This is a genomic window from Burkholderia sp. 9120 (genome assembly GCF_000745015.1).
Lineage (GTDB): Bacteria > Pseudomonadota > Gammaproteobacteria > Burkholderiales > Burkholderiaceae > Paraburkholderia.
The window spans coordinates 2066556-2124226 of record NZ_JQNA01000002.1; the positions used below are offsets into that span (position 1 = coordinate 2066556).

Annotated in this window: 47 protein-coding genes (2 of these 47 cut by a window edge); 14 read left to right on the plus strand and 33 right to left on the minus strand. The window is 63.6% G+C overall.

Features of this window, described 5'->3' with window-relative positions:
• The 4 genes in view from glyS to FA94_RS17380 are tightly spaced (at most 44 nt apart) and all read left to right on the plus strand, a layout consistent with a single transcriptional unit that may run on beyond the window.
• On the plus strand, positions 1 to 1540 hold the 3' portion of the coding sequence (gene glyS, locus FA94_RS17365; protein ID WP_035553390.1) for a glycine--tRNA ligase subunit beta. It extends 569 nt beyond the left edge of the window; 1540 of the gene's 2109 nt are visible here — the last part of the coding sequence; its start codon lies off the left edge, out of view; its stop codon occupies positions 1538 to 1540.
• Between the two features lie 10 nt (positions 1541 to 1550).
• Complete coding sequence (gmhB, locus tag FA94_RS17370) at positions 1551 to 2105, plus strand: D-glycero-beta-D-manno-heptose 1,7-bisphosphate 7-phosphatase (RefSeq protein WP_035553391.1); 555 nt, start codon at positions 1551 to 1553, stop codon at positions 2103 to 2105.
• A 40-nt stretch (positions 2106 to 2145) separates the two neighbouring features.
• Complete coding sequence (locus FA94_RS17375; RefSeq protein ID WP_035553394.1) at positions 2146 to 2904, plus strand: lysophospholipid acyltransferase family protein; 759 nt, start codon at positions 2146 to 2148, stop codon at positions 2902 to 2904.
• 44 nt (positions 2905 to 2948) lie between these two features.
• Positions 2949 to 3851, plus strand: a complete 903-nt coding sequence (locus FA94_RS17380) for a M48 family metallopeptidase (protein WP_035553396.1) — start codon at positions 2949 to 2951, stop codon at positions 3849 to 3851.
• 96 nt (positions 3852 to 3947) lie between these two features.
• Here the strand turns inward: FA94_RS17380 and FA94_RS17385 are convergent, their stop codons facing one another.
• Together FA94_RS17385 and gloA are read right to left on the minus strand one after the other, a co-directional pair.
• A complete protein-coding gene (locus FA94_RS17385) occupies positions 3948 to 4346 on the minus strand; it encodes a hypothetical protein (protein ID WP_035553398.1) in 399 nt (132 codons plus the stop codon).
• Positions 4347 to 4372: 26 nt separating this feature from the next.
• Positions 4373 to 4759 carry a lactoylglutathione lyase gene (gloA, locus tag FA94_RS17390; protein WP_035553401.1) on the minus strand — a complete coding sequence of 129 codons (387 nt, stop codon included), beginning with the start codon at positions 4757 to 4759 and terminating at the stop codon, positions 4373 to 4375.
• 257 nt (positions 4760 to 5016) lie between these two features.
• Here gloA and FA94_RS37345 point away from each other — a divergent pair, with 257 nt between their 5' ends.
• Positions 5017 to 8001, plus strand: coding sequence for an autotransporter family protein (locus tag FA94_RS37345; protein ID WP_051980634.1), 2985 nt, complete (start codon positions 5017 to 5019; stop codon positions 7999 to 8001).
• Between the two features lie 45 nt (positions 8002 to 8046).
• Here the strand turns inward: FA94_RS37345 and FA94_RS17400 are convergent, their stop codons facing one another.
• Complete coding sequence (locus FA94_RS17400; RefSeq protein ID WP_035553403.1) at positions 8047 to 9168, minus strand: porin; 1122 nt, start codon at positions 9166 to 9168, stop codon at positions 8047 to 8049.
• Positions 9169 to 9614: 446 nt separating this feature from the next.
• Here FA94_RS17400 and FA94_RS17405 point away from each other — a divergent pair, with 446 nt between their 5' ends.
• Positions 9615 to 10547, plus strand: coding sequence for a DMT family transporter (locus tag FA94_RS17405; protein ID WP_035553405.1), 933 nt, complete (start codon positions 9615 to 9617; stop codon positions 10545 to 10547).
• A 37-nt stretch (positions 10548 to 10584) separates the two neighbouring features.
• Here FA94_RS17405 and rsmA read toward each other — a convergent pair whose 3' ends face one another.
• From rsmA to FA94_RS17425, 4 genes are all read right to left on the minus strand, one after another.
• Positions 10585 to 11454 (minus strand): 16S rRNA (adenine(1518)-N(6)/adenine(1519)-N(6))-dimethyltransferase RsmA, encoded by an 870-nt coding sequence (rsmA, locus tag FA94_RS17410; RefSeq protein WP_035553407.1) that lies wholly within the window; start codon positions 11452 to 11454, stop codon positions 10585 to 10587.
• Positions 11455 to 11586: 132 nt separating this feature from the next.
• Positions 11587 to 12597, minus strand: coding sequence for a 4-hydroxythreonine-4-phosphate dehydrogenase PdxA (gene pdxA, locus FA94_RS17415; RefSeq protein WP_035553409.1), 1011 nt, complete (start codon positions 12595 to 12597; stop codon positions 11587 to 11589).
• 5 nt (positions 12598 to 12602) lie between these two features.
• Positions 12603 to 13967, minus strand: coding sequence for a peptidylprolyl isomerase (locus FA94_RS17420; RefSeq protein ID WP_408305671.1), 1365 nt, complete (start codon positions 13965 to 13967; stop codon positions 12603 to 12605).
• A 73-nt stretch (positions 13968 to 14040) separates the two neighbouring features.
• Complete coding sequence (locus tag FA94_RS17425) at positions 14041 to 16407, minus strand: LPS-assembly protein LptD (RefSeq protein WP_035553414.1); 2367 nt, start codon at positions 16405 to 16407, stop codon at positions 14041 to 14043.
• 220 nt (positions 16408 to 16627) lie between these two features.
• Between FA94_RS17425 and FA94_RS17430 the strand changes: the two genes are divergently transcribed.
• On the plus strand, positions 16628 to 17740 hold the full coding sequence (locus tag FA94_RS17430) for an aminoglycoside phosphotransferase family protein (RefSeq protein WP_035553417.1): 1113 nt from the start codon (positions 16628 to 16630) through the stop codon (positions 17738 to 17740).
• Positions 17741 to 17743: 3 nt separating this feature from the next.
• A complete protein-coding gene (murU, locus tag FA94_RS17435; protein WP_035553420.1) occupies positions 17744 to 18472 on the plus strand; it encodes an N-acetylmuramate alpha-1-phosphate uridylyltransferase MurU in 729 nt (242 codons plus the stop codon).
• A 17-nt stretch (positions 18473 to 18489) separates the two neighbouring features.
• On the opposite strand, the gene FA94_RS17440 is transcribed toward murU, so the two are convergent.
• The gene (locus FA94_RS17440) at positions 18490 to 20373 is read right to left on the minus strand and encodes an ABCB family ABC transporter ATP-binding protein/permease (protein ID WP_035562421.1); all 1884 of its coding nucleotides are present in this window, start codon (positions 20371 to 20373) and stop codon (positions 18490 to 18492) included.
• A gap of 306 nt (positions 20374 to 20679) precedes the next feature.
• Between FA94_RS17440 and FA94_RS17445 the strand changes: the two genes are divergently transcribed.
• Positions 20680 to 21075 carry an acyl-CoA thioesterase gene (locus FA94_RS17445; protein WP_035553423.1) on the plus strand — a complete coding sequence of 132 codons (396 nt, stop codon included), beginning with the start codon at positions 20680 to 20682 and terminating at the stop codon, positions 21073 to 21075.
• Positions 21076 to 21201: 126 nt separating this feature from the next.
• Here the strand turns inward: FA94_RS17445 and FA94_RS17450 are convergent, their stop codons facing one another.
• Positions 21202 to 21534 carry a DUF4148 domain-containing protein gene (locus FA94_RS17450; RefSeq protein ID WP_035553425.1) on the minus strand — a complete coding sequence of 111 codons (333 nt, stop codon included), beginning with the start codon at positions 21532 to 21534 and terminating at the stop codon, positions 21202 to 21204.
• Positions 21535 to 21749: 215 nt separating this feature from the next.
• Positions 21750 to 22661 carry a LysR substrate-binding domain-containing protein gene (locus FA94_RS17455; RefSeq protein ID WP_035553428.1) on the minus strand — a complete coding sequence of 304 codons (912 nt, stop codon included), beginning with the start codon at positions 22659 to 22661 and terminating at the stop codon, positions 21750 to 21752.
• 159 nt (positions 22662 to 22820) lie between these two features.
• On the opposite strand from FA94_RS17455, the gene FA94_RS17460 reads away from it, so the two are divergent.
• Positions 22821 to 23435: a glutathione S-transferase gene (locus tag FA94_RS17460; RefSeq protein ID WP_035553430.1), complete on the plus strand. Its 615-nt coding sequence runs from the start codon at positions 22821 to 22823 to the stop codon at positions 23433 to 23435.
• A 44-nt stretch (positions 23436 to 23479) separates the two neighbouring features.
• On the opposite strand, the gene FA94_RS17465 is transcribed toward FA94_RS17460, so the two are convergent.
• A complete protein-coding gene (locus FA94_RS17465) occupies positions 23480 to 24769 on the minus strand; it encodes an MFS transporter (protein ID WP_063771787.1) in 1290 nt (429 codons plus the stop codon).
• Complete coding sequence (locus FA94_RS17470; protein ID WP_051980635.1) at positions 24766 to 25977, minus strand: serine hydrolase domain-containing protein; 1212 nt, start codon at positions 25975 to 25977, stop codon at positions 24766 to 24768. Before FA94_RS17470 ends, FA94_RS17465 begins: the two co-directional genes overlap by 4 nt.
• Positions 25978 to 26087: 110 nt before the next feature.
• Between FA94_RS17470 and FA94_RS17475 the strand changes: the two genes are divergently transcribed.
• Positions 26088 to 27014: a LysR family transcriptional regulator gene (locus tag FA94_RS17475; protein ID WP_035562433.1), complete on the plus strand. Its 927-nt coding sequence runs from the start codon at positions 26088 to 26090 to the stop codon at positions 27012 to 27014.
• Between the two features lie 12 nt (positions 27015 to 27026).
• Here FA94_RS17475 and FA94_RS17480 read toward each other — a convergent pair whose 3' ends face one another.
• A complete protein-coding gene (locus tag FA94_RS17480; protein WP_035553433.1) occupies positions 27027 to 30137 on the minus strand; it encodes a sensor domain-containing protein in 3111 nt (1036 codons plus the stop codon).
• A 268-nt stretch (positions 30138 to 30405) separates the two neighbouring features.
• Complete coding sequence (locus FA94_RS17485; RefSeq protein ID WP_035553436.1) at positions 30406 to 30882, minus strand: nitrate reductase associated protein; 477 nt, start codon at positions 30880 to 30882, stop codon at positions 30406 to 30408.
• 117 nt (positions 30883 to 30999) lie between these two features.
• Between FA94_RS17485 and fdhD the strand changes: the two genes are divergently transcribed.
• Positions 31000 to 31839 (plus strand): formate dehydrogenase accessory sulfurtransferase FdhD, encoded by an 840-nt coding sequence (gene fdhD, locus FA94_RS17490; RefSeq protein WP_035562436.1) that lies wholly within the window; start codon positions 31000 to 31002, stop codon positions 31837 to 31839.
• Between the two features lie 136 nt (positions 31840 to 31975).
• Positions 31976 to 32263 (plus strand): hypothetical protein, encoded by a 288-nt coding sequence (locus tag FA94_RS17495; protein WP_035553439.1) that lies wholly within the window; start codon positions 31976 to 31978, stop codon positions 32261 to 32263.
• 275 nt (positions 32264 to 32538) lie between these two features.
• Here FA94_RS17495 and FA94_RS17500 read toward each other — a convergent pair whose 3' ends face one another.
• The 19 genes from FA94_RS17500 to FA94_RS17590 form a co-directional block, all read right to left on the minus strand.
• Positions 32539 to 33309, minus strand: coding sequence for an enoyl-CoA hydratase (locus tag FA94_RS17500; protein ID WP_035553441.1), 771 nt, complete (start codon positions 33307 to 33309; stop codon positions 32539 to 32541).
• 136 nt (positions 33310 to 33445) lie between these two features.
• Positions 33446 to 34645 (minus strand): acetyl-CoA C-acyltransferase, encoded by a 1200-nt coding sequence (locus FA94_RS17505; protein WP_035553443.1) that lies wholly within the window; start codon positions 34643 to 34645, stop codon positions 33446 to 33448.
• Between the two features lie 69 nt (positions 34646 to 34714).
• On the minus strand, positions 34715 to 37150 hold the full coding sequence (locus FA94_RS17510; RefSeq protein WP_035553445.1) for a 3-hydroxyacyl-CoA dehydrogenase/enoyl-CoA hydratase family protein: 2436 nt from the start codon (positions 37148 to 37150) through the stop codon (positions 34715 to 34717).
• Positions 37151 to 37268: 118 nt separating this feature from the next.
• Positions 37269 to 39056 (minus strand): acyl-CoA dehydrogenase C-terminal domain-containing protein, encoded by a 1788-nt coding sequence (locus FA94_RS17515; protein WP_035553446.1) that lies wholly within the window; start codon positions 39054 to 39056, stop codon positions 37269 to 37271.
• Positions 39057 to 39152: 96 nt separating this feature from the next.
• Positions 39153 to 39752, minus strand: coding sequence for a TetR/AcrR family transcriptional regulator (locus FA94_RS17520; RefSeq protein ID WP_035553448.1), 600 nt, complete (start codon positions 39750 to 39752; stop codon positions 39153 to 39155).
• Positions 39753 to 40027: 275 nt separating this feature from the next.
• Positions 40028 to 41572, minus strand: a complete 1545-nt coding sequence (locus tag FA94_RS17525) for a tetratricopeptide repeat protein (protein ID WP_231584982.1) — start codon at positions 41570 to 41572, stop codon at positions 40028 to 40030.
• 315 nt (positions 41573 to 41887) lie between these two features.
• Positions 41888 to 43147 carry a cardiolipin synthase ClsB gene (gene clsB, locus FA94_RS17530; protein WP_035553450.1) on the minus strand — a complete coding sequence of 420 codons (1260 nt, stop codon included), beginning with the start codon at positions 43145 to 43147 and terminating at the stop codon, positions 41888 to 41890.
• Positions 43144 to 43656, minus strand: a complete 513-nt coding sequence (nudB, locus tag FA94_RS17535; protein WP_035553451.1) for a dihydroneopterin triphosphate diphosphatase — start codon at positions 43654 to 43656, stop codon at positions 43144 to 43146. The genes clsB and nudB overlap by 4 nt, the downstream gene beginning before the upstream one ends.
• 212 nt (positions 43657 to 43868) lie before the next feature.
• A complete protein-coding gene (gene aspS, locus FA94_RS17540) occupies positions 43869 to 45668 on the minus strand; it encodes an aspartate--tRNA ligase (RefSeq protein WP_035553452.1) in 1800 nt (599 codons plus the stop codon).
• Positions 45669 to 45730: 62 nt separating this feature from the next.
• On the minus strand, positions 45731 to 46384 hold the full coding sequence (locus FA94_RS17545; protein WP_035553453.1) for a DUF502 domain-containing protein: 654 nt from the start codon (positions 46382 to 46384) through the stop codon (positions 45731 to 45733).
• Positions 46385 to 46458: 74 nt separating this feature from the next.
• Entirely contained in the window at positions 46459 to 46863 is a 405-nt protein-coding gene (locus FA94_RS17550) for an FmdB family zinc ribbon protein (protein WP_035553456.1), read from the minus strand.
• A 181-nt stretch (positions 46864 to 47044) separates the two neighbouring features.
• On the minus strand, positions 47045 to 47668 hold the full coding sequence (locus tag FA94_RS17555) for a methyltransferase domain-containing protein (RefSeq protein ID WP_035553457.1): 624 nt from the start codon (positions 47666 to 47668) through the stop codon (positions 47045 to 47047).
• A gap of 26 nt (positions 47669 to 47694) precedes the next feature.
• Complete coding sequence (ubiB, locus tag FA94_RS17560; protein WP_035553459.1) at positions 47695 to 49272, minus strand: ubiquinone biosynthesis regulatory protein kinase UbiB; 1578 nt, start codon at positions 49270 to 49272, stop codon at positions 47695 to 47697.
• A 15-nt stretch (positions 49273 to 49287) separates the two neighbouring features.
• Positions 49288 to 49932 carry a ubiquinone biosynthesis accessory factor UbiJ gene (locus tag FA94_RS17565; protein WP_035553461.1) on the minus strand — a complete coding sequence of 215 codons (645 nt, stop codon included), beginning with the start codon at positions 49930 to 49932 and terminating at the stop codon, positions 49288 to 49290.
• A gap of 153 nt (positions 49933 to 50085) precedes the next feature.
• Positions 50086 to 51081: a Tim44 domain-containing protein gene (locus tag FA94_RS17570; protein WP_035553463.1), complete on the minus strand. Its 996-nt coding sequence runs from the start codon at positions 51079 to 51081 to the stop codon at positions 50086 to 50088.
• 38 nt (positions 51082 to 51119) lie between these two features.
• A complete protein-coding gene (ubiE, locus tag FA94_RS17575; RefSeq protein ID WP_035553465.1) occupies positions 51120 to 51851 on the minus strand; it encodes a bifunctional demethylmenaquinone methyltransferase/2-methoxy-6-polyprenyl-1,4-benzoquinol methylase UbiE in 732 nt (243 codons plus the stop codon).
• 67 nt (positions 51852 to 51918) lie between these two features.
• Positions 51919 to 52332, minus strand: a complete 414-nt coding sequence (locus tag FA94_RS17580) for a gamma-butyrobetaine hydroxylase family protein (RefSeq protein ID WP_035553466.1) — start codon at positions 52330 to 52332, stop codon at positions 51919 to 51921.
• An 88-nt stretch (positions 52333 to 52420) separates the two neighbouring features.
• On the minus strand, positions 52421 to 52849 hold the full coding sequence (locus FA94_RS17585) for an HIT family protein (RefSeq protein WP_035553468.1): 429 nt from the start codon (positions 52847 to 52849) through the stop codon (positions 52421 to 52423).
• Between the two features lie 34 nt (positions 52850 to 52883).
• Positions 52884 to 56978, minus strand: a complete 4095-nt coding sequence (locus FA94_RS17590; RefSeq protein WP_035553470.1) for a DUF3683 domain-containing protein — start codon at positions 56976 to 56978, stop codon at positions 52884 to 52886.
• Positions 56979 to 57374: 396 nt separating this feature from the next.
• Between FA94_RS17590 and ilvA the strand changes: the two genes are divergently transcribed.
• Positions 57375 to 57671, plus strand: the 5' portion of a protein-coding gene (gene ilvA / locus FA94_RS17595) for a threonine ammonia-lyase, biosynthetic (RefSeq protein WP_081935985.1). The gene runs 1335 nt beyond the window's last position; only the first 297 of its 1632 coding nucleotides appear in the window; the start codon lies at positions 57375 to 57377; the stop codon falls past the right edge of the window.

Below are 57671 nucleotides of genomic sequence, written 5' to 3' on the forward strand. Positions count from 1 at the left end.
GCTCGGCATCGACGCCGACGACACCACGCTCGGCCATCGCTTTCTGTCCGAAGGTTTCGTACAGATCCAGCACGCCGATTCGTACGCTGACACGCTGTTGCACAAAGCCCATGTGGTCGCGAACTTCGCCGACCGCAAGGCGACCATCCGCACGCATCTGCTCGCGCAAGCCGACGGCGACCAGGTGGTGATGCCGGATTCGCTGCTGGACGAAGTGACCTCGCTGGTCGAATGGCCAGTGGTGTACGCCTGCAAGTTCGAGGACGAATTCCTGCAAGTGCCGCAGGAATGCCTGATCCTCACCATGCAGACCAACCAGAAATATTTCGCGCTGACCGATGCGAACGGCAAGCTGCGTTCGCGCTTCCTGATCGTGTCGAACATCGAAACGGCTACGCCGGGCGATATCATCGAAGGCAACGAGCGCGTAGTGCGTCCGCGTCTGGCCGACGCGAAGTTCTTCTTCGAGCAGGACAAGAAGAAACCGCTCGCGGATCGCGTGCCGCTGCTCGCGAACGTCGTGTATCACAACAAGCTGGGCTCGGCGCTGCAACGCGTCGAACGTGTGGAAGGTCTGGCCGGTGCGATTGCCGCGCTGACCGGCGCCGACATCGCGCTCGCACAGCGTGCCGCGCGTCTGGCCAAGGCTGACCTGATCACCGACATGGTCGGCGAATTCCCCGAGCTGCAAGGCACGATGGGCACGTACTACGCGCGTCACGACGGCGAGCCGGAAGAAGTCGCGCTCGCATGCTCGGAACACTATCAGCCGCGTTTCTCCGGCGACGCGTTGCCCGCCACCGCGACCGGCACCGTCGTCGCGCTGGCCGACAAGCTCGAAACGCTGGTCGGCATCTGGGGTATCGGCCTGCAACCCACCGGCGAGAAAGACCCGTTCGCGCTGCGCCGTCACGCGCTCGGCGTGCTGCGCATTCTGGTCGAGAAGCAACTGCCGGTCGACTTCGTCGAATTGCTACGCGCCGCTTATGCGCAATTCGCCGCGGTGCCGAACGTCGCCGATTCGACGCAAGCCATTTACGAGTTCAGCATGGACCGCCTGCGCGGTCTGCTGCGTGAACGCGGCTACGCGCCGGGCGAAATCGACGCGGTGCTGGCGCTGAATCCCACGCGCCTCGACGACATCGTCGCGCGTCTGGACGCGGTGCGCGAGTTCGCGTTGCTGCCGGAAGCGGCTTCGCTCGCGGCGGCTAACAAGCGTATTTCGAACATCCTGAAGAAGTCGGATGGCGTGGCCACTACCGGCGGCGTGCAGGTCACACTGCTCGTCGAGGCGGCGGAAAAGGCCCTGCATGCGCAGCTCGAGCAGGTCGCGCCGCGCGTGCAATCGCAACTCGCCGCACGCGACTACACGGGCGCGCTGACCGCGCTTGCCGCGTTGCGCGAACCGGTGGACACGTTCTTCAACGACGTGATGGTCAACGCCGAAGATCCGGCGTTGCGCGCCAACCGTCTGGCCTTGCTCGGCGCACTGCATCAGCAGATGAATTGCGTCGCCGACATTTCCCGACTCGCTGCCTGAGCCCCGCGCCATGCCGACCAAAAAAGTGGTGATCCTGGACCGCGACGGCGTAATCAACGTCGACTCCGACGCGTTCATCAAGTCGCCGGACGAATGGGTGCCGCTGCCCGGTTCGCTCGAAGCGATCGCGCGGCTGAACCAGGCCGGTTATCGCGTGGCGATCGCCACCAACCAGTCAGGCATTGGCCGCGGTCTGTTCGATATGAACGCGCTCAACGCGATGCATCTCAAGATGCATCGCCTGGCGGCGGCGGTCGGCGGGCGCATCGACGCGGTGTTCTTCTGCCCGCACACGGCGGAAGATCATTGCGAGTGCCGCAAGCCGAAGCCCGGCATGCTGAAGATGATCGCCGAGCGCTTCGAGGTCGATCCGCCGCACACGCCCGTGGTGGGCGATGCGATGCGCGATCTGCAAGCGGGCGCGGCGCTCGGTCATCCAACCCATCTGGTGCTGACCGGCAAGGGCCGCAAAACGCTCGCAGCCGGCGGCCTGCCCGAAGGCACGCGCGTGCATGACGACCTGCGCGCCTTCGCACTCGACTTCCTCGCCGACGCTCAAGAGTGACGCGCGCCATGCGCGTTTCCAACCCTCACCGACCACGCCGATGCGCTTCATTCGTTCTCTGCTGCTGCTGATCTACCTCGTTCTGTACACGGTGCCGTACGCGTGCGCGTGCTTCATCGCGTTTCCGTTCATGCGCGCCGACAAGCGCTACTGGATGGCCGCGGGCTGGTGCAAGTCGACCCTGCACGTGGCGCGCTGGCTCAACGGCATTCGCTACAACATAGAAGGCTTCGAGAACCTGCCCAACGGTCCCGCCGTGCTGTTGTCCAAGCATCAATCGGCGTGGGAAACGGTGGCGTTTCCGGCGCTGATGCCGCGGCCGCTGTGCTACGTGTTCAAGCGCGAACTGCTGTACGTGCCGTTCTTCGGCTGGGCGCTCGGTTTGCTGAAGATGGTTCATATCGATCGCAAGGAAGGCAAGTACGCGTTCGAGTCCGTCATCAAGCAAGGCAAGGCACGCATGGCCGAAGGCGCGTGGGTCATCATGTTTCCGGAAGGCACACGCACGCGCAGCGGCACGCAAGGCAAATACAAAACCGGTGGCGCGCGCTTCGCGGTCGCGACCGGCGCACCGGTCGTACCGATCGCGCATAACGCCGGACGACTGTGGCCGCGCAACTCGTTTCTTAAATATGCGGGTATAGTCACAGTGTCGATCGGCAAGCCGATCGACACGACGGGGCTCACGCCCGAAGAAGTGAACGCGCGCGTCGAACAGTGGATCGAAACTGAAATGCGTCGCATCGATCCTACCGCGTACAGCGCGACGGAAAGCCGTTCCGCCGCCGCACCAATCTGACGCGCCCACGCCCTCGAAGGCGTATTAGCGCGAAGCCGAAACCGATGCAGAAGTCTCCTACGTCGCAGCCCGCTGCGGCGCTCGATAACCGGCAACTCGATCTCCCGCTCTTCGCCGAGCCGGGGTCGACGTCGTCGTCCCCTTCACCTTCCGCGCCTTCTTCCGGTTCTGCCGGGAGTGCGTCGGGCACGCCGCAATCCGCTGGACTGCTCGCGCCAGATGGCAGCAAATTGCGCAGCCTCGTCGTCGGTTCACGCACGCTGCATTACGCGCTCAAGCGTTCGGCGCGCCGCTCGATCGGCTTTGCGATCGACAGCACGGGTCTGACGATCACCGCACCGCGTTGGGTCACGCTCGCCGATATCGAAACCGCGATCACCGAAAAGCAGCGCTGGATTTTCGCGAAGCTGATCGAATGGCAAACGCGTGTCGAACAGCGTGCGTTGCCGAAGGTCGATTGGAAAGACGGAGCCGAAGTGCCGTATCTCGGCCGGCCGGTGCGCGTGATACTCGGCTCGCCGCAAGGCACGCTTCAGTTCAGCGCGAGCGATTCGGCGTTGCAAGTGCCGCTGCCGTTGCAGGCCGATCCGCAACAGATCAAGGACCGCGTGCAAGGCTGGCTGCAAGGCGAAGCGAAGCGTCTGTTCGGTGAGCGTCTCGCGATTTATTCGGAGAAGCTGGGCGTCAGCTATCGCACGTATGCGCTGTCTTCAGCGGCGACGCGCTGGGGCAGTTGTTCGAGCGACGGCAAGATTCGCCTGAACTGGCGGCTGATTCACTTTCCGCTGTCCATCATCGACTATGTCGTCGCGCACGAGCTCGCGCATTTGCGTGAGATGAATCACAGCCCGCGCTTCTGGCAAACGGTGGAATCGATTTTTCCGGAATTCCGCGAGGCACGGCAGACGCTGAAGTCGCATCCGCCGGAATTGTTGCCTACGTTGTAGCGAGACTTTTTTAGACGGCTTGCGAGCTTGAGACGAAAACGGCGCTTCATCATGAAGCGCCGTTTTTTCTTTTGAGCCGCCAGGACGAACGCTGGCTCACTCCGTGCAGAAGGTTTCCTGCAGATGACGCCACATCACCTTGCCATGCGCGTCGAGTTCCATCACCGCCGTGGAGCGCCGCACGTTCGCGTTGCCCGCACCGTCGCGCTGATACTCGCGGTATTTCACCACCGCGCCCGACGCATAGTCGGCGACGATCTCCATGTCGCGGATCGTGATTTGCGAGCCCGGACGCGCGCCGCGCAGCTTCGCGAATACTTCTTGCGTGCCGGCGTAATCGAGCGCATTGCCGGACGTCATGACCAGCGTGAATTGCGGCGTGAAGCGCGCCATGATTCGCTGCAGCGCGCCTTCGTCCGCCGAGCCGTCGAACAGCGCCGCGATTTCGACGTGGATCTCGTCGAGTTCTTTGAAGTAGGGATTGCTGTTATTCATTATGGAATCTCGCCCTGCCGTCGACGTTATTTCTTCTTCTGAATGAACTCGATCTTGTAGCCGTCCGGATCCGTAACGAACGCTATCACCGTGGTGCCGTGTTTCATCGGGCCGGCTTCGCGCACGACCGTGCCGCCTTGCGCCTTGATTTTGTCGCACGCGGCGTAGGCGTCATCGACTTCGACGGCGAGGTGCCCGAAGCCGCTGCCGAGGTCGTACGACGGCGTGTCCCAGTTGTGCGTGAGTTCGAGGACCGTGCCGTCGCGTTCGTCCGTGTAGCCGACGAACGCCAGCGTGAATTTGCCGTCCGGATAATCGTCGCGGCGCAGCAGTTTCATGCCGAGCATCTCGGTGTAGAAGGCGATCGAACGATCCAGGTCGCCGACCCGAAGCATGGTGTGAAGCAGGCGCATGGTGCACTCCCTGTTGGGTGATAAAACGAGACCGTCAATGTACCCGGAATCACGCTGCGCTGCAGCGCGCGGATCAGGCGCGGCGGGCTCATTGGCATACTCACTGGCGTGCTCAATGAGGTCCTCGCGCAGGTTGACTATTTTCATCTGACAATCCATTCTTCCTGAACCGTCCGGACGCAAAAATCGAGGGGACGGCTCAGGAACGGGCGGACCAGCAGGAAAGAATCAGGCCTGTTCGACAGGAGGATCGTCCTATGTGTCGTCCGGGCTACCGGCTCGCGCCGGCTCGTCTGCTCGAAGCGCTGTCGTCCACCATCGGGCTCGCCATTCTGCTGCCTTGCGACCCCGCGTTCGCGGCTTGCGACAACGTCAATCCGGTCGGCGGACAAACCGTCACCTGCACCGGCAGCATGCCGAATCCGTCCACTACGAGTGTCACTGCCGCAGCGGGCAGCACCAACGTCACGGTCAACGTGCAGACCGGCGCGGAACTCGATATCAATGGCAACAATGTCATTCTCGTGCGCGACGGCAGCACCGTGACCAATCTCGGCACGTTGAACGGCAGCGGCGATACCTTTGATGCAATGTCCGCGCATGGCGCGAGCGGCGGCTCAGGTCAGAACGTGCTGGTCAACCGCGGCAGCATCACGACGAGCGGCGTCGAGTCGGAGGGCATGTACAACGACGCCGCCGCGGTCACGATGTTGAACGACACCACCGGCGTGATCCGCACGAGCGGCGATGAATCGGCAGCGATGCACGATTTCCAGAGTCCCGGCGGCGGCACCTTGACCAACAACGGCACGCTCGCTACCACCGGCGCCAGTTCACCCGGCATGGCCGCGTTGACGAACAACGACACGCTCGTCAATAACGGCACGATCACGACCACCGGCGCGGGATCGTATGGCATACGGACGAACGGCAATGCGGTCGGCGGTCCCGGCAACAACGTGATCGTCAACCACGGCACGATCGACGTTTCCGGCGCGGACGCCCATGGCATCGTGTCGTCGGATACGGCGCCGGGCGTCGTCACGAATACCGGCTCAATCACCGCACAGGGCGTGGGGGGCGCCGGCGCGATCTTCTCCGGCAACGTCACGCTGAACAACGCGGCCGGCGCGAGCATCGTCAGCCAGCAAGCCAACGCGATCGTCGCCAATGGCGGCGGCACGTTCAACAACGCCGGCACGATCTCCGGCGCGATCAACGCGATCGCTTTCGCGAATGCCGGTGCGACGATCAACAACAGCGGTTCGATCGTCGCGGCGACGAGTCAGGCGATCAGTTCCATCGGCACGTTCAATATCGTCATCAACAACACCGGCACCATCGCGGGCGGCAACGGCCGCGCGATCTGGACCGACAGCGGCAACGACACGTTCAACTGGAGCGGCGGCACCGTCACGGGCTTCGTGCGCTTCAGCGCAGGCGACGACACCGCCACGCTCACCAACCTCACTGACGCGAATCTGAGCGGCGTGCCGAGCTTCGACGGCGGCCCCGGCAACGATCTGCTGACGTTCGATCGCACGTCCGCGAGCGGCGTGAGCCGCTTTATCGATTGGGAAACCGTCAATGTGATCAACGGCAGCCAGTTGACGCTGGACAGTCAGGGACTCACGCTCGGCGATAGCGGCACGCTGACCGGCACGCTCAACGTCGACGCGACCAGCACCTTGTTCGCGGGCGGGCTGGCGAGCGCGGTGACGATTGCGCCGGCGGTCGCCGGACAACTCGTCACGGTGACCAATGCGGGCACGTTCGATCTGACCAACGGCGGCGCGAATACGCAGGCCGTGCTGGTGATCGATGGCAACTACACCGGGCTCAATGGACGGCTGCTGCTGCAAAGCGTGCTCGGCGGCGACGGTTCACCGAGCGGCAAGCTGGTGATCGCGCAGGGGGTGGGGTCGGGGAGTACGACGCTGGGCGTGACTAACGTGGGCGGCAACGGCGGCGCCACGCTCACTGATGGGATTCTCGTGGTGCAGGCCACCAATGGGGCGACGACGACCGCTAGCGCGTTCACGTTGCCGCGACCGTTGATGGCCGGCGCTTATACGTACTACCTGTTCAAAGGCGGAGTGAGTGCGGGGACAGGGGATAACTGGTATTTGCGTTCGAGTCTGGCGGCGGCGCCGACGCCAACTCCAACTCCAACACCAACACCAACTCCAACACCCACGCCCACGCCCGAGTCCGCCGCCGGCCCAATCGCAGCGCCTGGCACACCAGCCCTACCGACCCCACCGCCCGCAGGCGCCGCCCCCACACCGCTCTATCGAATGGAAGTCCCCGTCTACGCAGCAGTCCCCGTGCTCACGCGCGAACTCGGCATCGCGCAGATCGGCACCTTCCACGACCGCCAGGGCGAACAGTCAATGCTCGACGAAAGCGGCCCGCTGCCCGCCGCATGGGCACGCGTCTGGGGCGAGCACACATCGCAAACCAGCAGCGGCGGCGCAAGCCCGGATTTCAGCGGCACCATCAGCGGCGTGCAAGTTGGCCACGATCTCTACGCCGATCGCAGCGCGAGCGGTCATCGCAACCACTACGGTTTTTTCCTGGGCTTCGCTCGTGCGCAAGGCGATGTGAACGGCTTCGCGCTCGGCTTTCCCGATCTGTCGGCCGGGCATCTGGCGATCAACGCGTACAGCGTCGGCGCGTACTGGACGCACATCGGTCCGGGCGGCTGGTACACCGATGCAGTCGCCATGGGCAGCGCGCTGACGCTCGATCCGATGTCGAATCAGGGCCTCGGCGCGAGCACGCATGGTCACGCGATCACGACGTCGCTCGAAGCCGGTCTGCCGATTCCGTTGCGTGCGAATCTGAGCCTCGAACCGCAGATGCAATTGATCTGGCAGCATGCATCGATCGACGATCTCAACGACGGCGTTTCGAGCGTCTCGTTTCACTCGGCCAATGGCTTCGTGGGACGACTCGGCTTGCGTCTGCAAGGCGCGTTCGAAGGCGCTGGCGTGCAATGGCAACCGTATTTGCGGGCGAATTTGTGGCGCTATTTCAATGGCACCGACAGCGTGACTTACGCGGGCAGCACGGTGATTCCGTCGAATGTCGCGGCGACGGCGGCTCAATTCGGCATGGGGGTCGTCGCGCATCTGAGCGCGCGCGGCAGCGTGTTCGCGGCCGCGAGTTACACGACGAATGTGAATGGCGAGCACCGCAGCAGCGTCGAGGGCAATCTTGGGGTGCGCTGGAGTTGGTGACTCCGGGCGGCCCGTTCCGAATCAGCGCAATCCGAACCGCCCATTTCAAAACTGATGCCGGATCCCCGCCATCAACCCGATCTGCGTGCCCTTCTGCGCGAGCCCGATACTGTTCACCCCTTGCAGTTGCGCGCCGATCAGATCGCCGCGATAGACCGCGTAATCGCCTTCCAGATAGACGTCCGTACGCTTCGACAGGTTGTAGTCCGCGACCAGTTGATATTGCCAGGCCGATCCGTCCTGCGCATGCGTCTTGCCGTCCTGCAGCGTGCGCCAGACGTTGGCGGCGAAGTGCCACACGTTGCCGACCTGCTGCGTGATGCCGCCCATAATCATGCGACGCCGCGAAAAGTCCGTGTATTTGAGCGCCGTCAGTTCGGGCGCGGTGAACGGCCCGTTGGCGAAATTGGAAAACCCCGCATCGTTCTGATTGACGATATAGCCCGCCGAAAAGCGCGTCAGATTCCACGTGTACGAACCGCCGAAGGTCCAATCTTTCGCGGCCGCGCCGTTGACCGAATCCTTCGACTCTTCGTACGCCGCGCCGACGCTGAACGGACCGCCTGCCGGCCCATACGCGGCGGCCGCGCCGATCTGACTGCCGTTCGAATTGCCCGCGTTACCGCCGAATGCGTAGCCTGCCGCGAACGTGAAACCGTTGTATCTCGCCTGATACTGCACCTGATTGCTGGTCCAGATGCCGCCGGTCATCGTCACTTCGGGCTGGAAGCTGAAATCGTAGGGGATCCAGGAATTGCTGCCGTAACCGCCGACGGTAATCCCCTCGATCATCACGTTGTATTGCCGCCCGATGATCACCTGCCCGTACGACGCCGAGCGCACGCCGATCTGCGCTTCGTTGAAAAACGGCAAGGTGGGATCGCTTTGACCGGTGTTGATATAGATGCGGTTTTCGAGCTTGAAAAACGTCGACCAGCCGCCGCCGAGATCTTCAACGCCCTTCAAACCCCAGCGACTCTGCGTCATGCCGCCGTTGCCCAATCCGAGCGATGAATCGCCGGCCGTGTTCGCATGCGTCAGATAGCGCACGCTTTCGTCGACCACGCCGTACAGCGTCACGCTAGATTGCGCCTGCGCGATCTGACAGCCGAATGACGCGATGGCCGCGGGCACCAGGGCTGCCGTCCACCTGCTTACGTTTTTCATACCGTCTCCTCGTACAGATTCCGCTTTGCGCGGATGAGACTCTTCTGCTTTGGCCGGCGCGAATCGACTGGTGCGCGACGGGTGCGCGGCGATTCAGTCGATGCGGCCCGTACGAAAATCCTGACGAAACGCTTGTGGTCGAACCTTAGCGCGAAACGGCAACGGCAAGAAATTAGTCTGACGTGAGCGCGGCGGAGTGTTGTTAAGACAGCAAAATGCTTGCGGGATGTAAGAAGCACGCGTAGGCGGTGGGGTCATGGGCAGGCGGAAGCAGTGGGTTTGCTATCGTATGATCTGAATTCAGCCCGGCTTCGCGCTGAATTCGCCGCCAGGCGCTCGCGACTTATCCGTTCGGCTAGCCATTCGGCCGACTATCGCGATGCCCGCCGAGATCCGATACTGACCGGCCTTCTCCCCGTCTTGTCCTCACCAGTCCGAAATCGCCCATGAGCACTACCGCCTTGCCCGCGCGCCGCGCCCCCGACAGCTTCGCGATCCTGCTCATGATCGGCTTGTGCGCGATCTGGGGACTCCAGCAGGTTGCCATTAAAAGCACGAATTCAGCGGTGCCGCCGGTCTTCCAGGCGGGTTTGCGTTCGCTGGTCGCGTCTTTGCTGGTGTGGGGCTGGGCGCGCTCGCGCGGCACGCCGCTGTTTCGCGACGACGGCACGCTGAGCGCGGGCCTGCTCGCCGGCGTGCTGTTCGCCGCCGAATTCGTGTGTATTTTTCTGGGTCTGACGCTGACCAGCGCGTCGCGCATGGCGGTGTTTCTGTACACCGCGCCGTGCTTCACCGCGCTCGGCCTGCACTGGTTCGTGGAAGGCGAGCGGATGCGGCGGATTCAGTGGTTCGGTATTTTCGTGGCGTTCGCCGGCATGGCGCTGGCGTTCGCGGACGGCTTCCTGCACAGCCACGCCGCACAAGCCTCAACGCTGAAGGGTATGGCCGGCGACGCGCTCGGCGTGCTGGCCGGTGTTGCCTGGGCCGCGACCACGGTGGTGGTGCGCGCCACGCGTCTCGCTCAATCGAGCGCCAGCAAGACGCTGTTCTATCAATTGGCGGTGTCTGCGGTGGTGTTGCTCGCGCTGGCGGTCGGGCTCGGGGAGGCGCACGTCGAAACCGTCACGCCGCTCGCGCTGATGAGCCTCGCCTATCAGGCCGTGATCGTCGCGTTCGTCAGCTATCTGGTGTGGTTCTGGCTGTTGACGCGCTATATCGCGTCGCGCCTGTCGGTGTTTTCGTTTCTCACGCCGCTGTTCGGCGTGAGCTTCGGCGTGCTGCTGCTCGGTGAGTCGTTCAGCCTGCGCTTCCTGATGGCCGCGGCGCTGGTGCTGGTGGGTATCGCGCTGGTCAATGCGCCAGCGCGACGGGTGACGTAACGAGGTAGACCTGAGCTCGCTAGCGTGCCGCGACGGTTCAGGAGGCATCGCCGTCGCTCGCCGCTGCACGCTGCGACGGCCTGGCCGCCGCGACGATCTGCGCCACGCGCACGTATTCGGCAACCGACACGTCTTCGGCGCGACGTTGCAGGTCGAAGCCGAGCGCCTCGAAGTCCACTGAATCGCGAAACGCGGCCAGCGTATTGCGCAACATCTTGCGGCGCTGCGAGAACGCCGCCGTCACCACTTCGCCGAGCACGCGCTGGTCGACCGGCGTCAGCTCCTTCTGCTCGTACGGAATCATCCGCACGATCGCCGAATCCACCTTGGGTGGCGGATTGAACGACTCGGGCGGCACGTCGAGCTGCTTGTCGATCACGTAGCGATACTGCAGCATCACCGAGAGACGGCTGAATGCTTTCGTGCCCGGCTCGGCCACCATCCGCTCGACCACCTCGTTCTGCAGCATGAAGTGCTGATCGATCACGCAAGGCGCGAACGAGGTCAGATGAAACAGTAGCGGGCTCGAAATGTTGTACGGCAGATTGCCGACAATCCGCAGCGACGCTTTTTCACCCGGCGCGGCCAGCGAACCGAAGTCGAACGCGAGCGCGTCGCCCGCGTGCAGTTCGAGCAGATCGCCGAATTTCGTCTTCAGACGGCCGATCAGATCGCGGTCCAGTTCAACGGCGTGCAACGGCGCTTCCGGCGTGGCCAGACGCTCGATCAGCGGCTCGGTGAGCGCGCCGAGGCCCGGCCCGATTTCGACCATGCGCTCGCCGCGTCGCGGCTGGATGACGTCGACGATCGAATCGATCACGCCCATGTCGACCAGAAAGTTCTGACCGAAACGCTTGCGCGCGATATGACCTTGGTGCCGGCCCTGTTGCTGTCTGCTGGTGGACATCGAAGAAACGCTAAAGAAAGAGAACTGCTTGAAGAAAAGGAACTGGCGCGAATCGCGCCAGCCTCAGGCAACACCGCAGGCGCGCGGCGAGTCGTGCAACCATTGCGCGGCCAGCCGCGCAATGACGCCGAATCAGCCCGCGCGGCGGTGCTGCGCCATCGACACCGCCGTGTCGATCGCGGCGATCAGGCTGCCCGCGTCGGCGCGGCCGGTGCCGGCCAGATCGAGCGCGGTGCCGTGATCGACCGAGGTGCGGATAATCGGCAAGCCGAGCGTGATATTGATGCCTTCGCCGAATGTAGCGTATTTCAGCACCGGCAGGCCCTGATCGTGGAACATGGCCAGCACGCAGTCGGCCTGCTCCAGATAACGCGGCTGAAACAGCGTGTCGGCCGGATACGGACCGGGCGCGTCGATGCCCTGCTCGTTCGCGAGTTTCAGCGCCGGCGTGATGACCTCGATTTCCTCGCGACCCAGGTAGCCGTTTTCGCCCGCATGCGGGTTCAGCCCCGTCACGAGAATACGCGGCGCCGGCAAGCCGAAGTGATGCCGCAGATCGTGATCGATAATGCGCAGCGTCTCGACAATACCGTCGACGGACAAGGCTGCGGACACGTCCTTGAGCGGCAGATGCGTGGTCGCGAGCGCGACGCGCAGCGGACGCTTGCCGGAGCCGGCCAGCATCATCACCACGCGCGGCGTGTGAGTGCGCTCGGCCAGATATTCGGTGTGGCCGGTGAACGGCACACCGGCGTCGTTGATGGTGCTTTTTTGCAGCGGCGCCGTGACGATCGCGTCGAAGGCGCCGGCTACCGCGCCGTCGATCGCGCTGTCGAGCAGGTCGAGCACGTAGCGGCCGTTGGCCGCGTCCAGCTTGCCTGCCTGCACCGGCACGCCGAGCGGCTGGTGCTGCATACGCACGCGTTTGCCGTCAGCCAGCAACGCGTTCCAGTCGACGCCCACGGCGTGCGCGCGTTCGGCGAGCAACGCCGCGTCGCCCAGCACGGTGAACTGTGCGCCGGGCCAGTGGGTCGCCGCGCCGGCGAGAGCCTGCGCGGTCAGTTCAGGGCCGACGCCGGCCGGTTCGCCGGTCGTGATCGCGATCTGCAACGGCAAGCCGGCGGACTGGGCGGCGTTTGTCATGACGATTACTGCACGCTCGCCAGCGTGGGCTTCACTTCCACATACGCGGTGTCGCGCAGTTCACGCAGCCAGTCGGCGTAAGCCTGTTCGGCCTTGCGCTGACCGATGGCCTGGCGCGCCAGATCCATCTGCTGCGCGACCGAGCCTTCGGCGTCGCGGCGGCCCAGCACCTGGATCAGGTGATAGCCGTACTCGCTGCGCACCGGGTCGCTGATCTGACCGTCCTGCAGGTTGTTCATTGCGCGCTCGAATTCCGGCACCGTCTCGCCCGGGCTGATCCAGCCGAGGTCGCCGCCTTGCGACGACGAACCGTCTTGCGAGTAGGTGTGCGCGAACTTCGCGAAGTCGCCGCCCGCGGCGATCTGGTTCTTGATTTCGAGCAGCTTCTGGCGCGCTTGCGGCTCCGACATACCGTCGCCGACGCGCAGCAGAATGTGGCGCACATGCGTCTGCACCAGCTTCGGCGCATCCGAGCTCGAGCCCTGACCGGCGCGGCGATCGACCAGGCGCACGACTTCGAAACCGTCGCTGGTGCGGATCACGTCCGGATTGATTTCGCCCGGGCGCAGCGTGGAAGCGGCCTTCGCGAACTCAGGCGGCAGCTTCGAAGGCTGCTGGTAACCGGTATCGCCGCCTTTGGACGCGTCCGGCGCTTGCGAATTGGCCTTCGCGAGCTTTTCGAAGTTCGCGCCGCCCTTGGCTTCGGCGAGCAACGCCTGGGCCTTTTTCTGCGCCGCTTCGATGTCGGTTTCCGACGCGTTCAGCGGCGCCTTCAGGAAAATGTGCTGCATATGCAGATCGCTCTGCAGGCCGGCGTTCGGGCCACGCTGACTGGCGATGTAGTTCGCGACTTCCGCGTCCGACACCACGACCTTGCTGTCCACTTCTTTCTCGCGCAGACGCGAGAGCGTCAGTTCGGTGCGCGCGTCGTTCGTGAACGTGGTCCAAGGCACGCCTTGCGCCTCGATCCGCGCGCGGTACATCTCGAGCGACATGTTGTTCGATTGCGCGAGGCGTTCGAGCGTTTTCTGCACGGCGGCGTCGTCGATGTTGATGCCGTCTTCTTTCGCCTTCTGCAACTGGATGCGTTCCAGCACCATCTGGTTGAGCACCTGCTGGCGCAACTGGTCCAGCGGCGGGACCGGCGCGTTCTGCTGGTTCAGCCGACGCGTGATCAGGCCCATGCGGTCGTCCAGCTCGCGCCGCGTGATGACACCGTTGTTGACCACTGCGGCAATGGTATCGACCGTCTGGCCGCTACCGCTGCTGGCCAGCGCCTGCGCCTGAACCGGCGCAACCGACAGGAAAGACGCCGCGGCGGCGAGACCGGCCGCAAGCGTTGCCAAGCGAAGCTTTTTCATGATTGCCACAGATACTCCAATGATGTCGGGCGCGCCTGGCCCGTCTTTTCGCATTCTATAAAACGATCGCGACCGAACCGCGTCATTCGTAATTGGTGAAACGCGCTTCCGGCGGCGGCGGCGGCGGCAACGGCGTATAGCCCTGCACGCCGTTGCGGAACGCGGCCATCAACCCATTGTCGACGCTCGACAAGCCCTTGAACGTCAACTGCGCGAGGAACCGCGTGCTCGTCTGATTCTGATTCGAGGTGTTCACACCGTTCGCGTAGCGCTGGATCCCGGCGCCGAGCGTCCAGCAGTCGGCATCGTATTGCAGGCCTACCAGACCGTCGACGATCCGTTTTCCGCCCAGGTCGTAGTTGAACCTCGCCACCCCGTACACGTGGTGCGTGAGCGGCCATTGCCCCGAAACCAGCACCTGATTGATCGGCGTGTTATCCAACGTGGTGTTCGCGCGGGTATAACGGTACGCGACGTTGATCACCTTGCCGCTGGCCGGGCTGAACCCGAAGCCAACACTCGTCTTCACCAGCTGGTTGTTGTCGGCATTATATTGGAACGCCGTTTCCGAAGCGAAACCGGCGCCGAGCTTGAGCGACGCACCCACGATCAGGTCCGAATGGGTGGCCTGCGTGCTGGTCTGGGTCGGCAACAGCGTGACGCGCTGGTCCTGGAAGTAATACTGCTGCGCGATCACGAAACGCGCGCGTTCGTCGCCCGTGGCCGGGTTGATGAAGCGCGTGGTGATGGCCGCGGTCAGACGGTTCGCGTCGGCGATCCGGTCGTTACCGACGAAGGTGTTCGGCGAGAAAATTTCCGCCAGCCCGAAATCGGATTCGGCGGTATCGAACAGCGGCGCGAACGCCTGGTTGCGATACGGCGTGTACACGTAGTACAGCCGCGGCTCCAGCGTCTGGATGTAATCCTCACCGAAGATCCGCACCGAGCGGTCGAAAATCAGGCCCGTGTCGAACGTGAAGGTCGGGATCGATTCGGTGAAATTCTTCGGCGTGCCGGCCGGCGTGGTGCTGCTGATGTTGTTCAGGTCGTACGACGCGAGGTGCAACTGCACCTTCGGCGTGACGAAGTACCCCGGCCCGACCACCGAATACGACAGGTACGGGTTGAACATCACCCGCTGACCCTGCGTCGTGTCCGCAGTGGTGATGCGGAAATTCGAGTAATCGGCTTCCGCGCCGTAATCGAACCCGCCGATGTTGTACTTCGCGTACTTCACGTTCAACTGCGGCTCGCGGCCATACGGCGCAATCGACGGCGTCAGCGTCTGCCAGTGCTGCTCGCGCGCGAGCACCGACCACGGACCGTTGTTGTACGTCAACCCGGCTTCCTGTTGATACAGGAGCTGGGTGCCGTTCATGAACTGACTGACCGACGACGACAGGTCTTCCGGATACGTGTTGTCCGAAACCTTGTTGTAGTAGATGTAGCCGCCGAACCCGTTGCCGAAGTTCTGGTTGTGCTGGATGTACAGCGCGTAGCGGTTGGTCTTGGTCAGCCGGTCGTCCGGCAGGAACTCGCCGGTGATCGAACCGGAATACGTGGGCGACAGATAGCGGAACGACGACTGCAACTGCACGCCGCGCTTGGAGATCAGACGCGGTGTAATGGTCAGATCGCGGTTCGGTGCGATGTTGAAGTAATACGGCACCGACAGTTCGAAGCCGTTCGACGAACTCAGCGAGAACGTGGGCGGCAGAACCCCGCTGCGCCGCTCGCCCGAGAGCGGGAACGACAGCCACGGCGACGCGAACACCGGCACGCCCTGGAAGAACAGCACGCCGTCATGCGCGACGCCTTCGTCCGCGCCGGTGTCGAAATCGAACTCGCTGCCTTTGATGTACCAGGCCGGATCGTCCGCGCACTGGCAGGCGGTATAGGTGCCCTTCGTGAAGACCGAGCGCTCATTGTCGAGCAGATCGACACGCTGCGCGCTGCCCGAGCCGCCGGTCACATTGAAGTGGTACTTCGGCGCGGTCATGAAACCTTCGCTCGAATCCAGCCGCATGTGCGCTTCAGGCCCGACGAAGGTGTTGCCGTTGTTGTTGACATGGACCTGGCCGTACGCGTCGGCCATGTCCGTGTCCTGATCGTAATGCAGGGCGTCGGCCTTGATCACCATCGTGTTGTGGCGTATCTCGGCCGCGCCCTTGGCCGCCATGTCCTGGTCGGTGGTGCCGGTGGTCGTGTCACCGAGCACGAAGGTGGCCGACTTCTGCCCCTGTAGCAGCGGATGTTCTTCCAGTTGCGGGGCGAGCTGCATGCCCCAGGGCGCGTCGATCGGTTGCGGCTGCGCGGCTTCCCCCACCAGCTGGGCGTGCGCAAGCGCGGGCATCAGGCCCGGAACGGCGATCAACGCCGCGACGAGCCGCCTTTTGCGCGGCACTACGGCACAAGAGGGAGTCGTTTGGGAAAGCTGTCTAGGCGGCATGTATCGTTTGGCGAATCGGCCCATCCGCCAGCTTTTACAGTCACGATCCACCGCCTGCACACCCCGACCGTGACAGTGGGCTGCACATCAATTAACAATCTTTCGAACGGTGAGGCGGGCGGTGAAGCGGAACGCGCGAAAGCTGGCGTGAGTCGCGTCAAAAAAGTCGTGGGGTATTATATGGCAAGACGTTGCCCCTCAGAATTTGCCGCCGGTTTTCATGACGCTACCCTCCTCCCAAGATACCCAAGATCCCCGTCTCGACCTGCTCAAAGCCTGGCTGAACCGCCACGCAGCGGGCTATTCGCTCGAGCTCGATACCCTCGCACCGGCTTCGTCCGACGCCAGTTTTCGGCGCTATTTCCGGCTCGCCGGTAAGGCGGCGGAAGATGAAAGCACCGGCACGCTGATCGCCGTCGACGCGCCGCCCCCCGAAAAGTGCCGCGAATTTGTGCAGGTCGCCCAGTTGCTCGAGGCCGCCAACGTCAACGTACCGCGCGTGCTCGAGGTCGACTTCGACGCCGGCTTCATGCTCGTGACCGATCTGGGCACCGATTCGTACCTCGGCGCGCTGACCGACGCGCAGCAGGCGGACGACGCGCGCCGTCCGCGCACGCTGATGCGCGACGCGCTCGACGCCTTGATCCGCTGGCAACTGACCTCGCGCGAAGACGTGCTGCCGCCGTTCGACGAAGCGTTCCTGCGCCGCGAGATGGAATTGATGCCGGAGTGGTTCATCGGCCGGCATCTGGGTCGCGAGGTCGACGAAAAGACGCGCGGTCTGCTCGACCGCACCTTCGCGCTGCTGATCGCGAGCGCCCGTGCGCAGCCGCAGGTGTTCATGCTGCGCGATTTCATGCCGCGCAATCTGATGGTCGCCACGGCCGCCGCAGTCACGACTGGGTCGAACGGCGCTGCAAACCGCACGGCAAACCCCGGCGTACTCGACTTCCAGGACGCCGTGTACGGTCCGATCACGTACGACGTCGCGTCGTTGCTGCGCGACGCGTTCCTCGGCTGGGACGAAGAGTTCGAACTGGATTGCTTCGTGTACTACTGGGAGCGGGCAAAAAAAGCCGGCCTGCCGGTCGATCCCGACTTCGGTGAGTTTTACCGCCAGCTCGAATGGATGGGCCTGCAACGCCACATCAAGGTGCTCGGGCTGTTCTGCCGGATCAACTACCGCGACAACAAAGCGCATTACATGAAAGATCTGCCGCGTTTCATCGGCTATGCGCGCAAGGTGGCGGAACGTTATGCGCCGCTGCGTCCGTTCGCGAAGCTGCTCGACGAGCTCGAAGGCCGCGCGGATGACGTCGGCTACACCTTCTGAGCGATGACGACATCCGTGAAGAAAGCGATGATTTTCGCCGCGGGCCGCGGCGAGCGCATGCGTCCGCTGACCGACACCTGTCCGAAACCGTTGCTCGAAGTGGGCGGCAAACCGCTGATCGTGTGGCAGATCGAGCGGCTCGCGCAGGCCGGCTTTCGCACCATCGTGATCAACCACGCGTGGCTCGGCGAGCAGTTCGAGACCGTGTTGGGCAATGGCTCGCGCTGGCAGGTCGAATTGCGCTACTCGGCCGAGCATGAAGCGCTCGAAACGGCCGGCGCGATCGCGCAGGCGCTGCCGTTACTGGAAGACGGCGACAAAGACGGTGACCGCGGCGAGGTGTTCGTCGGCGTCGCCGGCGACGTGTACGCCGATTTCGACTACGCCGCGCTGAATGCCCAGGCCGACAGGCTCAGCACGTTGCCCGAGCCGGGCATGCATCTGGTGATGGTGCCGAATCCGGTCTTTCATCCGGACGGTGATTTCGGTCTGGTCGACGGAGTGGTGTCGCTCGACGCGCAGCCGCGCCTGACGTTCGGCAGCATCGCCCTCTACGACACGCGGATGTTCCGCGATCTGCCGCGCGGCACGCGGCGCGCGCTGTCGCCGTACTACCGCGACACGATCTCGCGCGGGCTTGCGAGCGGCGAGTTGTATGAAGGTTTGTGGGAGAACGTCGGCACGGCGGCTCAACTTGGCGCGCTGGACCTGCGGTTGAAAAGCGAGCGCTAGGCTCGCCTCCGCGCCGCTCAGCTCTCGCCCGCCCCCACCGCGTCGACCGCTTCCGGCGCGTGCGCCACGCGCTGCTGCTGCAACGCCCACATCTGCGCGAACAACCCGTTCGCGCGCAGTAATTCCGCGTGCGTGCCGCGCTCTACGATTTGTCCTTTGTCCATCACGATGATCTGCTGCGCGTGCACCACCGTCGACAGCCGATGCGCGATGATCAGCGTCGTGCGCTCGCGGGCAATCTGATCGAGCTCGTGCTGAATCGCGCGTTCGGAGCGCGAATCGAGCGCGGAGGTCGCTTCGTCGAACAGCAGGATCGGCGGATTCTTCAGAATGGTCCGCGCAATCGCCACGCGCTGCTTTTCGCCACCCGAGAGCTTCAGGCCACGCTCGCCGACCGGCGTTTCATAGCCCTTCGGCAGTCCTTCGATGAAGTCGTGAATATGCGCCGCGCGCGCCGCCGCGATCACTTCTTCGCGCGTAGCAGAAGGCCGACCATACGCGATGTTGTAGTAGATCGAATCGTTGAACAGCACCGTATCCTGCGGCACGATCCCGATCGACGCCCGCAGTGAATCCTGCGTGACATCGCGAATATCCTGACCGTCGATAGTGATCGCGCCGCCCGCCGCGCGGTCCAGATCGTAGAAGCGGAACATCAGCCGCGCGAGCGTCGATTTACCCGAGCCGCTATGCCCCACCACCGCGGTCGTGGTGCCCGCCGGAATCGTGAAACTCACGTCGTGCAGAATCTGCCGCGCCGGTTCATACGCAAAGTTCACGCGCTCGAAGCGCACCTGCGCGCCGCTCACCTGCAGCGCGGGCGCGCCTTCAACATCGGGCACTTCCTGCGCAGCGCCGAGCAGCGTGAACATGCGGTCCATGTCGGTAAGGCTCTGCTTCAATTCCCGATACACCACGCCGAGAAAATTCAGCGGAATATAAAGCTGCAACATGAACGTGTTGATCAGTACCAGATCGCCGAGCGTGAGCTTTCCCGCCATCACGCCCTGAGTCGCACGCCACAGAATGAACACGAGCCCCGTGCCGATGATCGCCTGCTGGCCGAAATTCAGGGCCGACAGCGAGCGCTGCGATTTGATCGCGGCCGTGCGATAGCGCTTGAGATTTTCGTCGTAACGGCTCGCTTCCCACTCTTCGTTGCCGAAGTACTTCACGGTCTCGTAGTTGAGCAGCGAATCGATCGCGCGCGAGTTCGCCTTCGAATCGAGGTCGTTCATCGTGCGGCGAAAATGCGTGCGCCACTCGGTGACCTTCACCGTGAAAACGATGTACGTGGCCAGCGCGATAAACGTGACCACCGCGTAATACCACTCGTATTTGACGACGAAAAAGCCGAGCACGAGGCCAACCTCGACGAGCGTCGGCAGAATGCTGTACAGCGAATACGAGATCAGTTGCGTGATGCCGCGCGTGCCGCGTTCGATATCGCGCGACATGCCGCCGGTCTGCCGGTCGAGATGGAAGCGCAGCGACAGCGCGTGCAGATGGCGGAACACTTTCAACGCCAGTTGCCGCACCGCGCTCTCGGTCACCTTCGCGAACAGAATCTCGCGCAGCTCGGTAAATAGCGACGTGGACAGCCGCACCACCGCATACGCGACCACCAGCAAACCAACGCCGCCCAGCAGCACGATAGCCGGTGAATCATGCGCGCGGCCGAGCGCGGTGAGATGCTGCACCGACGCGAGGCTGTCGACGATCCGCTTCATCACGATCGGCACGCCGAGGTTGGCGACTTTCGCGCCGATCAGGCAGCTCAGCGCGAAAGCGACACGCCATTTGTAGGTGGCGAGATAAGGCAGCAGCGACAGAATGGTCTGCCAGTCGTTGCGCGGCAGGGTGGAGATCGGCGAGGGTTCGGACGAGGGCGTGCGGCGCATGGAGGTCGGCTTGGGGAGAGGATGGAACGGCCGGAGTTCGCAGCGGCGCGCCGACCGCAGCAGGCCGATCGATCGGCACACTGCTTTTTGTCGCGCGACCCGGCTGGGCGCTTTCCCGTACAATTCCTGATCTTTATATTGTCGCAGAAGCCGGCTGGCGCCGCTTTCCATGGGCAGTCCGGCCGCCGGTCATCCGTTGGCCACGCAGTTGGGCCGTGCTTCCGCGAGGCGCCGGCAAGATTGCCCCTGAACACCGTCGCCGCCGGTCCACTCGACCTGGCCCATCCGTTTCTCAAGAGTGTCCCAATGACCGATCTCCTTCAACTCCCGCAAAAGTCCTGCGCGCTGCGCGTCGTGCCGCAACCGTCGGACGCGAACGTTCACGGCGACGTGTTCGGCGGCTGGATCATGGCGCAAGTGGACATTGCCGGCTCGATTCCGGCGAGCCGCCGCGCCAACGGCAGAGTGGCGACCATCGCGGTCAATTCGTTCGTGTTCAAGCAGCCGGTCTTCGTCGGCGATCTGTTGAGCTTTTACGCGGATATCGTCAAGACGGGCAACACGTCGGTGACGGTGTCGGTCGAGGTTTACGCGCAGCGCATGAGCTTGACCGAAGAAGTCGTGAAGGTGACCGAGGCGCTCCTGACCTACGTCGCGACTGACAGCGACCGCCGTCCGCGCGCGTTGCCGGTGAGGGAATAAACACGCGCTGCTGCGCGCGCTGCTAAACAGCGGACCTGAACGAAAACGAGGCGCCTGGGCGCCTCGTTTGCATTCCGCTTTACCGCGTTACTGCTTTACTGAAAAACCACCGCGCCCCGAGGCCGCTTACTGGCTCGCCGCCGCTGCGGCAGCCGCCTTCTTCTGCGCGTTCTGAAGGTCGGTCGGATAGTTCGGATCGTTGCGCGACGGGTTATAGCCGTTGGCTTCCAGATTCTTCAACTCGGCGTTTTTCTTGGCACGCGCCTGCTTGCGCGCGGCCTTGCGCTGGGCCTTCGTGGTGGTCGCTTTCGACGCGGCCACGGGCTTGGCCGCATCCGAATCGTCGCCCGCCGCGCCACCGCTGCCGCCACTTTGCGCGAACGCCGGTGCGGCGCACGCCACACTCAGTACCACCGATGCCAGCAACACACTCAGTTTCTTTGCAGGTGAAGACGTCATTGTTCTCTCTCCAGTCGAATTGGCAATCTGTACGACGGCGCAACGCCCATGACTTTGTACGAGCAGCGACAACGAGTGGGCGCAACGCCACGTGAATCGATGCTTCGCGGTTCCCAACGCAGCTTAAGTTGGGAACTCCGAATATAGCCGACTGAAACCCGTCCGCAAAACGGTTTCCACGCAACAGCACGGGGCTGACGCACGCGAATCGACGTTCAGGCGGAACCGTTGCCGCGCAGATAAACGTCGACCTGTCCTTCGATCCATTGCGCGAAATGGGCCTGCCGGGCATTGAGCATTTCGCGTTGCTGCCACACGAGCCAGTAGGGATAACGATAGGGCACGCGGATGCCGGTGATCTGCACGAGCTCGCCGCGTGCCAGCGCATGGCCGACCAGGCTGCGCCGTTCGAGCGCGATGCCCTGCCCCATCAGCACGGCGCCGATCACGATGTTCGAATCGTTCGCCGACAACACCACCGCTTCGTCCGCGGGCTCCGCGACCTGGGCCGCGCGGCACCAGTCGGTCCAAGGCGTGTCGGGGCTGGAGATCAGCGGACAGGCCATCACGTCTTCGGCCGTGACCGGAAAGCGCCCGTTCGGCGCGAGCGCGAAATGCGGCGCCGCGACCGCGACGATCTCGTCGTCGAACAGCTTCTGCTGCGCGACGTCGGGCCAATGCCCCTGGCCCATTCGAATGCCGACATCGCACGCGCCCTGGCGCAAATCCTCGACTTGCAGACTCGTCAGCAAACGAACCCGATAGTACGGATGCGCCGCGCGGAAACTCGCGAGACGCGGCACGAGCCAATGCTGCGCGAACGACGGCAAGGTCGCGATCACCAGTTCGCTTTCCTGCGGACGCGCCTGCGCGCGACGCGTGGCGTGCGTGATGTCGCGCAGCGCGGTGCGGATTTCGAGCGCGTAGAGACGCCCCACTTCGGTCAGCCGCAGCCCGCGCGCCTCGCGAATAAACAACGCGAGGCCCATGCTGTCCTCGAGCACCTTGATCTGCTGGCTCACCGCCGAGTGCGTGACATGCAATTCGCGCGCGGCCTGGGTGACGCCGCCCAAACGGGCGACCGCTTCGAAGCAGCGCAGCGCGGTTAAGGGCGGGATTGGTTTCATGTAAGAAATTCTGACGTAAACCGTCGATTAATGTCGCTTTTTTTGGCGAGCGGAGATGCTTAATCTATCGACTGGATGCGCCTTGATCTGCGCGGGCATTGAAACTAGCCCAGCGCGGCCGCCTCGGACGCCCATGAAAGAACTTCTAACGGGAATGAGATGAAACTGATCGGTATGCTCGACTCGCCTTACGTGCGCCGGGTCGCCATCTGCCTCAAATTGCTGAAGATCGAGTTCGAACACGAATCGATTTCGGTGTTCAGCACCTACGACCAGTTCGCGAAGATCAACCCGGTCGTCAAAGCGCCGACGCTGATCGCCGATAACGGCCAGGTGGTGATGGACTCGACGGCGATTCTTCAGTACGCGGCGACGCTCGCCGGAGCGGAACAGCGGTTGTTCCCGTCGCGGCCGGACGACGCGTTGCGCGCCGCCCACCTCACCGGCCTTGCGCTGGCCGCCAGCGAAAAGACCGTGCAGATCGTCTACGAGCGCAATCTGCGGCCAGTGGAGAAACAGCACGAGCCGTGGATCGAGCGCGTGCGCTCGCAGTTGCTCGCTGCTTACGCCGCGCTCGAAAAGGATCTCGCCACCACGCCGCCGCCCACCGAAACCGATCGCTTCGACGCGGCGGATATCACCGTGGCGGTTGCGTGGCGCTTCACGCAGATGATGCTGCCGGAGATCGTCAGCGAAGATGCGTATCCGCATCTAAAAGCGTTTTCCGCGTTGGCGGAGGTCTCGCCGGTGTTCGTGAGCACGCCGCCGGTGTAAGACTCAACTCACGCCCAGCTCACCGTGACGGTCGACGCACGCCTTCACGGTTCACTGCACGCGCCGAGACACGAAGCCGTTGCTGTGCCACCCGTTGTGCCACCCGCTGCGCCACCTGTTGTGCCGCCCGCTGGTACGCGACGCCTGCGCCGAGCCGCGACACCGATCCATAACAACGTCCCGATCAGCAACGCGGCGGCGACCCATGGCAGCGCGATCGGGCCGTAGCGATCGATCGCCATGCCGCCCAACGCGCCGCCGCCGGCGATCGCCAGATTCCAGACGGTGACGATCATCGATTGCGCGACGTCGGCGCCGTTGCCCGCGGCCCGCGCGGAGGCGGTTTGAAATAGCGTCGCGGCGCCGCCGAACGCTAATCCCCAGACGGCCACCCCGGTATAAACCGCGCTCCGCGTCTCACTCGCGACGCCCAGCAGCACGACGGCGGCCGCGAACAGCACGACGCTGATCAGGGTGAGCCGCCGCAGATGCGCGTCCACCAGCACGCCGACTATCGCGATGCTCGCCAACGCGGCCGCGCCGAACACGAACAGCACGACGTCTACACGCTGCTGCAAGCCGGCGAAGGCAAGGAACGGCGAAATGTACGTATAGAGCAGGTTGTGCGCGAGCACATAAGCGAACATCACGGCGAGCACCGACTTCAGCCCCGGCGAGGCCAGCACGCCACGCAACGTCGTGCGGCGCGCCGCCGGCTGACCGGCGAAATCAGGCACTTGCCAGCGCACCCAGACGAGCAGGCCGAGCGTCGCCACCGTCATCGCGCCGAACGTATAACGCCAGCCGATCGAGGCGCCCAGCAGCGTACCGAGCGGGATACCGAGCGACAACGCGAGCGGCGCGCCAGTCATCGCCAGCGCGATCGCCCGACCTTGCAGATGCGCCGGCGCCATACGCGCCGCATGCCCCGCCAGCAGCGCCCACACGAGCCCCGCCGACACGCCGGCAAAGAAGCGCGCAATCAGCGTGAGCGTGTAGTGCGTCGAGAGCGTCGTCACCGTGTTGACCACGATGAATCCCGCAATGGCCGTCAGCAGCAACGGACGACGACGCCAGCCCCGCGTTGCGATGGCGAGCGGAATCGCCGACAGCAGCGAGCCGGCCGCGTACACGGTGACCAACTGGCCGATCAGCGCGGCCGATACCCCGAGATCCGCGCTCATTTCACGTAACAGGCCGGCGGGTAACGCCTCGGTCAGGATGGTGATGAAGCCGGCGGTGGCGAGCGCGAGCAAACCGGAAAGCGGCAAACGCCCGGCCGCTCGGGCTGGCCGCGGTGCGCCACCGGACCGCGTCGAGTCGAATTCGCTCATGGCCGGCTCGCCGTCTGAAGAGGCGCCGCACCGACGCCGTAGACCGCGTCGCGCAACGCGCTGACGAATGCACCCGACATCCCTTCGTACAACGTGTTGGTGAGCGCGACGACACTCAACCCACGCGCCCGGTCGACGAACCAGGAATGGCCGTACGCGCCGCCCCAACGCCAGGTACCGGGCGACTCCGGCGAATTCGCGGCGAGCGGATCGCGTAGTACTGAAAAGCCGAGACCGAAGCCATACCCCGGCGCATCGGGTGGTCCCATCGACCCGGTCTGATTACGGCCCATCTCGTCGACGAGCGCGCGCGGCAACAAAGGCGCTCCGCCACCGCGCAATGTGTCGAGCAGGCGCAGCACGTCGTCCGCGCAGCCCACCATACCCGCGCCGCCTGACGGAAACGCCGTCCGATCGAGCGCGCGCGCCGGTTCGAAGTCGATACCCACCGCGCCTTCGAACGGTGTGACGCGATCCTGGTCGCGCATCCGTCGCGGCTCTGGCGTGTCGTTCACGTACGGCGTCGCGAGTCGCGCCTCGTCGAGCGCGTGAAACGCCGTGTCGTGCATCGCGAGCGGCGCCGTCACCAACTCGCGCACCGCCCGCTCCAACGGCCAACCGGTCACACGCTCGATCACCGCGCCTAGCACGTCGATGGCCAACGAATACGTCCACGACTGACCCGGCGCGAACAGCAACGGCACGCCGGCGATCCGGCGCAGATTCTCGGCGAGCGTGACGCCCGAGCAATCCATCCCGTCCGACACACCCGCGAGCGCGTACGGGCCGTGCTCATCGGCCTCGAGAAAACGGTAGCCGAGACCGGCGGTATGCGTCAGCAACTGCCGCACGGTGATAGTGGCCGCCGCGCCGTCCGGTCCGCGCGGCGTGAATTCGGGCAGATGACGCGCGACGATATCGTCGAGTCCGAGACGCTGCTGGGCGACCAGCACCATCGCCGCGGTCGAGACGATCGGCTTCGACACGGAGGCGAGCCGGAACAGCGTGTCGTCGCGCATCGGCTGAGCACGCTCACGATCGGCCAGACCCGCTGCACGGCGATAGACCGTCTCGCCGTGCAGCGCGACCAGCACAACACCGCCCACCAGTCGTTGCGACGCCAACGCGGCGTCCAGCACCGCATCGACCCGCGACGACAGCGCGGCGGAATAACTGGAACGGCTCACTGCCTCGATTGCATGCTGCATGACGGCTCCGTTGAATGGGGACGCACCATCATACGAAGCCGGTCAGCGGAGAAAAACTGGGATACAGTTCCTCACTCTGCGGACAGGAATGTCCGGAATGGGAGGCAATGGTGGAAAGTCTCGGCGGGTTCGTGGTATTCGTGCAGGTCGCGGAAACGCGCAGTTTCGTCACCGCCGGGCGGCTGCTCGGCGTATCGGCGTCGGCGGTGGGCAAACGCATCGCCCGTCTCGAAGAACAGCTTGGCGTGCGGCTTTTTCATCGCAGCACGCGCAGCATCACGCTCACGACCGACGGCATCCAGTTCCTCGAACGCTGCCGGCGTATCCTCGCCGAAATCGACGCCGCCCAACTGGAACTGTCGCAAAGCGCCGGCGCACCACGTGGCCGTTTGCGCGTGAGTCTGCCGCTGGTCGGCTCGCTGGTGCTGCCGGTGCTCGCCGATTTCATGGCGGCGTACCCGGAGATCGAACTCGATCTGGACTTCACCGACCGCGTGGTCGACGTGATCGACGAAGGCTTCGACGTCGTCGTTCGTACCGGCACACTGGCCGATTCGCGGCTGGCCGCTCGCCAGATCGGTTCGTTCGGTGTGGCGCTGGTCGGTGCGCCGGCTTATTTCGCCGCGCACGGCAAGCCGCTTCGACCGGCCGACCTCGCCAACCATATCTGTCTGCACTACCGTTATCCGAACAGCGGCAAGCTCGAAATCTGGCCGCTGCGCCGCGAGCCGGGCGAGCGCGAAGTGACGCTACCGATTTCGATGGTGTGCAACAACATCGAGACGCGCACGTGTTTCGCGATGCGCGGTCTGGGCATTGCCTGCGTGCCGGATTTTTCGGTGCGGCAAGCGCTGCGCGACGGCCTGCTCTGCACGGTGCTCGACGACTACGTCGGCCGGGCGATCGACCTGAGCATCGTGTGGCCGGACGGACCGAGCGTGCCGCCGCGGCTGCGCGCGTTTATCGACTTCATGGCCGAGCGCATGCCGGCGAATGTCGCGCCCGACGATCCGCAACCCCGCGCGCGTACCGCTTAGCGCAACGGCGCCTCAAACCGTCGCCAGTTCCCGCTGCGCCCCGCCCTGCAGCAATTTGGCGATCGCTTCCGTTCCCATCGGCTTCGCGAAGTAGAACCCCTGCATTTCGTCGCACTCGCGCTCGCGCAGGAAGTCGAGTTGCGCCGACGTTTCCACGCCCTCGGCGATCACCTGCAACTTCAGCGAATGGGCGAGCGCGATGATCGCCGACGTGATCGTCTCGTCATCGGCCGACACGCCGATGTCGGAGACGAACGAGCGGTCGATCTTCAAGCGGTCCACCGGAAAACGCTTCAGATAGCTGAGACTCGAATAGCCGGTGCCGAAGTCGTCGATGGCAAGCCCAATGCCGAGCGCGTGCAGCTCATTCAACATCAACACCGCTTCTTCGGCGTTGCGCATGATCGTGCTCTCGGTCAGTTCGAGTTCGAGGTACTGCGGCTCCAGACCGGTTTCGGCCAGCACCTGCATCACCAGCTTCGCGATATCGCGCTGCTGGAACACCCGCGCCGACAGATTCACCGACACCCGCGTCGGTGGTAGGCCTTCGTCCTGCCAGGCCTTGTTCTGGCGGCACGCCTCGCGCAGCACCCACTCGGACAGCGGCCCGATCAGCCCACTCTCTTCCGCAAGCGGAATGAACGACGACGGCGGCACCAGCCCCACCTCCGGATCGAGCCAGCGCACCAGCGCCTCGGTGCCGACGATCTGCCCGCTGCTAATGTCCACCTGCGGCTGGTAGTGCAGCAGGAATTCGTTGTCGCGCAGCGCGCGCCGCAGACGCCGCTCCAGATTCAGACGCGCACCGGCGCTCGCGTTCATCTCCGGCTGATAGAACTGGAAGGTGTTGCGGCCCATGTCCTTTGCGCGATACATCGCGAGGTCGGCCTTTTTCATCAGTGTTTCAGCGTCTTCACCGTCTTGCGGGAACAGGCTCGCGCCCATGCTGCAACCCACGTAAAGCTCGGTGCCGTCGAGCCACACCGGCTCGGAAATCGACAAGCGCACGCGTTCCATCCACGCAATCAGCGATTGTTCGTCGACGGTGTCGGTCATCACGATCACGAACTCGTCGCCGCCGTGGCGCGCCACCGTGTCGCTGGTGCGCGTGCAGCGCGCGAGCCGCTCGGCGACCACGCTCAACAGCCGGTCGCCGACGCTGTGGCCGAGACTGTCGTTGACGTTCTTGAAGCCGTCCAGATCGATGAACACGACCGCCACGCCCTTTTGCTGCCGCTGCGCGACGATTAGCGCATGCTGCAGGCGGTCGCGCAGTAGATTACGGTTCGGCAGGCGCGTCAGGCTGTCGTAGTTGGCCTGGTATTCGAGCTGCTCCTGGTAGCGCATCAGATCGGTCACGTCGTTGATCACGCCGATGTGATGCGTGATCACGCCGTCCGTATTCGGCACTGGGGCGATGAAGAGTTGATTCCAGAACAGCGCGCCGTCCTTGCGATAGTTGCGCACCACCGCACTGACTTCGCGATTCGCGCCGAGCGCCTGACGGATCAGCGCCACGCCTTCCTGATCGCGGTCGTCGCGCTGGAGCACGCGGCAATCGTGGCCGATCACTTCGGCGGGATCGTAGCCGGTGATACGCATGAACGCCGGGTTCACGTATTCGATCAGATTGCCCGTCGGCGACGGCGCGGTGATCAGAATCGCGTTGACGCTCGCGTCGAGCGCACGGCTTTGCAGGCGCAGCGCAAGATCGGCGCGCTTGCGTTCGGTGATGTCGGTGTACGAACCGAGCACGCCGATCACGCGGCCGTCGCCGTCGGTGAACGGCAGCTTGCTCGTGACCGTGGTGCGATGCACGCCGTCGATCACCAGATCGACTTCGAAACTCATCTTCGGCACGCCCGTGCTCACCACTTCCTTATCGTGATCGTTGAGCAGGTCGGCGAACGCGCGCCACGGCAGGTCGGTGTCGCTCTTACCGACTACCTGCTCGGGATAGGCGAGCCCGGCGTCGCGCGCGAACGCCATATTGCAGCCGAGATAGCGCGACTCCAGGTCCTTCCAGAAAATGCGCTGCGGAATGTTGTCGATCACCGCTTCGAGCATCTGGTTCGAACGCTGCGCTTCGGCTTCGGCGTTGATCTGGTCGGTGACGTCGTCGGCCAGCACGAAAAACGCGGCGCGGCCCATGAAGTTCAGCGCGTGATACGAGATGTCGGCGCTGATCGTCGACCCATCCTTGCGCCGGTGATGCCAGATGCCGGCCATCGTGCGGCCGCGCGGCGCCATTTCGCTGCGCTGCAGATGCGATTCGAGCCGCGCGATTTCCGCGTTCGGCCGGATCGCGCGAATCGTCATGCCGAGAAATTCGCTCTCGGCGTAGCCGTATTGCTGGATCGCGGCCGCATTGACGGCGAGAAACCGCATGGTTTCGCGATCGAAGATGTACATCGGCACCGGATGATCGTCGAACAGACCGCGAAAACGCTCGTCGTTGCGGCCGAGCGCACGCACGGTGCGCAGTTTTTCGCGGGCGCTGCTTTCGCGGGCGCCAAAGGTGAAGATCAGCAGCGCGCTGCCGGCCAGCATGGTGACGATCAGCAGGAATATGGCGCGCTGGGTTTCGCTGGCCGATGCCGAGAGCGACGTCTGCAGCGCGTGGCTTTCCTCGCTGCGCAATGCCGCGAGACCGGCTTCCACGCGATCGAGCCCGAGTCCGAGATGCGTATAGGTCGACGCGGCCCACGCACGCGACGCGTTCGGCTCGGCGCTGGCGCTCTTCAACAGCGCATCGTCGATGTCGTGTTGCAGCGCGTGGCTGTCGGCGCTCAGTCTCGCCAGCTTGTCGAGCATGGCCGGTTCGCCGGCCAGTTCGCTGTGCAGGTCGCGCTCAAGGGCGGCGAGCGTCGCCCGCGTCGTGCTGGCCGCGCTGACCGGCGCCGATTCCCCCGTCGCCTCGAAGCGGCCGAGCGTGGCGAGACCGCCGTCGAGCGCCGTCTGGTAGGCGTCGAGGTTCTCGCGCACGCTGGTCGAACGCAGCATGCGCGCGTCGGCATCGCGCTGACCGCAAATCTGCGAATAAGCGACGAACGCGTTCGCGCCGACCGCGGCAGCGACGACTGCCAGATTGATCAGCAGCCGCTTCGATAAAAAAGAATTCATGGATTCCGAACGTCAGATCGTTCCGAGGGCGGGAGCGCGCGGTCGCTTTCGGTGCGTCAGGCCGCATCGATGCGAGTTTTTTTACACGCCAACCCATGGATAACGGCAGGGTTCGGAGCGGGTTGAGGGTGTGGGTGAAAAAATAGGCAACTTCGGGCACGCGGTGGGATCCGGGCGCGGCCGGTTAGGCGGTTTCGGCCAGACGTGTTCTGGCGCGGCGTTTTCGGTCAGGTGCACTGGTCAGGCGCCCTCAACTTCGCGCCGCCAGCTAGGCGCCCCCTCCAAATTCCTTCATGGCCGGCACGAAGTCGTGATTGGCCTCCGGTTTGCGCGACAGCTTGGCGAGCACGTAACGCTTGAACGGATCGAGTTCGGCCCAGCGCGCCACGCTCGGCGCGGTCAGACCGGCTAATCCCGCCTGGTGCGTGACGCCTTCCGGCACGCTATCGGTACGGCGCCAGAGCGGCGCTTCCTCGGGCGTGAACCACTCCGGCTCGACATTGGCGTGAGTGCGCAGCATTTCGAACAGCGCGTGGTCGAAATTCGGTTCGATTTCCGTGTCGTCGTCGACCGGAAAACGCGCCAGCAGCTTGCGGTCTTCGAGCGGCAGCATTTGCCACTGCGCCAGCGTGATACGCAAGCCGAAACGGTCGAGGTTGAAGCGAACCGACATCGGGATGAACGTGAAATTCTCCGAAGACTCGACCTCGAAGTTGAACAGAAGCGGTGCTTCGTTGAGTCCCATGACAGTGTCCTCGTGGATAGCGGGCAACATGCAAGCCCGGCTTGAGGTATTTTAGAACCTTATTCGCGCGGTGACGGCACGAGAGCGGCACGCGGCAAGGTAGAGGAGCAAGTGAGCTTGAACGAACTGGAAACAGCCGGACAACCGGGCGCGGTGGAGCGTCAGGTGCATCGGCATCGCGGCGCGGCGGTGGAAACCGTCACCGATCATGTCGGTCAGGAATGGCCGGTCGCGCTCGTCTTCAACGGTATTTCGCACGCGGTGATGATGTGTACGCCGCGCGATCTGGAAGCGTTCGCGGTCGGTTTCGCGATTTCGGAAGGCATCGTGGCGCGCGGCAGCGACATTCACGACATCGAAGTCGAACTGCACGACGACGGCGAATTGCCGCATGCCGAAGTGCAATTGCAGGTGGTGCAGCAGGCGTTCGTCGCGCTGAAGGAAAAGCGCCGCGCGCTCGCCGGGCGCACCGGCTGCGGCGTCTGCGGAATCGAAAGCATCGATCTGCTGGATCTGAACCCGGAACGGGTGCCCGACACCGGCTTTCTGCAACGGCTCGCCCCGGACGCGATCGCCCGCGCCGCCCACGACCTGCCCGCACACCAGGCGCTGACGCGGCTGACCGGCGGCCTGCACGCCGCCGCATGGTGCGATGCGGCAGGCGCGATCCGTTACGCGTTCGAGGACGTCGGCCGTCATAACGCGCTCGACAAGCTGATCGGCCAGCTCGTGCTGGATCGCGTCGATACGAAAGAGGGTTTTGTGTTCCTGTCGAGCCGCGCCAGCTACGAGCTGGTGCGCAAGGCGGCGCGCGTCGATGTGCCGATGGTCGCGACGATCTCGGCGCCGTCGTCGCTGGCCATTGCGATTGCCCGCAAGGCCGGCGTGCGGCTGGTCAGCTTCTGCCGCGAGACGAGCTACGTCGATTACGACACGTTGCAGCCGGCGCCGGGTTGAGCGCCGGGTTAAGTGCCGACATGCATCGGCATCCCACACCACGGGATTGACTTCAAATCTGGCCTCTTTTCGGCGAATTACATGCGCTCCGATCGGCTCACACTAGCATCGTGCCAATCGAGAGAGCCGCCAGAAAATGTCATCCCGTCACGCCAAAAATCGTCCGTTCGGTCTTGATCTGCCCGAGCTGCTCACGTCCGAACAGATGCTTCCGTCGGGTATCGATGCCGACATGATGGACGGCCTGCACCGCTCCTCCGGGAAAGTATTGCAGCTCGCCACGCTGACGCATCAAGCCGTGGCGCGCGGCGATGCGGCGGCGGCGGAAGCGGCGCGGGCATCGCTCGAACGGCAGCTCGCCATCTCTACCAGCCTGATCGACCAGCTTCTGCTCGACGGCACGGACCAACCTACGACACATTGAGCAGCCGGAAGGCCAGGCGGAATTCATCGCCGTATCGCGGCAATGTCGCAACTCCGAGAACTGAAATGAGTGCTTTGACCGTAATTCTCTGCATCTGGGCGATGGTCGCCTTTTGCGCGATTCTTTTCATTCGCGGCGCAACGGCGCGCGTGAAACGGCCGGCGGCGCCGCATAAGCGTCCGGCACGTTTTTCGATCGCGGAATAACGCGCGCGGGTCGGGCGATGGCGCTTTTATGCGCGTCGCCGTCCCCGCGTCCCCGCGTTGCAACAACGCTTACGGAAACGCCCGGAAATCCGGCTTGCGCTTCTCGAAGAACGCCTTGAACGCTTCGCGCGCTTCCGGCGCGAGCAGCATCTTGCCGAAATGCACGGCTTCTTCCGACATCTGCGTCTGCAGTTCCTGCTGGCTCGCGCGCTTCATCAAACTCTTCGTCACGCGCAGTGACGAAGCCGGCAACGCCGCCAGCTTCGCAGCCTGCGCAGCAGCGAACGCGTCCACTTCACTCGCCGGCAACACGCGATTCACAAAGCCCATGCGTTGCGCTTCGGTCACGTCGAACGCTTCGCCGAGCAGCAGCTTTTCCGCCGCCGCCTGATAACCGCCCACGCGCTGCAGCAGCAAGCTCGACGCCGCTTCCGGGCACAGCCCGAGTTGCGCGAACGGCAGCGAAAAGCTGGCCGAATCGGCGGCATAAACCAGATCGCAATGCAGCAGCAGCGTCGTCCCAATGCCCACGGCCGGACCCGCCACCGACGCCACCACCGGCTTCTCCGCCGAGCTGATCGCGCGCAGGAACTGGAACACCGGCGCGTCTTCGCCCATCGGCGGCGTCTTCATGAAGTCTTCGAGATCGTTGCCGGCGCTGAAAATATTCGCGCTGCCGCGAATCAGAATCGCGCGCACCGAGGTGTCGCCTTGCGCGTCGACCAGCGCGTCGGCCATGGTCTGATACATCGCGGCCGTGATCGCGTTTTTCTTGTCGGGCCGGTTGAAGGAAATCGTCAGCACGCCGTCGGCACGCTCGACCAGAATATCCATTGTCATCTCCTTGTTCTCCTCGTGATCCTGCTGAGAATGTGGAAACGGTTCGCAAGCCAGCCGGCCTGCGAACCGTTCCGCGGTCCTTAAGGGGTGCCCATGGGGACCTGTACAAACACCGGGGTCGCCGGCGTTATCCGGTTTACAGACGCTCGATGATGCCCGCAGCGCCCATGCCGGTGCCGACGCACATCGTCACCATGCCGTACTTGTAGTTGCGGCGGCGCAGACCATGCACCACCGTCGACGCACGAATCGCGCCCGTCGCGCCCAGCGGGTGGCCGAGAGCGATCGCGCCGCCGAGCGGGTTGATCTTCGACGGATCCAGGCCGAGGTCCTGAATCACCGCCAGCGATTGCGCGGCGAACGCTTCGTTCAGCTCGATCCAGTCGATGTCGTCGATCTTCAGGCCGGCGGCCTTCAGCGCGGCCGGAATCGCTTCCTTCGGACCGATGCCCATGATTTCCGGCGGCACGCCGCGCACGGCGAAGCTGACGAAGCGCGCGAGCGGCGTCAGATTGAATTCCTTCAGCATCTTTTCCGACACGACGATCAACGCGCCCGCGCCGTCCGACGTCTGCGAGCTGTTGCCTGCCGTGACCGAACCCTTGTTCGCGAACACCGTGCGCAGCTTGGCGAGGCCTTCCAGCGTCGTCTCCGCGCGCGGACCTTCGTCGAGCGACACTTCGCGCGTCTTCACCTTCACTTCACCGGTGGCGAGATCGGGGAAACGCTCGGTAATCGTGTACGCGGCGATTTCGTCGTTGAACTCGCCGGACTGCTGCGCGGCGATCGCGCGGCGGTGCGATTCGACCGAGAACGCGTCTTGCGCTTCGCGGCTGATCTTCCAGCGTTCGGCGACTTTCTCGGCCGTCAGGCCCATGCCGTAGGCAATGCCGAAGTCTTCGCTACGATCGAAGATGTGCGGCGACATGGACGGCTTGTTGCCCATCATCGGCACCATGCTCATCGATTCGCAGCCGCCGGCGATCATCGCGTCGGATTCACCCACGCGGATGCGGTCCGCCGCCATGGCCAGCGCGGTCAGGCCCGACGCGCAGAAACGGTTCACCGTGACGCCGCCGACCGAGTTCGGCAGGCCGGCCAGCAGTGCGCCCATTCGCGCGACGTTCAGGCCTTGTTCCGCTTCCGGAATCGCGCAGCCGATGATTGCGTCTTCAATCACTTTGGTGTCGAGGCCGGGCACCTGCGCCACGGCCGACCGGATCGCGTGAACCAGCAGTTCGTCCGGGCGCGTGTTCTTGAACATCCCGCGCGGCGCCTTGCCGATCGGCGTGCGGCTCGCGGCGACGATGTATGCGTCTTGCAATTGCTTTGACATTTTTAGCTCCATTGTCGGTGGAAGTCGGCGCTTTGGCGTCTGCTCCCACCCCATACACGTGTTTGCCGCTTAGTTACGAACCGGCTTGCCGGTTTGCAGCATGCCCATGATCCGTTCCTGCGTCTTCTGCGTGCCGAGCAGGTCGACAAACGCGCGACGCTCGAGTTGCAGCAGCCATTCTTCGTCGACGAGGCTGCCGGCTTCGACATCGCCGCCGCACACCGCTTCAGCGATGCGGCTCGCGATCAGGTAGTCGTGCTCGCTGATGAAGCGGCCGTCGCGCATATTGACGAGCGAAGCCTTGATGGTCGCGATCGCCGAGCGGCCAGCCACCGGCACCTGCGTAACCCGCAGCGGCGGACGGTAACCCGCCACGGACAGCGCGCGCGCTTCCTTCTTCGCGATGTCGAGCAGTTCGAACACGTTGAAAACGATCGTGTCGGACGGCTTCAGGTAACCCATGGCGCGGGCGTCGAGCGCGGACGCCGAGACCTTCGCCATCGCCGCGTTTTCGAACGACTTCTGCACGAACTTCAGCAGGTCGTTGGTCGCGCCGGCTTGCGTCGCCGCTTCCGCCGCGCGCAGCGCCGCTTCCTTCAGGCCGCCGCCGGCCGGCACGAGACCGACGCCGACTTCCACCAGACCGAAATAGCTTTCGATATGCGCAACCCGCTTCGCGCTATGCAGCGCCAGCTCGCAACCGCCACCGAGCGCAATACCCGACACGGCCGAGATGACCGGCACGCTCGCGTATTTCACGCGCAGCATGCCCTGCTGGAATTTCTTGACGAACGGCTCGATACCCTTCGCGCCGCCCATCATGAACGCGGGCATCGCTTCTTCGAGGTTGGCGCCGGCGGAGAACGGACCACCCGGCGTGCCGAGCTTCAGCGACGTGGGCTGCCACACCACCAGACCCTTGTAGTCCTTTTCGGCGAGTTCGATAGCCTGCGTCAAACCGTCGATCACCGACGGTCCGATCGTGTTCATCTTGCTCTTGAACGACACGATCAACACGTCGTTCTCGCCAGCGCGATCGTCGACCCAGGCGCGCACGGCGTCCGTTTCGAACAGCGTCTTGCCGTAGGTCTTCGGATCGGCCGAGGTTTCGCCGACCAGCGGTGCACGGAACACCTGCTTGTCGTACACGCCCAGCGAGGAACGCGGCACGAACGTCTGCGAAGCCGGCGACCACGAACCTTCATTCGTATGCACGCCGCCCTTGTCAGCAACCGGGCCTTCGAGCACCCACGACGGCAGCGGCACGTTCGACAGCGCCTTGCCTGCCGCGATATCTTCCTGCACCCATTCGGCGACCTGCTTCCAGCCGGCCGTCTGCCAGCCTTCGAACGGACCTTCGTTCCAGCCGAATCCCCAACGGATCGCCAGATCGACGTCGCGCGCGTTGTCGGCGATCGATTCCAGATGCACGCCGATGTAGTGATACACGTCGCGGAAAATCGCCCACAGGAACTGCGCCTGCGGATGCTCCGACTCACGCAGCAGCTTCAGACGCTCGGCCGCCGGGCGCTTCAGAATACGGCTGACCAGTTCGTCCGCCTTCGCGCCGCCGTCCACGTACTCGCCCGTCTTCGGGTCGAGCACCTTGATCGCGTTGCCTTCTTTCTTGTAGAAACCGGCGCCGGTCTTCTGACCGAGCGCGCCCTTCTTCACCAGTTCTGCCAGCACGGCCGGCGTTTCGTAGACCGGGAAGAACGGGTCGTCCTTCAGCGTGTCCTGCATCGTCTTGATGACGTGCGCCATCGTGTCCAGACCGACCACGTCGGCGGTGCGGAACGTCGCGGACTTCGCACGGCCCAGACGCGCGCCGGTCAGATCGTCCACTTCGTCGAAACGCAGGCCGAATTTCGCGGCTTCGGTCACGACCGCCAGGATCGAGAAAATACCGACGCGGTTGGCGATGAAGTTCGGCGTGTCCTTCGCGCGCACGACGCCCTTGCCGACCACGCTCGTCAGGAACGATTCGAGCTGATCGAGAATTTCCGGACGCGTCGTCGCGGTCGGGATCAGTTCGACCAGGTGCATGTAGCGCGGCGGATTGAAGAAGTGCACGCCGCAGAAGCGCGCCTTCAGTTCATCCGGGAAACCTTCCGACAACGACGTGATCGACAGACCCGACGTGTTGGTCGCGAAAATCGCGTTCGGTGCGAGGTGCGGCGCGACCTTCTTGTACAGGTCGTGCTTCCAGTCCATCCGTTCGGCGATCGCTTCGATCACGAGGTCGCATTCGGCGAGCTTCTCGATATCGTCGTCGTAATTGGCCGGCTGGATGTATTGCGCGTCGTCCTTCACGCCGAACGGCGCCGGCGACAGCTTCTTCAGATTCTCGATCGCCTTCAGCGCGATCGCGTTCTTCGGGCCTTCCTTAGCGGGCAGGTCGAACAGCAGCACGGGCACCTTGGCGTTGATCAGGTGCGCGGCGATCTGCGCGCCCATCACGCCGGCGCCGAGCACGGCTACCTTGCGAATGATCAGATTGCTCACGTCGTTCCTCCGGGGAGTTATGCGGATGTCGCGAAGCTTCGATGGACGCTTCGCGATGGGATGTGTGGCTGACACAGGCGCCGCTCGCGTTACGCGCGGCGCCTGTCGTGAGGTGGCTTTAGAACAGCGCTTCGTCGACGTCCATCATCGACTTCGAACCGGCGCGCGCCTGACGGATCGTCATGGCCGTTTCCGGCAGCAGCTTCGCGAAGTAGAAACGCGCGGTGGCGAGCTTGGCCTTGTAGAACGGATCGCCCGACGCTTCTTTATCGAGTGCGACACGTGCCATGCGGGCCCAGAAGTACGAGAACACCAGGTGGCCGACGGTACGCAGATACGGCACGGCGGCGGCGCCGACTTCGTCCGGGTTCTGCATGGCCTTCATGCCGATTTCCATCGTCAGCTTCTGCACCTTGTCGCCGATATCGGCGAGCGGGTTGATGAACTCCTGCATTTCCGGCTTGATGCCTTCGGCTTCGACGAACTCCGACACCAGCTTGCCGAACTTCTTCATCTTCGCGCCCATGTCGCCGAGAATCTTGCGGCCGAGCAGGTCGAGCGCCTGAATCGCGTTGGTGCCTTCGTAGATCATGTTGATACGCGCGTCGCGCACGTACTGCTCCATGCCCCACTCGGCGATGAAGCCGTGGCCGCCGTAAATCTGCATGGCGTGGTTGGTGCTCTCGAACGCGTTGTCCGACAGGAACGCCTTCAGGATCGGCGTGAGCAGCGCGACGAGGTCGGCCGCGTCTTTACGCGCGGCTTCGTCGGCGTGCGACAGTTCCTTGTCGATATGCAGCGCGGACCAGTACGAGAACGCACGCGCGGCTTCGGCGTAGGCCTTCTGCGTGAGCAGCATGCGGCGCACGTCCGGATGCACGATGATCGGATCGGCAGCTTTTTCCGGCGCCTTCGGGCCGGTCAGCGAACGCATCTGCAGACGCTCTTTCGCGTACGTCAGCGAGTTCTGATAGCCGATTTCGGTCAGGCCGAGACTCTGCATGCCGACGCCGAGGCGCGCGGCGTTCATCATCACGAACATGGCGTTCAAGCCCTTGTTCGGCTCGCCGACCAGCCAGCCCTGCGCGTTGTCGAGATTGATCACGCAGGTGGCGTTGCCGTGAATGCCCATCTTGTGTTCGATGGAACCGCACTTCACGCCGTTGCGCGCGCCCGGCTCACCGGCTTCGTTCGGCACGAACTTCGGCACGATAAACAGCGAAATACCCTTGGTGCCGTTCGGTGCGCCCGGCAGACGCGCCAGCACCAGATGAACGATGTTCTCCGCGAGATCGTGTTCGCCGCTGGAGATGAAAATCTTGGTGCCGCTGATCGCGTACGAGCCGTCGCTGTTCGGTTCGGCCTTGGTGCGCAGAATGCCGAGGTCGGTGCCGCAATGCGGTTCGGTCAGACACATCGTGCCGGTCCAGACGCCCGCGACCAGCTTCGGCAGATAAGTCTTTTGCAGTTCAGGCGTGCCGTGCGCGTGCAGACATTCGTACGCGCCATGCGACAGACCCGGATACATGGTCCATGCCTGGTTCGCCGAGTTCAGCATCTCGTACAACGCGTTGTTGACGAACGCCGGCAGACCCTGGCCGCCGTATTCCGGATCGCAGCCCAGTGCGGGCCAGCCGGCTTCCACGTACTGCTGGTACGCTTCCTTGAAACCCTTCGGCGTGGTCACCACGCCGTCGCCGACGTACGTGCAGCCTTCCTGGTCGCCGCTGTGATTGAGCGGGAACAGCACCTGGGAGCAGAACTTGCCGGCCTCTTCGAGCACCGCGTTGATGGTGTCGACATCGAGATCCGCGTGCTTCGGCATCTGCTTGATTTCGGCTTCGACGTTAAGCAGTTCGTGCAACACGAATTGCATGTCGCGCAGCGGCGCGGCGTACTGTCCCATGACTCTCTCCAAAGTTTGACAAGAAGCCAGGCTGTTAGCGGAGTCCGTGGATCGGAACTTTCTGCGCCGCGAATCTTTTGAGGTTCGGCGGCTCTGCTAACGGCTTTCGCTTTGATACGAAACAATCAATTTTTCCAGCGCGGCCCACGTGAGACGCACGGCGTCCGGCAAGTGCAGGAAGCGTGCGTCGTGATGCAGACCGAGCGTGAAGCTATACAGTTCGAACAGCATCAGTTGCGGATCGGTGTCGGCACGCAGATGCCCTTCTTCCATCGACTGCGAAATTGCGCGCGTGAGTGCCGCACGCCAGATCGTCACGCTCGACACCAGTTGCTCACGCACCGGGTTATCCGCGCGGTCGTCGTACTCGACGGCGCCGCTGATGTAGATGCACCCGGTCGTGACTTCCTGAATGCGCTTCTCGATCCAGCGGGAAATCATCGCGCGCAAGCGCGGCAAGCCACGAGGCTCGCGCAAGCTCGGGAAGAACACCTCGTCTTCGAAACGACGGTGATATTCGCGCACGACTTCGACCTGCAAATCCTCGCGCGACCCGAAATGCGCGAACACACCGCTTTTGCTCATCTGCATGCGCTCGGCCAGCAGCCCGATCGTCAGACCTTCCAGTCCGTCGCGGCTTGCCAGATCGAGTGCTGCTTCGAGAATCGCGGCTCGCGTTTGTTCGCCTTTTCGCATAGCTTTTTACCGTTCTAATGTGACCGAAAGAAAATCGAACGGCCGTACTATTATTGTGGGCGGCCGCCCGCTAAACAAGGACTTTATTAGAAACCGGTTTCTAACCAGGTTCCAATTCTGCGGCATCCGTCAATCAGAGGAATCAGATTTTTTAGAGGCCTTTGCCAGGCCTTTGTCTTGAGACCGAGGTTGCTAGCGAAGGTGCTCACGTTCTCCGATTGCCGCAGCCGGCCGACATGATGCAGCAAGTCGGCCGGAATCGAGAAGGATTCGAGTCAGTGCGGGTTTTGGAGGGGGGCGGCGGCGTGCGGGAAGCGCTGCTGGAGGGCACTGGCGACCCGCGTCAGAACGTCGTCCCAGTCGCCTCGACGCGGTTGGGTGAAGAGGCGCAGGCCGGCGTACCAGGGACTGTCGTCGCGGCCCTGGAGCCAGCGCCAGCAACCCGCGAAACGGTTGAGAAGCCAGACGGGTTTGTCCATGGCCGCGGCGAGATGGGCGACTGAAGTGTCGACTGAAATCACGAGGTCGAGGTTGGCGATCAAGGCGGCGGTGTCGGCGAACTCCGCGAGGTCGGCGGTCCAGTCGGTTAGCGGGTTGGGGTTCAGGCCTGCGCCGACGGTCGAGGTGGACGTGGCGCGTTTGGACGGGTCGTCTGTCTTTTGCAGACTGATCCAGTGGATGTGCGGTAGCGCCAGCAGCGGCGCGATCTGCGCAAAGGTGAGGCTGCGCAGACGGTCTACGGCGAGGCCTGAATGACCGCCCGCCCACACAATGCCCACGCGCGGTAGATGCCGGGTTGGCAGCGCCTCCAGTCGCGCGCGCCAGATGGCGGCCTGTTTGGAATCGGCGCGCAGGTACGGCAACTCGGCCGGGATCGTGCTCACTTGCGTATGAAACGCCATCGGCAGCGACATCAGCGGACAGTAGCAATCCCAGTCGTTTAGCTCCGCCGGCACGGCGTCGAGCAGCGTTAGGCCCGGCCAGCGGGAGCATAAAGACTGCTCGTACAGACGGCGCAATGCCAGCGGGCAGACATAGCCGACGAGGGAAAACCGCTCAAGCAACAGCGGCAAATAGCGGACGAACTGCAAGCTGTCGCCGAAGCCCTGTTCGTCCAGGACAAGCAGGCTTTCATGAGCGATCAGTTTGATCGGCTTGTCGATGCCAGGGCGCAGGTCCTCGCCGCTCCATCGCGGCAGCGGCACTTGCACAGGCTCACGTGCCGGGGTTCCGTCGGCATGCCTGAAGCTGATCCAGCGGTCTTCGAAATACGGCCACGCCTCTTCGTAACGGCCGGTGGCCAGCAAAGCCATCGCCAGGTTGTTTCGCGCGATGAGATTCGCAGGCGTCAATTCGAGCGCGCGGCGGTAGTGCCGCTCGGCTTCGTCCAAAGCACCGAGGTCGCCGCAAATACGCCCGAGATTGTTATGCGCGGCCGAGTTGTCCGGGTCGAGTTCGAGCGTGCGGCGATAACTGACGGCGGCTTCGTCGAGACAGTCGTGATGCTGCAGCGTCAACGCGAGGTTGTAGTGCAAGGCCGCTAAGTTCGGCCCGATCGCAAGCCCGTGGCGCAGACTGTCGAACGCCCCGGCGATGTCGCCTAGCCTGAGCTGGATCGCGTAGAGCGTGTTGTAGAAGACCGGTTCGGGGTGAATCTGGATCGCGCGTTCGAGCCAGGCGCGGGCGGCTTCTGTGTGACCCGATGCAAGCGCAAGCAGGCCTCGCAGATGCAGCGCGCCGACTTGTGCGGCGTTGTGTTCGAGGATGCGATTGGCGAGCGCTTGGACTTCGTCGAAACGGCCGGCTTGATAGGCCGTCACGGCGTGGTCGTGAAGGCGTGAAAGATCGTCGGATTGTGTAGAGGATGCAGCTGGCGAAGTGGGCAATGGCGTCTCCGTGACGCGGCCGGTCCGCTTGCCGTGAGTGCGCAGTCGAACCGGCTGCTGGGCGTGAAGAAGGTCGATAGATCGGCGACGCGTGTCATGCATCCGGCCGGTCGATTTTTATCGAGCGCAGATTATGTTTGCCGCTTCACGGAGAGTCTTTAGGATCGGTCTGAAACGCACGGGGTTATACGTGAGGGCATGCATCCATGCGTGCGTCGCGGAGACGCACGCTCGGGCTCAAGTTCGGGTTCAGTCGTACCCACCCACCGTCAACACCTTCATCACTGCCCGATACGTCGTATAAGCAAGCCAGTTGAGTACCCGCTCGCCGGCCGGCCGCGCGTCGTAATGCGCCTCGTCGATACGCCGCGAGTCCTTGAACGCGACGAGAATCGCTTCGCGCAACGCGTCGATCGCGGGATCGTTCACCAGCACCACGTTGGCTTCGTTGTTGAGCATCAGGCTCAACGCGTCGAGGTTCGACGAACCGACCGTCGCCCAGTTCGAGTCCACCACCGCGACCTTGCCGTGCAGCAGCGTCTTCTCGTACTCGGCGATCTGCACGCCGGCCTTCAGCAACGCGCGATACAGAAAGGGCACCGCGTAATCGAGCGCCTTGAACTCCTTGCGCCCGATAATCAGCTTCACGTCGACCCCGCGCCGCGCCGCCAACACCAGCGCGCGACGCAGCTTGCGGCCGGGCATGAAGTACGGGTTGGCCAGCAGCACTTCGCTGCGCGCCTGACCGATCGCGGTCAGATAAGCCTTCTCGATAGCGCGACGGTTGATCAGGTTGTCGCGCGCGACAAACGCCACGCACGGTTGGCCGCCTGCCCACAAAGCTTCGTTGCGCCGCCGGCGGCGACGCCGCAAACTGCCGAGCGACGCGCTCGCCTTCGGCCCGAGATCCGGCTCCAGCGACTCGATCGGCCGGTGTCCGAGCCGGATCCGCCGCCATTGCACCTCGAATGCCTGACGCACATCGGCGACCACCGGTCCGTGCAATTCGACGGCGAAATCCCAGCGCCGGTAAGGCAGCCGCTCGCCGTCGTTCTCGTAGTCGTCGACGATATTGATGCCGCCGCAATAGGCGAACTGATCGTCGATCACGGCCAGTTTGCGATGCGTGCGCGAAAAGCCGAAGCGACCGAACAGATGCGGGTTGTAGATGCGATGGTCGATGCCGGCCAACGGCCACTCGGTGAACATCGGCAGGCGCGCGGTGCCGATGCCATCGGTAATCACGCGCACCTTCACACCGCGCGAAGCCGCGCGCAGCAATGCCTCGCTGATCGCCTTGCCGGCGTCGTCATGACAGAAGATGTAGGTTTCGAGCACGACGTCGTGTTGCGCGGCATCGATGCGCGCGACCAACGCGCTGAAGAATTCATCGCCGGAACGCAGCAGCTTGACGTCGTTGCCGCTGGTGAAGCGATAGCGCTGCCAGTAACGGCGGCCGAGCAGCGATTGCCGCAGTCGGGCAAAACGGCGCGCGCCGCCGACGCTCACTGGTCACGCTCGCCGTCGTCAGCCGCGGCACCTGTCGCGTGACGCCCGGCGAGCCGCTTCGGCAATTGCAGAATCGCATCCGCATTCGACGACGAAAAGCAGCGCGACGCCGCTTCTTCATAAGGCAGCCACAGAAACGCGGTGTGCTCGCGCGGCGCCAGCCTCACGTTGAGTTGCTCGGGCACCTGCACGCTGAACCAGTGCTCGGTGTTGTGGATCACGCCTTCGGCATAGCGATGCCGGAACTCCGGGTAAATCTCGTATTCGATCGAATATTGCCAGTCGAACAACGCGCTTTGCGGCACGAGCCGGCCGCCGATCACGATGCCGGTCTCTTCGGCGACTTCGCGCACGGCGGTGTCGACGAATGCTTCGTCGAGTTGATCTTTGGAACCGGTCACCGATTGCCAGAAGCCGGCATGGTCGGCGCGCTCGATCAGCAGCACCTCGAGCGCGGGCGTATGGATGACGACGAGTACGGATTGCGGAATCTTCGGCGGTTTCGGCATGGTGTGGAAACTGGGCGCAGCGTCTGCGCGATACATGTCGGATGACGGTCGAAAGCTGTTGCTGCGACTGTAACGCAAAAAACGAAAAAGGCGCTGGGAGTTGCCTCTGCGCCTTTTTCGTTTCGTTTGATCGCGGCTGTCATAGACCTGCCGCTTCGCGCGCCGCGCGATGCCGTTTCCGGACAGCACGGGCGACGCTTGAACCTGCTGACTTACACCTTCGGTTCCGGCGTACGCACACGAATGTGCAACTCGCGCAACTGGCGCTCGTCCACTTCGCTCGGCGCCTGCGTGAGCAGACACTGCGCGCGTTGCGTCTTCGGGAACGCGATCACGTCGCGGATCGAATCGGCGCCGGCCATCATCGTGACGATGCGGTCCAGACCAAAGGCGATACCGCCGTGCGGCGGCGCGCCGTATTGCAGCGCGTCGAGCAGGAAGCCGAACTTGGCTTGCGCTTCTTCCGCGTTGATCTTCAGCGCGCGGAACACCTTGCTCTGCACTTCTTCACGGTGGATACGCACCGAACCGCCGCCGATTTCCCAGCCGTTCAGCACCATGTCGTAGGCCTTCGCGAGGCAGCGCGCCGGATCCGTTTCCAGATACTCGAGGTGCTCGTCCTTCGGGCTCGTGAACGGGTGATGCGCGGCGACGTAGCGGTTGTCTTCCTCGTCGTACTCGAACATCGGGAAGTCGATCACCCACAGCGGCTTCCAGCCGGACTCGACCAGACCGTTGGCCTTGCCGAATTCCGAATGGCCGATCTTCAGACGCAGCGCGCCCAGGCTGTCGTTCACCACCTTCGCGCGATCCGCCGCGAAGAAAATGATGTCGCCGTCTTGTGCGCCGGTGCGCTCGATGATCGCCTTGACCGCTTCGTCGTGCAGGTTCTTGACGATCGGGCTTTGCAGACCGTCACGGCCCTTCGCGACTTCGTTGACCTTGATCCAGGCCAGACCCTTCGCGCCGTAGATGCGTACGAATTCCGTGTAGCTGTCGATATCGCCACGCGAGAGCTCGCCGCCCTTCGGCACGCGAATCGCCGCAACGCGGCCGTCTTTCGTGTTGGCCGGCGTGCTGAACACCTTGAAGTCGACGTCTTTCATGGCGTCGGTCAGGTCCGTGAATTCGAGCTTCACGCGCAGGTCGGGCTTGTCCGAACCGAAACGGCGCATGGCTTCCGAATACAGCATGACCGGGAACTTCTCGTCCAGCGAGACGCCGATCGTTTCCTGGAAGATGTGACGGATCATCGCTTCGAACAGGTCGCGGATTTCCTGTTCCGACAGGAACGAGGTTTCACAGTCGATCTGCGTGAATTCCGGCTGACGGTCGGCGCGCAGGTCTTCGTCGCGGAAGCACTTGACGATCTGGTAATAGCGATCGAAGTTCGCCACCATCAGCAGTTGCTTGAACAACTGCGGCGATTGCGGCAGCGCGAAGAACTGACCCGGGTTCGTACGCGACGGCACGAGGTAGTCGCGCGCGCCTTCCGGCGTGCTCTTGGTGAGCATCGGCGTTTCGATGTCGATGAAACCCTGGCCGTCGAGGTACTTACGCGCTTCGATCGCGACGCGGTAGCGCAGACGCAGGTTGTGCTGCATCTGCGGACGGCGCAGATCGAGCACGCGATGCGTGAGGCGCGTGGTTTCCGACAGGTTGTCGTCGTCGAGCTGGAACGGCGGCGTAATCGACGCGTTCAGCACGATCAGCTCGTGGCACAGCACTTCGATCTTGCCGCTCTTCAGCGTGGCGTTCGTGGTGCCTTCCGGACGGTTACGCACCACGCCCTTGATTTGCACGCAGAACTCATTGCGCACGCCTTCGGCGGTCTTGAACATCTCCGCGCGGTCCGGGTCGCAGACGACCTGAACCAGGCCTTCGCGATCGCGCAGGTCGATGAAGATGACGCCGCCATGGTCGCGGCGGCGGCTTACCCAGCCGCACAGCGAGACGGATTGGCCCAGCAGTTCTTCGGTCACCAGACCGCAGTATTCAGATCTCATCGACATGATGTTTGTCTTTCGTTATGCATTGGTTGAGCGGCGCGCGGCGATGAACGCCCGCACCGGCATTACAGCGGAGGCTCGACTGTCGTGCGGCGCACCGGCGCCGGCGGCGCGGACGGCGCCACGACGCCCATCGAGACGATGTACTTGAGCGCCGCGTCGACCGTCATGTCGAGCTCGATCACTTCGCTCTTGGGCACCATCAGGAAGAAGCCGGACGTAGGGTTCGGCGTAGTCGGCACATACACGCTGACGTGATCTTCTTTCAGGTGGTTGACCACGTCGCCGCCCGGAATTCCGGTCAGAAACGCAATCGTATAGGAGCCGCGGCGCGGATACTCGATCAGCAGCGCCTTGCGAAACGCATTGCCGCTGCTCGACAGCAAGGTATCCGACACCTGTTTGACGCTGGTGTAGATCGGGCCGACCACCGGAATGTGTGCGACCACGACTTCCCACCACTTCACGAGCTTCTGCCCGATGAAGTTCTGCGTCAACAGCCCGACGACAAAGATAAAAGCGAGCGTGAGCACCGCGCCGAGCCCCGGCAGACGGAAGCCGAGCGCGCGCTCCGGCTGCCATGAACTCGGCAGCAGCAACAGCGTCTGGTCCATCGTGCCGATGATCAGGCCGAGCACCCACAGTGTGATAGCCAGAGGCACCAGCACCAGCAGGCCAGTCAGAAACACCGATTTGAGCGTCGTTTTTTTCGTCGTCATGTGTACCGCCAGAAAGCCGCGCGGGCCAGGACCGACGCGCGGCGTGTGCGCCGCCCGTCAGGGCGGCAGTCCGACTAGGCGCTGCCGGAACCGCTCGAACTCGGCGCCGCCGCCGGTGCGGCAGCAGGCGCGGCCGGCGTTGCGGCTGCATTCGACGACCCGGCGGCGGCTGCGCCAGCGGCTGGGGCCGTGTCGGATTTCGCGGCGCCGTTTTCGGCAGCTGCGCCATTCTCGGCGCTGCCGCCATTGGCTGCGCCATTCGCGTCGGGCTTGGCCGGCGCCTTCGCGCCGCTATTGCCATTGCGGAAATCGGTGACGTACCAGCCGGAGCCCTTCAACTGAAAGCCCGCTGCAGTCACCTGCTTGCGAAACGTGTCTTTCCCGCATTCGGGACACTGCGTCAACTGGGGATCGCTCATCTTCTGAAGCACGTCCTTCCCGAAGCCGCATGACTCGCAACGATACGCGTAGATCGGCATGATCTTTTCCCTACTGAAATCTAGTAAACGCTTGCAAAGCCTTGAATTATAGCCGCAAACGATGTCTCTCCCCCGGTTTTCGGGGACGAGCGCCCGACGCAGCCGCCGGACGCGTAAATGGGGGCGGCGAGGGTCGAATCAAGGGCGGCCGATGTTCCGCGCCGAACGCGGACGCGCGGACTTAGCCGCGACGACGCCAGGTTAGCCAGCGCTCACGTCCAGCGAACACCGGAATCGAATCGTTCACGGCTTCGTCTTCGATCAGCTCGAAGTACGGCGTGAGCAGCGCGTCGAGCTCGGCGCGTTCGATGCCGAACGGCGGCCCTTTCGGCGTCGCGCCGATGAAATAGAAACCGGCAAGCTGCGCGCCGTTGGGCACGAGTTCGGCCATGCGTCGCGCGTAGTCGGCGCGGAGCGCAATCGGCAACGCGCAGAGAAAAGCCCGCTCATAAATCCACTCGGGCGCGAACGGCGGCTCGTAGGTGAAGAAGTCCGCCTGCTCCACCAACTGCGCGTGCTGCGCACCCAATTGCGCATGCGCCGCCGCAACCGCGGCCGGCGAGAAATCGATCGCTCGAACCGGGTTGCCGCGCTCGGCCAGCCAGAGCGCCTCGTACGCGCTGCCGCAACCAGGAATCAGCACCGCCGCGCCTGGGTGGCGAGCGGCGAAAGCCTGAAACGCCGACGGCACGCTCGCCTGATCCCAAGGCATGAAGCCGCGCTCGAAGCGCTCGTCCCAGAACCCCGGCGAGTTGGGGTCGCGGGTCGCGAAGTCGGGTACGGCAGGTTGGGTCGGATCGCTCATCGAATACCTCGTGGATCAGGTCTGAATCAACCGCCATGCGCGAGCGCCAGAAACGCTCGCGCCAGCACCGCGCCGACGCCGACCGCCACGCCGAACAACAGCAGGCCTTGCAGCAAACGGTTGGTGCGCTTCTGTTCGAGCAGGATCTGGCGAATCATGTCGTCGTTCGCGCCGTGCTTGTTGTCGTGCCGCTCGGCCAGCACGTGATGAATCAGGCGCGGCAACTGCGGCAGCGTCTTGCTCCACTGCGGCGCCTCGATCTTCAACCGTTCGTACCAGCCGCGCAGACCGATCTGCTCGTTCATCCAGCGTTCGAGGTACGGCTTCGCGGTCTTCCACAAGTCCAGTTCAGGATCGAGCGAGCGGCCGAGGCCTTCCACGTTGAGCATGGTCTTTTGCAGCAGCACCAGTTGCGGCTGAATCTCGACGTTGAAACGGCGCGACGTGGAAAACAAACGCATCAGCACCTGACCGAGCGAAATATCTTTCAGCGCGCGGTCGAAATACGGCTCGCAGACCGCGCGGATCGCGCTTTCGAGTTCTTCGACGCGCGTGGTGGGCGGCACCCAACCCGACTCCAGATGCAGCGTGGCGACGCGATGGTAGTCGCGCTTGAAGAACGCGAGGAAGTTCTGCGCCAGATAGTTTTTATCGAAGTCCGACAGCGCGCCGATGATGCCGAAGTCGAGCGCGATATAGCGGCCGAAGTGCGCCGGATCGAGACTCACCTGAATGTTGCCCGGATGCATGTCGGCGTGAAAAAAACCGTCGCGGAACACCTGGGTGAAGAAAATCTCGACGCCTTCGCGCGCCAGCTTCGGAATATCCACGCCCGCCGCGCGCAGCGTTTCGACCTGGCTGATGGGCACGCCGACCATGCGCTCCATGACCAGCACCGTGGGCGTGCAGAACTCCCAATACATTTCCGGCACCAGCAGCAGATCGAGCCCGGCGAAGTTGCGCCGCAACTGGCTGCCGTTGGCCGCCTCGCGCATCAGATCGAGTTCGTCGTGCAGGTATTTGTCGAATTCGGCGACCACCTCCCGCGGCTTCAGACGCTTGCCGTCGGCCCACAGGCGTTCCGCCCACACGGCGATATCGCGCAGCAGCGCGAGATCGGAGTCGATCACCGGCAGCATGTTCGGCCGCAGCACCTTCACCGCGACGGCCTTGCCCGCGTGCTGCCCGGCCTTCACCTTCGCAAAGTGCACCTGCGCGATCGACGCGCTCGCCACCGGCACCCGCTCGAAATCGTCGAACAACACGTCGACCGGTGCACCGAGCGCACTCTCGACCAAACCGATCGCGACCGCCGAATCGAATGGCGGCACCTGATCCTGCAGCTTCGCCAATTCATTGGCGATATCGACCGGCAACAGGTCGCGGCGTGTCGACAGCACCTGGCCGAACTTCACGAAGATCGGCCCGAGGCTTTCCAGCGCAAGCCGCAAACGGACGCCCGGCGGCGCGTCGAACTTGCGGCCGATCATGGCGATACGCAGCAGCAACCGCACGCGCCGGTCGTTGATGCGACCGAGCATCATCTCATCGAGACCGAAGCGGATAACCGTGAAAAAAATCTTGAGAAAACGCAGAAAACGCATAGTTGTGCCCGTTGACTAGCGCGTGCCGCGCGACATGGCGGCGCCGCCCGGCGCATCGGCGCCGCGGGCTTCGACCTTCTGTTCAAGACGCTCGACGCGTTTTTCGACCCGCGCCAACGCGTCGCGCGCGCGCGCCAGTTCGACGTTGAAATCGTCGAGCGCGGCGCGGCGCACCAGTTGCGGATTCTCGTCGAGCAGATATTCGGCGGCGGTGTCGAGCAGGTTGCGCCCGGTGCGCTGCACGTGTTCGCCGACCGTACGCACGACCGATGCCACCCGCCAGGCCGGCCCGTCGCCGATGAATTTAGCCAGATCCTCTTCCGGTTCCCAGCGCAGATGTTCGGCGAGTTTGGCGATCACCGTGGCGAACTCCGCGTCGCCCTCGATCTTCACGTGCTTCATCACGGCAGCCTGGCCGCCTTGCACGAAGGCCGGCAACGCGTCGGACGGCACCGAGATCGTCACGTCGAACTGTTGCGCCTCGGTTTCGCCGACCGCGCCAAGATAGCCGTCGGGCTGCACCAGCAAAGTCAACACGACCGGCGGGCACGCCAGCCTGGCGGTCTTGCCCGCGTAAGGGGCGAGGCGCTCACGAGCCCACGATTCGCGGGCGAGCAGATGATTGACAGCAGCAGCGAAGGGCTTGGCGGCGAGGGTCATTGAAAGTGGCAAGAAAAAACCCGCGCGGGCGACGTGCCCGCGCGGGTTCCTATTGTAACGTCCGTTCGCTTCGCGGCCTGCTATGCCGAACGGCCAACGCTTTGTGCAAAGTCAGGGCAAACCGCGTTGCCCCGACGCTGTCGCGCTGCGGTGTCAGTGCTGCGCGACCTGCTGGATACCGGCCAACAGCCAGCCTTCGCCCGCACGATTCGCCTTCGACAGATTCCACACTTCGACGAACGGCTCGGCGGCCGCACCCGGCGCTTCGCGGATCAGGCCGGAGAAACGCACGCTCGCGAAGTACTCGTTCGCGCGCTCTTCGACGCCCAGCATCTCGGCGTTCAACTGGACGATGTCCGTCTGGTTCGACTCCGAACCGCGCGAGGACAGATCCACCTTCACTTCGGCGAACATTTCCGGCGTCGTGAATTCGCGGATGTCTTCTGTATTGCCGACGTCCCATGCGGCTTGGAGTCGCACGAAGTACACCTTGGCGTTACGCAGGAACGCGTCCGAATCGAAACCGGCCGGTACAGCCGGTGCCGGGTTGATGGTCGGCGTGTTCAGCGGGTTGCCTTGCGGCTCGAGATACGAACCGGTGGGCGGCGCGCTGTAGCGCGGTTCCTGCGGCGCGTAACCGGTGTTGCCCGCGTTCAGCGACGGCGAAGCGCCGGCGTACGCCGGTTGCCCCGTGTCGCGCTTGCGGTTCATGAAGCGGCGGACCAGCCAGATACCGATCATGGCCAACACGGCAATCACAATCATGTTGGCCATGGCGCCGGCAAACGCGCCGCCCAGACCAAAGTGCGACAGCAACGCGGCGATGCCCAGACCGGCGGCCAGACCGGCGATCGGCCCGAGCCAGCGCGAGCGATTAGGCGCGGCCGCGGCGGCCGGCGAAGGCGCCGGAGCCGGCTGCGCACGCTGCTGCATGGCCTGATTGCTTTGGGAAGGCGACGAGGGAGCGGATTGCTGCTGAACCGTGTTCGACTGACGGCCAATACTACGGCCACCGCCCATGCGGCGAGCTTCCGCATCGAGCGAAGCGAGGGAGCCGGCCATGATCAGACCGACCATCGCGATCAGTCCGATTCTTCTCACCAGCGACCGCTTAACCTTACGGAGAGATAACACACCTGAATCGGACATTTTGGTACTTTCCTTTAAAAATCGATGGGTTAGGAACCCTAGTATTTGGTCCCCACATGTAAAGCTACCACGCCAGCTGACAAATTGTAATATTTGACGCCGTCCAGGCCCGCTTGTTCCATCATTGTTTTTAAAGTTTCCTGGTCCGGATGCATCCGGATCGATTCCGCCAGGTATTGATAGCTCTCGGCGTCCTTCGCAAAGCGTTCGCCCAACCACGGCAACACCTTAAAAGAATAGACGTCGTAGACTTTTTTGAGCGGATCCCACACCTTCGAGAACTCCAGCACCAGCAGGCGCCCCGACGGCTTCAGCACGCGCCGCATTTCGGCCAGCGCGATATCCTTGTGCGTCATGTTGCGCAAGCCGAACGCCACCGTGACCACGTCGAAGTAGTTGTCCGGAAAGGGAATTTTCTCGGCGTCGCAAAGCAGCGCCGGGGTGATCACCCCTTTGTCCAGCAACCGGTCGCGGCCCACGCGGAGCATCGATTCGTTGATGTCGGTATGCCAGACCTCGCCGGTTTCGCCCGCCCGCTTCGCGAAGGCTTTCGACAGATCGCCCGTGCCGCCCGCGATGTCGAGCACCTTGTAACCCGGCCGCACGTTGGCCTGAGCGACCGTGAACAGCTTCCACGCCCGGTGCATCCCGCCCGACATCAGGTCGTTCATCAAGTCGTAGTTGGCGGCAACCGAATGGAACACGCCCGCCACCTTCTGCGCTTTGTCCTGTTCGTCGACCGATTGAAAGCCGAAGTGGGTTTTGCTCATCGCGCTTGTCCTTTCGCGTATTCTGAAATGTTGCGCCGCATCAGCGCGGCGATCAGGGCGAATCGTATCAGTGACAGTGCCCGTGCGCAGCGCCGGATGGAATCATCGGCGTATCCCGGTCGACGCCGGCTGCCTCCAGTTTGGCGAGATAGGCGGCCCAGAGTTCATCCTGATGCACCGCCATGTCGTACAACTGGTCCCACGAATAGATGCCGGTGCCGTGCCCGTCGGAGAAAGTCGGCTGCAGCGCATAATTGCCGACGCCTTCGATCATGGTGATCGTCACGTCCCGCTTGCCGGTCTGCAGGGTTTGCTGCCCGGGCCCGTGGCCCTGCACTTCCGCCGACGGCGAATACACGCGCAACAACTCGAACGGCAGCCGGTACGCTTCGCCGTTTGCGTACTGCAATTCGAGCACACGCGATTTGGAATGCACGACCACGCCGGTCGGCACAGGTGTATCGGGGGTCAGTCCGCTCATGATCGAGCCTCATAAGAAAACGCCGCGCCGTCCCAGCTTTGCGCCCCTGAAGAGGCCTTGGCGCGACGCAGCAAGTTGAGCTCAGCGCTCAACCCAATGCCTGTTCGATTTCCTGACGCACCGCTTCGCGCAGCAACGTAGCCTGCGCGCGGCGCGACGACAGCATCGCTTCGGACACCGTGCGCTGACGCGGCGCCCAGATGGGCAGCGGGAAATGCGCGTCGTTCGAAAAACGCGGAATCACGTGCCAGTGCACGTGCGGCACCTGATTGCCGAGGCTCGCGAGATTCACCTTGACCGGCTGCATGACGCGCCGCGTCGCACGTTCAACCGCATACACGGCCTTCATCACGCGATCGCGGTCGCCGTCGGCGAGGTCCGAAAATTCGGCCACATGGTTGTTCCAGATCACCCGGCAAAAGCCCGGGTAATCATGTTCGTCGGCGAGGACGACACGCAGGGTGTCGTCCTGCCACAGCACATCGCCACCGTCTTCGCGGCAAAAAACGCAGTCCATCGTCGTCCTCAGGCAAGAATCGTCAGTCGTGCCATTAAACCAGCACGCGCTCGATTCCGCCATTGTTCGCCCGTTGCACGTAGTCGGACATCCAGTCTTCGCCGAGCACGTGGCGTGCCATTTCGACGACGATGTAGTCCGCCTCGGTGCCCGCGTCGGCGTTATAGCGCGACAGCCCTTGCAGGCAGGACGGGCAGCTGGTGAGGATCTTCACCTCGGTGGCGCCGTTCGGCTGCGGGCCGTCACCAGCCTTGAGCACGGAGCCGTCCGGCGCACCCGCCGAGCCGGCCGACGCATTGGCCGGATTGATCCCGTTCGCGCCGGCTTCGGCCACCAGCGGAATACCGCGCAGCTTGGCCGCACCCTTGCGCATCTCCTCTTCCTTGCGGAAGCGGACCTGCGTGGAAATGTCGGGACGCGTCACCGCGAGCGTGCCGGATTCGCCGCAGCAGCGATCGTTTTTCTCGATCTTGTAGCCGTCCTTCTCCGAACCCATCAACTGATTGACCAGCTTGACCGGGTCGATCGTCTTGATCGGCGAGTGGCACGGGTCGTGATACATGTAGCGCACGCCGTTCACGCCTTCGAGCTTGATGCCCTTCTCCAGCAGGAACTCGTGAATGTCGATGATCCGGCAGCCCGGGAAGATCTTGTCGAATTCGTAGCCGGCGAGCTGGTCGTAACACGTGCCGCACGACACCACCACCGTCTTGATGTCGAGGTAGTTCAAGGTGTTGGCCACACGGTGGAACAGCACGCGGTTATCCGTGACGATCTGCTCGGCCTTGTCGAACTGACCCGAGCCGCGCTGCGGGTAACCGCAGCACAGATAGCCCGGCGGCAGCACGGTTTGCACGCCCGCTTCCCACAACATGGCTTGCGTGGCGAGACCCACCTGCGAGAACAGCCGCTCGGAACCGCAGCCCGGGAAGTAGAACACCGCTTCCGTGTCGGCCGTGGTCGTTTTCGGATTGCGGATGATCGGGACAATCTTGTTGTCCTCGATATCGAGCAAGGCGCGCGCGGTTTTCTTCGGCAGATTGCCCGGCATCTTCTTGTTCATGAAGTGGATCACCTGCTGCGTGACCGGCGGCTTGCCGACGGTTGCCGGCGGGTGCGCCGTCTGCTTCTTCGTGAACTTCTTCAGCACTTCGTTGCCGAGGCGCTGCGCCTTGTAGCCGACGCCCATCATCGCGGTACGCGCGAGGTTGATGGTCTGCGGATTGGTTGCGTTGAGGAAGAACATGCCGGCCGCGTTGCCCGGATTGAACTTCTTCTTGCCCATCTTGCGCAGCAGGTTGCGCATGTTCATGGTCACGTCGCCGAAGTCGATTTTCACCGGACACGGCGTCACGCATTTGTGACAGACGGTGCAGTGATCGGCGACGTCGTTGAACTCGTCCCAGTGCTTGATCGACACGCCACGGCGAGTCTGCTCTTCGTACAGGAACGCCTCGACCAGCAACGAGGTAGCGAGAATCTTGTTGCGCGGGCTGTACAACAGGTTCGCGCGCGGCACGTGGGTCGCGCACACCGGCTTGCACTTGCCGCAACGCAAACAGTCTTTGATCGACTCGGAAATCGCGCCGATGTCGGACTGTTGCATGATCAGCGATTCGTAGCCCATCAGGCCGAAGCTCGGCGTGTAGGCGTTGCGCAGGTCGGCGCCTTCGAGCAGCTTGCCCGCGTTGAAGCGGCCGTGCGGATCGACGCGCTGCTTATACGCGCGGAATTCGCCGATTTCTTCATCGGTCAGGAATTCGAGCTTGGTAATGCCGATGCCGTGCTCGCCGGAAATCACACCGTCGAGCGAACGCGCCAGCTTCATGATGCGTGCAACCGCCTTGTGGGCGTCCTGCAGCATCTCGTAGTTGTCGGAGTTGACCGGCAGGTTGGTGTGGACGTTGCCGTCGCCCGCGTGCATGTGCAGCGCGACGAACACACGGCCACGCAGCACCTTCTTGTGGATCGCCTGGGCTTCTTCGAGGATCGGCTTGAATTCGCCGCCATTGAAGATCTGCCGCAATTCGGCGCGGATTTCCTGCTTCCACGACACGCGGATCGTCCGGTCCTGTGTGATGTGGAACACGGTCGCGTCCGGCTGCGCGTCAGCGCGGTCGGCGAACTTCTCCGCCAGCGCTTCGTAGCCGAGACCGACCAGATAATGCTGCGCCTCGCGCACCGACAGGTCGAGCTTGTCGCGCAGAAATTCCCAACGGGTACGCACGCGCTTCATCAGATCCAGCGCTTGCTGCACACGGTCTTCGAGCAGTTCCGCGCTCGGAATTTCATTCGCGTCGTCGCTCTTGCCGAGCGGCAGCTTGCCGGCCTTGAAGAACGCTTCGAGCGCGTCGACCAGTTGCAGCTTGTTTTTGATCGACAACTCGATGTTGATCCGCTCGATGCCGTCCGTGTACTCGCCCATCCGGTTCAGCGGAATCACCACGTCTTCGTTGATCTTGAACGCGTTGGTGTGCTTGGCGATCGCGGCGGTGCGGCTGCGGTCGAGCCAGAAACGCTTGCGCGCTTCGGCGGCAACCGCAACGAAGCCCTCGCCGCTCTTGCCGTTGGCCATGCGCACCACTTCCGACGTGGCTTGCGCGACCGCATCCGGATCGTCGCCGACGATGTCGCCGATCAGCACCATCTTCGGAAACGCGTTGCGCTTGCTCTTGGTCGCGTAGCCGACCGCGCGCAGATAGCGTTCGTCGAGGTGTTCGAGACCGGCGAGAATCGCGCCGCCCTGCTTCGACGTTTCGAACAGGTAATCCTTGATTTCGACGATGCTCGGAATCGCTTCGCGCGCCTGGCCGAAGAATTCGAGGCAAACGGTGCGCGTATGCGCGGGCATCTTGTGCAGCACCCAGCGCGCGGACGTGATCAGCCCGTCGCAGCCTTCTTTCTGCACGCCCGGCAAACCGGCGAGGAATTTATCCGTGACGTCCTTGCCGAGACCTTCCTTACGGAACACGCGGCCTTTGATGTCGAGCGCCTCGGTGCGCAGCAGCTTCTCGCCCGGCGCGTAGTTGCCGTCGAACCAGTCGAGCCGGAAACGCGCGACTTCGATGTCGTGAATCTTGCCCATGTTGTGGTCAAGACGCGTGACTTCGAGCCAGTTGCCTTCCGGGTCGACCATACGCCACCAGGCCAGATTGTCGAGCGCCGTGCCCCACAACACTGCTTTCTTGCCGCCCGCGTTCATCGCCACGTTGCCGCCGACGCACGACGCGTCCAGCGAAGTCGGGTCGACCGCGAACACGAAGCCGGCCTGTTCGGCCGCCTCGGTCACACGACGCGTGACCACGCCCGCGCCGGAGAAAATCGTTGCGACTTTACGGTCGACGCCCGGCAATTCGGTCATCTCGACCGCGCCGAGCTGTTCGAGCTTTTCGGTGTTGATCACGGCCGAGAACGGCGTGAGCGGCACCGCGCCGCCGGTGTAACCCGTACCGCCTCCGCGCGGAATCACGGTCAGACCGAGTTCGAAACACGCCTTGATCATGCCGGCGATTTCGGCTTCGGTATCCGGCGTCAAGACGACGAACGGGTATTCGACGCGCCAGTCGGTCGCGTCGGTCACATGCGAGACGCGGGACAAACCGTCGAACTTGATGTTGTCTTTTTCCGTGACCTTGCCGAGCACCTTGGTCGCGCGACGACGCAGGTCGTAGGTCTTCTGGAATTCGCTCTTGAAATCGTCGACCGCGCGGCGCGCGGCCTGCACCAGCGTATCGACGCGCGCGGCGCGGTCCACGCCGGCTTCGTCGCCGTGCGCGGTCAGATCCGCGCGACGGCGCTTGTCGATCTCGGTGAGGCGGTGATGCAACGCTTCGATCAACTGCGCGCGACGCTTCGGATTGTCGAGCATGTCGTCTTGCAGATACGGATTGCGGCGCACGACCCAGATATCGCCGAGCACTTCGTACAGCATCCGTGCCGAGCGGCCGGTGCGGCGTTCAGCGCGCAATTCGGCGAGCACCGCCCAGGCGTCGTCGCCTAACAGGCGAATAACGATTTCACGGTCGGAAAACGACGTGTAGTTATAAGGAATTTCGCGCAGACGCGCTTCAGGATCGGCGGCCACCGCAGTGGCGGCCCCGTGCGGATCGAAAACTTGAGGTGCGTTCATGTTCGGACGACTCGGTAGGTCAGCCCGGCGCGCTCGTCGAAGAGGCGTCGGCTGACGGTGCGCGTGGGGCGCAATGCTGGAAATCTTCTAGGGGAGCGAAGCACAACCGACGGCCTGACCCACATCGATCGCTTCGCGGCGCTCGGTTCTAGCTACACGATCGTGCGTGGCGGACGAGACGCTCCGCCGCGGGGCAAGACTCACGCGGGACGGGCATCAAGTGGGCGATCCGAGGCTGCCAGTGCATCTTCCGATCCTTATTCCAAAATGGAATTCTACCGCATGATCCCGCCACGCGTTGACGGCTGAAATCGGGTTGGTGGCGGGGCTTCACGCGTTTTCGTCATGAATCGGACGTTCGTGCGGAGGCCGCAAATTTGCCGACCGAACGGTCGGATGGGCCGTGGGGACAGGCTTGCGGCGCATTCGCGGAAGGCCAGAGCCTGCGCGGTTGGCGCTATCATTGACCCTTTCCCGTCCCGCAAAGCGCACCGCGCCACCCGCATGGCTTCCCACGACTATCTGAAGAAAACCCTGACCGCGCGCGTTTATGACGTGGCCCGCGAGACCGAACTCGAACACGCACCGAATCTGTCGGCGCGTCTGCGCAATCCGGTCTATCTGAAGCGCGAGGACAACCAGCCGGTGTTCTCGTTCAAGGTGCGCGGCGCGTACAACAAGATGGCGCACATT

Excerpts from the sequence above, each read along its gene's own strand:
- gmhB (WP_035553391.1), top strand. The coding sequence starts at position 1,551 with ATGCCGACCAAAAAAGTGGTGATCCTGGACCGCGACGGCGTAATCAAC.
- FA94_RS17375 (WP_035553394.1), top strand. The coding sequence starts at position 2,146 with ATGCGCTTCATTCGTTCTCTGCTGCTGCTGATCTACCTCGTTCTGTAC.
- FA94_RS17380 (WP_035553396.1), top strand. The coding sequence starts at position 2,949 with ATGCAGAAGTCTCCTACGTCGCAGCCCGCTGCGGCGCTCGATAACCGG.
- FA94_RS17385 (WP_035553398.1), bottom strand. The coding sequence starts at position 4,346 with ATGAATAACAGCAATCCCTACTTCAAAGAACTCGACGAGATCCACGTC.
- gloA (WP_035553401.1), bottom strand. The coding sequence starts at position 4,759 with ATGCGCCTGCTTCACACCATGCTTCGGGTCGGCGACCTGGATCGTTCG.
- FA94_RS37345 (WP_051980634.1), top strand. The coding sequence starts at position 5,017 with ATGTGTCGTCCGGGCTACCGGCTCGCGCCGGCTCGTCTGCTCGAAGCG.
- FA94_RS17400 (WP_035553403.1), bottom strand. The coding sequence starts at position 9,168 with ATGAAAAACGTAAGCAGGTGGACGGCAGCCCTGGTGCCCGCGGCCATC.
- FA94_RS17405 (WP_035553405.1), top strand. The coding sequence starts at position 9,615 with ATGAGCACTACCGCCTTGCCCGCGCGCCGCGCCCCCGACAGCTTCGCG.
- rsmA (WP_035553407.1), bottom strand. The coding sequence starts at position 11,454 with ATGTCCACCAGCAGACAGCAACAGGGCCGGCACCAAGGTCATATCGCG.
- pdxA (WP_035553409.1), bottom strand. The coding sequence starts at position 12,597 with ATGACAAACGCCGCCCAGTCCGCCGGCTTGCCGTTGCAGATCGCGATC.
- FA94_RS17425 (WP_035553414.1), bottom strand. The coding sequence starts at position 16,407 with ATGCCGCCTAGACAGCTTTCCCAAACGACTCCCTCTTGTGCCGTAGTG.
- FA94_RS17430 (WP_035553417.1), top strand. The coding sequence starts at position 16,628 with ATGACGCTACCCTCCTCCCAAGATACCCAAGATCCCCGTCTCGACCTG.
- murU (WP_035553420.1), top strand. The coding sequence starts at position 17,744 with ATGACGACATCCGTGAAGAAAGCGATGATTTTCGCCGCGGGCCGCGGC.
- FA94_RS17440 (WP_035562421.1), bottom strand. The coding sequence starts at position 20,373 with ATGCGCCGCACGCCCTCGTCCGAACCCTCGCCGATCTCCACCCTGCCG.
- FA94_RS17445 (WP_035553423.1), top strand. The coding sequence starts at position 20,680 with ATGACCGATCTCCTTCAACTCCCGCAAAAGTCCTGCGCGCTGCGCGTC.
- FA94_RS17450 (WP_035553425.1), bottom strand. The coding sequence starts at position 21,534 with ATGACGTCTTCACCTGCAAAGAAACTGAGTGTGTTGCTGGCATCGGTG.
- FA94_RS17455 (WP_035553428.1), bottom strand. The coding sequence starts at position 22,661 with ATGAAACCAATCCCGCCCTTAACCGCGCTGCGCTGCTTCGAAGCGGTC.
- FA94_RS17460 (WP_035553430.1), top strand. The coding sequence starts at position 22,821 with ATGAAACTGATCGGTATGCTCGACTCGCCTTACGTGCGCCGGGTCGCC.
- FA94_RS17465 (WP_063771787.1), bottom strand. The coding sequence starts at position 24,769 with ATGAGCGAATTCGACTCGACGCGGTCCGGTGGCGCACCGCGGCCAGCC.
- FA94_RS17470 (WP_051980635.1), bottom strand. The coding sequence starts at position 25,977 with ATGCAGCATGCAATCGAGGCAGTGAGCCGTTCCAGTTATTCCGCCGCG.
- FA94_RS17480 (WP_035553433.1), bottom strand. The coding sequence starts at position 30,137 with ATGAATTCTTTTTTATCGAAGCGGCTGCTGATCAATCTGGCAGTCGTC.
- FA94_RS17485 (WP_035553436.1), bottom strand. The coding sequence starts at position 30,882 with ATGGGACTCAACGAAGCACCGCTTCTGTTCAACTTCGAGGTCGAGTCT.
- FA94_RS17495 (WP_035553439.1), top strand. The coding sequence starts at position 31,976 with ATGTCATCCCGTCACGCCAAAAATCGTCCGTTCGGTCTTGATCTGCCC.
- FA94_RS17500 (WP_035553441.1), bottom strand. The coding sequence starts at position 33,309 with ATGACAATGGATATTCTGGTCGAGCGTGCCGACGGCGTGCTGACGATT.
- FA94_RS17505 (WP_035553443.1), bottom strand. The coding sequence starts at position 34,645 with ATGTCAAAGCAATTGCAAGACGCATACATCGTCGCCGCGAGCCGCACG.
- FA94_RS17515 (WP_035553446.1), bottom strand. The coding sequence starts at position 39,056 with ATGGGACAGTACGCCGCGCCGCTGCGCGACATGCAATTCGTGTTGCAC.
- FA94_RS17520 (WP_035553448.1), bottom strand. The coding sequence starts at position 39,752 with ATGCGAAAAGGCGAACAAACGCGAGCCGCGATTCTCGAAGCAGCACTC.
- nudB (WP_035553451.1), bottom strand. The coding sequence starts at position 43,656 with ATGCCGAAACCGCCGAAGATTCCGCAATCCGTACTCGTCGTCATCCAT.
- aspS (WP_035553452.1), bottom strand. The coding sequence starts at position 45,668 with ATGTCGATGAGATCTGAATACTGCGGTCTGGTGACCGAAGAACTGCTG.
- FA94_RS17545 (WP_035553453.1), bottom strand. The coding sequence starts at position 46,384 with ATGACGACGAAAAAAACGACGCTCAAATCGGTGTTTCTGACTGGCCTG.
- FA94_RS17550 (WP_035553456.1), bottom strand. The coding sequence starts at position 46,863 with ATGCCGATCTACGCGTATCGTTGCGAGTCATGCGGCTTCGGGAAGGAC.
- FA94_RS17555 (WP_035553457.1), bottom strand. The coding sequence starts at position 47,668 with ATGAGCGATCCGACCCAACCTGCCGTACCCGACTTCGCGACCCGCGAC.
- ubiB (WP_035553459.1), bottom strand. The coding sequence starts at position 49,272 with ATGCGTTTTCTGCGTTTTCTCAAGATTTTTTTCACGGTTATCCGCTTC.
- FA94_RS17565 (WP_035553461.1), bottom strand. The coding sequence starts at position 49,932 with ATGACCCTCGCCGCCAAGCCCTTCGCTGCTGCTGTCAATCATCTGCTC.
- FA94_RS17570 (WP_035553463.1), bottom strand. The coding sequence starts at position 51,081 with ATGTCCGATTCAGGTGTGTTATCTCTCCGTAAGGTTAAGCGGTCGCTG.
- ubiE (WP_035553465.1), bottom strand. The coding sequence starts at position 51,851 with ATGAGCAAAACCCACTTCGGCTTTCAATCGGTCGACGAACAGGACAAA.
- FA94_RS17580 (WP_035553466.1), bottom strand. The coding sequence starts at position 52,332 with ATGAGCGGACTGACCCCCGATACACCTGTGCCGACCGGCGTGGTCGTG.
- FA94_RS17585 (WP_035553468.1), bottom strand. The coding sequence starts at position 52,849 with ATGGACTGCGTTTTTTGCCGCGAAGACGGTGGCGATGTGCTGTGGCAG.
- FA94_RS17590 (WP_035553470.1), bottom strand. The coding sequence starts at position 56,978 with ATGAACGCACCTCAAGTTTTCGATCCGCACGGGGCCGCCACTGCGGTG.